Origin of the sequence: Pantoea sp. QMID4 (genome assembly GCF_030270445.1) — a bacterium.
Lineage (GTDB): Bacteria > Pseudomonadota > Gammaproteobacteria > Enterobacterales > Enterobacteriaceae > Pantoea > Pantoea vagans.
In genome coordinates this window covers 1-54495 of sequence record NZ_BSXL01000013.1, presented here as the reverse complement: position 1 = coordinate 54495, position 54495 = coordinate 1, and the positions used below count along the sequence as shown (strand labels likewise).

The following is a 54495-nucleotide window of genomic DNA, read 5'->3' as shown; positions in this document are numbered from 1 at the left end:
CGTCGCGGATGACGCTGGTGAGCTGCTGCTGTTCACGGGCACCCGTCACGACAGCGGTTACGGGCGCGTCTCCGCCGCTGAGTTCGGCATAGCGATCGGCCAGAACCTGATACCGCTCGCGCTTATCCTGAATACTCAGCACCCGGACGTCCATTTCAGGCACCGGGGTGCTCAGCGTGAGGCGCTCCGCCCCGGCTGAAGCCAGTACGGAAAGCGCACTGGCGTTAGACTGACGGCCGGCGCTGTCAAGGAACAGTAGCTGCGCATTTTTTTCCCGCGCCTCGGCGGTCAGAACCAGCACTTCTTTCAGCCCGAGTTTTTCCGCGCCCTCAATAACCAGCGTGCTCTGCACGCCGAGGCTGAATGTGCTGTCCAGCAGGCGGCTGCGCGACAGCAAATCGTTCTTCAGCAGCGGGGATTTCCCAAAGCTCAGCGCACGCTCCGCGGAGCTGGTCAGCACCTTCACGTCCCGCCCCTGCTCCCGTGACATTGTCACCAGTTCCTCGGTAGTTTCGCGCAGGCGCTGCACGGAAGCTGGCGCATTCAGAATGGCCACCGGTGATCGCGCCGCTTTTTCGAGATGCGCCGGCGGCGCTTTTGAAAAGATGCGCATATTCGCCACTTTATTCTCTTTAAGTATTTCTGCCGTCAGCGACTGTACGGAGAGTTCATCAAGCAGGTGGATCTGTGAGGTGAATACGCCCTTTTCGCCGTCAAGCGGTGTCAGCAGGTCTTCACTGATTGCCTGATCGATGGCCCTGCGCAGGTCTGGCAGCTTCTGCTGCGTTTCACCCGCATCGTGGGCGGTCAGCAGCAGGTCACCATAGGTAAAGCGGGTCCGGCTGTCGCTCAGCACGGAAATGGCGGTGCGGACCGCCTCCATCGCCGGCACAGGGGCGTCCTGCACCTCACCCGCCTCAGGACGGGACATTTCACGTTCGCGCGCTCCATTCATCACGCCCTGAATGTCAAAGCCGGTGTCTTCCATCTGGCGCTGCCAGCGCGCCTGCAGCCGGGCACGGCCGTCGGCCGTTTCGGGTTTGGCGATCGGGTCATCCTGAATCGGTGCTGACGGCGCTGAGAGTTTCTCATCTGCAGTCACACTGGCTTTTTCTGCGGCTGACAGCGCACTTTCCGGCGCAGGCTCTGCAGGCCCGTCTTTATCCTGTACTGACGGCGTTAAAGATTCTTTACCTGCTGTTTCAGAGAGTTCTTCTGCAGCTGACAACGTGCTCTCGGGTCCGCGTTCTGCCGGCACGTCTTTATCCTGTGCTGACGGGTCTAAAGGCTCTTTATCTGCTGTTGCAGGGATTTTTCCTGTAACGGTTACCTCGTGCGCCGGCGCAGGCTCAGCCTGCTCGGGTATGGAGGAAGATTCGGGCCGGGTGCGCCCCGTGGCCGCTTCGTCATCGCCATAGCGGCTGATGTCCTGCTTGCGCTGGCGCGTATCGAGTGCGGCAACGTCACGGCTTTTCAGCGAGGCATCCTCGCCGGCGCGTGCATGGATTTCCCGGTGCCGCGATGAAAACTCATCCAGCACCGCTTCCGTAAAGCCCTTTATCTCCCACAAATCATGACGGCCGCCGGTCGGCACGGTTTCATAGCCGATAGCCTCCGCCTTGCCTTTAAGCACGTTGCGGTAGATTTTGCCGTACGTTATCTGATTGCGGTATGCCGTTTCAATAAAGCCAGCGCCGTGAATGGTGTCGGTGGCCAGCGCCTTCCACTTGCCGTCCAGCTCCGTGACGTTGGCCATCACCGCGTGCGTGTGGATCTGCGGATCGAGGTTGCGGGAGGTATCGTGCGTGAACAGTGCGGCAACCATTTTACCGCTGGTCACGATGCGCGTGACGCCCTCCTTCGTGTCCCGGGCGCTTACAGTCTGCTCCATGATTGCCAGCGTCTCTTTTACTGCATCATGGTGCGCCTCCAGCAGGCGTTTATCGCCGCCGGCAAGGATAAGCATCGAGACGCTTTTGGGTGCCGAAAAGGTAAAGTCGTGACCCGGGCGGTGCACGTGTGCACCCTGCACCTCCTTGCCCAGCACCACGCCGTTGGGCAGATTGCCGTGCAGGATGTCCGTAAACGTATCTAGGTCAACCGGACCCTCAAGGCCCAGCTCCCGCGCACCCTCACCCATCCACTGCGTGGGCATGTCATCCAGAAAGTAATAGTTATCCTTGCTGCTGTAGTAGCCGGCAGCGTCGGCGGCCGAAGCCACCGGAGCAACGGTCATCATCGTTCATACCCTCCCGGGTCCAGGCTGTCACTCATCTCCTGATACGCGTCGTAGTCGTCGCGGTGTCGCAGGATGTTCTTTTCGTCATCGGCCATGCGCGCGTTGGCGTCGCTGTACTGCCGGGCATCAGCCTCCTCGCGCTTTTGCTGGTCAGTTTTTCGCGGGCTGATGTGCCGGACGATGAGGCGGCCACCGTCGTCTTTTTCCATCTGCATGTTCAGCTCCGGGGCTTCACCCTGCGCCGCGCCATCCTGCGGCATCGCCTCCTCAGCGTCGCTTTCACTGCTTTCTGCTGCTGCAGCCCGGCTTTTACGGCGCGCCAGCATGTCGAGTGCGCTGGGTCCGGACGGTTTTGACTTCATAAGGGGGCGCACGATCGGCTTCAGCGTCTGCGGCGGCGATGCTTCACGCCCGGTGTCTGATGGCGCTACCGGCCGGACAGGTGCCGGCGGCGGCATTTTCGTTTCAGGCGGTGCCTCTGCGGCAGTCTGCTTTGCCAGCAGCGGCTCAGCCTCAGCTGCAATGACCGGCGCGGGTACAGTACGCAGCGGGAACGGGCGCACATTTGAGGGTGGCGGCGTATCACCTGCGGCCTCTGATGCGGGTAGTGCTGCAGCTGGCGTCGCAGCAGGTACCGACACCACAACCTCATGCTCAGCAGGCGAAAGCGGGCGGACCACGGGCGGCTGAGCTTTTAACGGCGCAGCAGCGGATGAGACAGGCACAGACGCCGGTCCGGATGTGGCGGTAGCAGGGTTATCGTCTTCCAGTATTTCTTCGCCGGTCGGAAACGAAATGTTCGCTGCGCGGGAACTGCGTTCGTTGCTTTCGATGATGCGCTCGAGCTCCGGACTCAGCCGGTCACGGAAGTCGCGTTCAATCAGTGCGGGGTGATATTTTTTCTGTCTGCGGTACTTCAGGTTCAGCTTCACCACCGGGTATTCGCCCGGCAGGCGCACGTAGAACTGCAGGTTCGGCATCCTCATAATCTGGTCGTAGTCCACGATGGGCTCGTTGACCTTGTCCTTACTGATGGAGATACCGTCGCGCACCTGATCAAGACCGTAGCTGTTCTGTTCGCGTGCCTCGCGCCGGCGCTGATGACCCAGCTCCTCCTCCACGATTTTGGCCACCTCTGCGCTCGGTGAGCGGCCATAGGCGCGGGTGTTCAGCAGGTCAAAGATGGCTTTGGCCATTTCGCGGCCGTAGATGTGTATAAGCTGCGGCATGTTCTGAATGCCAATCACGAAGCAGGCCCCGAACTTTCGCCCCTCGGCCAGCGTTTCGTTAAGCTCCGGTATCTTCTGCAGACCAACAATCTCATCACCGATGATCCACACGCGCCTTTCGCTGTCCTCCCCCATGCTCTGCAGCAGCAGCGTGGCCATCGACAGCCACATGGTTATCAGCGGGCGTACCGCTTTACGGTGGCGTGCCGTGGTGGAGATAAACAGCCAGCTGCTGTCGTACTGCGCGTCGGTCATCCACTCGCGGATGCTGAACTCCGGCTTACCCTCCTTGTCCAGCCCCTGCAGATAGCGCAGCGACTTGGCGTAGTTGGTCAGCACCGAGCGGATAGAGATGGCGGTTTTCTCGATTTTTTCCTCAACCAAGTTGGCGGACGGGGTGTTTTTGAGAAACTCGCGCAGGCTTTTCAGGTCGATGGAGAGACAGGTCTTCAGGAACGCCTCAATGCTGCGATCGGGCCGCGAGGCAAACTGCATGGCCGTGTCGCTGAAGATGGTGCGCGATGAGGATACCCAGAACGGGTCGGAGTCTCCCTCGACCGGCATCAGCGCGGCCGTCATGTTCTCGTAGTCCACCACGTCCTGCGCTTCGCGCCACAGCACCCAGTTCTCACAGCGCCTGTCGTGAGCGCAAAGAATTTTATCCAGGCGCTCGTCGTAGTGGGTCTCGATGAATGTGCCGCCGGAGTCGTAAACTATCGCGCGGTCGCCGCGCCTGCGGATATAGTCCAGCAGCCAGCGGATGAGCGTGGACTTGCCTACATTAACTGTGCCGTGAATGAGAAAGTTCATAATCTCGGCGTTCTTCACCATGTTCAGGCCGCCAATCTGCAGATCGGACTTCTGACCGGCCTTTTTCAGTAGCCGGTTGACCTCTTTAGGCTGATCGGTAAGGGTCATGCCCGAGATAAACTCGTCCTCACTCTCCTTCTTACCGATGCGCCCCACATACCAGGCGATGAGGCACCAGAGTAGGCTGGCGGTGATTCCACAGGCGCTGGAGATGAAGCGCAGGTTCGCCAGGAACTGGCGGCCCATGTCCTGCATCCACGGATTGGCCAGCAGCTGCGCCGGCGTCAGCTTTATCGTGCACAGCTGCGCACTCTCATCGCAGTGCCAGAAGATGTCCCATGTGGCCTCGGCCGCACGCGGGGACAGGCCCAGCAGTGAGTGGCTGGGCCACGCAGCCCAGTACCAGAAGCCGTTACGCAGTACATCGTCGGGCGTTGTCAGCCAGAACAGCGCGCCGGTGGCCACCACGAACAGCAGCAGCATCCAGTGGAAAATCCAGTTGCTGACCTGCACAAACATGCGCAGCCGGTAGGCCGTCATCTGGCCACCCTGCGTCAGGTATTTGGGTGTAAAACTCATGGGAAACTCCGGAAAGCACGCAGGCGCAGCCGCCCGGAGAAACCGGGCAGGCTGACGGCAGAAAGAGAAGTGGCAGAAAAGGCCGATCAGGCCCCGGAAATTATTTCAGCGTGACGGACGCGGGGGTGCGGATAAGCCCCGTACGGCGCAGCAGCCAGACGCCGGCCATAACCGGGATAGCACAGGTGAAGATAAACAGATTCCAGCAGGTCAGCGTGAGCGCAGACAGCACACAACCGGCCGTCATGACCAGCAGAACCAGCAGCAGCGTGATAACGCCCGGGGGCATCATGTCGCCCTGCACCATACGGGTAGCGAGGTCCCAGGCAAACAGATGGCTGTGTGACATGATGGTTTTTACGATATCCGGCCCGAACTGCCACAGCACAATGGCGCTCCAGGCGAAACACAGGGTTAACCAGATAACAAATGTGCGTGCCGCACCGTTGAGAGTGAGCATAGGTATTTCCTTCAGAAAGTTAAGATTGGGGATGAAGCACAGCCGTTACAACGCAGGCTCCGGCGCGCGCTGCAGGGGCAGAACCCCGTGGAGCATGATGGATAAATGTCGGTTAAATCTGAGCCACGCTTCCGCTACCCCGTATTTCAGGGAGAAAGGTGGAAATATGAGGTCCCGTGAGGGAGGAGGGCAGCACCCGTGGTGTTGATGCTGCCCCGGTGTCTGCTGCCCGGGGGGCGCAGACGTGGGTCGGCAGGCGCCCCGTTGTCAGGAGAGATTTTCTTATTTCCCCTTAAGGCGCATGCCGCCGGCTTTGCAACCGGTCATTACTTAATACCAGGAATTTCAGAGCCCTGCAAGCTGCTATACCGTTATAACTGCCTCCCTGACAGTTGCAGAACCAGCTAAGCAGTATCTTGCGTTACATGATGCCGGCGACCGATTTAGCCAGCTGCGCTTCAAGAACAGGTTTTGCCTCTTCAAACTTCAGGTTCACTTTATTAGCGTTTGAAACGACGCGGGTCTGATACTTCAAACGGTTGCCCTCTTCACTGCTGGTCTGTAGCTTGAGGCCAGAGTTTCCCTGCCTTAGCGCAGCCACATTATCTGTCGTCACGGCTGCCTTGCTGCATTCGGAAATCTGTAGATCGGTCACCATCGTAAAGTTCGTGTCCTCGACCAGAGCATCTGCTGCCATTCCCGCAAGCCCCGCGGCCAGACCTATGCCCAGAATGGCTCCCCCTGAATTACTGTTATAAGCAGTAATACCCGCACCAAGAGCAGCCCCCGTAGCGGCGCCTTCATATCCTGTCGACAGGAAGCTTTGTGCCTGCCGCAAATCCATCTTTTCTGCTTTCAGCACATTGGCCTGAATCCAGTAATAGGCAGTATCAGGACTGGAGGTCACGGTATAGCCTTTTGCACGCAGGTCCTGCGCCAGCATTGGCTCAAGATCACTCATGTCTTTATCGGAGGTATTTCGTACCTGCAGATAAACCGTTTTCTGACTGGAGGGTTCCAGCCAGACGGTCTGGCTCATCTGCGTTTTGACATCGAGATTGCGCTTTTTAATAGCTGTACTCATGGCACTACAACCAGAAAGCATAAGACAGGCAGCAGCAGTCGCTGCCACGAAGACATTGCGGTTTTTCACAGGTTCATCCTTATTTAACAAAGAAAACGGAAATGGCGCGCCCCTGGGCACGCTGTATTAATTGGAAGTGTTTATAAAGAAAACCCCTTCTGCCTGATTGGCGGAAGGGGCATTAGCGGGAGGTGGTTATACTCAGATGCTTTTAATAATTTTGGCGAATTTGCTCATTGCGCCAGCGATACCATAGCGTGTTAATTCTGAACTGATAATAGCCTGCATGATGAGATGACTTGTCAAAAGCACGAATGGCGCCGCATAAAATAACTGCGGATTCCAGGCTGCCATTAATGCGAACATGCCATTGCCAAAGATTGCTGCTATACAGGTATTTTTGTATGTCCGACTTAACTTCTGCACCAGTAGCGATTTACTTCTCACTGTCTGCGGTATAGCGGTCAGCAACAGAAACGGAGTATAAGTCATAGCCATAATCGCTAATGATAAGATAAGTGTGAAGCCACCGAAGGCCAGCGTCAGCCCCTGATAATGCAGCGTCGGATTAATCCACACATCGTCTGGCGGCACAAAGCTATAGATGATGTATGCGAACGATAATGCATACAACGACAAACAGGTTACCGGAAAAGCAGCACTCAATTTCATTGCATCGAGTGCATTTGGAACCTGCTGTTCGCCAGATGCAAAACTATTAAGCAGATAATCTGCATCCTTCTTCATATCGCTATACATCATCCCAGCCCCCTTACTTATCCGGCACGCCGTCTAAGCTCCGCTATTTTTCTATCAAAGTCATCGCCCAGATTATCTTTGGGTTTCTGGCCCTGCTCATTTAACTCTTTATTATGACCCGCTTTAAAATTTCCTTTAGCAGAATCATGTTCGTGCTTAAGTATATCACTGGACGTCTGAACAGTGGTTTTATTTTCAGCGATTTTACCGTCATTTTCCCTGAGAGTTTCCATAAGGCCAGATCTTTGTGCTGCGACCTGATTGGCGACGTTATTCTGAATGCCGGCGCCGGCAGCCTGCTCGCCTATACGCTTTGACCCACTGCGGAAATCTTCTCTCATTTCCTGTGAAGGTGCACTGGCAGGAACGCTGAGATTCCGCTCTCCCTGCCGCGTGCTGACTTCAGTTGGCTGGCCTTTTCTGACGACAGCTTCCTGTGACGTACCTTCAGCGGGTACATGACTGTAAGCCGGTGAGCTTCCCGACAGGGCCTGTCCGGAAGTCTGTGCTCCGGCGGGAAGCGTGATTCCACGGTCTGCAGATATCCCTGCTGCATCCAGTGAGCTTGCCGGCTGCAGCGGCTCACTATTAACCTGGTCAGTCCGTGCGCCATAGTTCTTCATGATTTCGGGTTCAAGCCGTTCATGCATAAATTCGGTGGCCGCGCCCTGAGCGCTTCTGACGTTTGTCAGGATGTTCTGCGCATCGCTGCCATACTTCGCGGTAGTCCAGTCCACGAACTCCTGATTGTAGTTGGCGTCCAGGCTGGCGCTCTGCGTCTGTGAAAGAGTGGCCATGCGGCTGAACTCCTGGCTACGCGTGCTGCTCTCAGTGTACTGATGGTACTGACTCTTCGCATCATTGAGAGTCGCTGCAAACTGCTGAGCATTAGAGCTGGACTGATTATCAGTATGACTCCCCGAATCGCTCAGGCGAGTTGATGTCACCATATCCATACCTTCGCGGAAATCACGTGCCTCCTGACTGCTCTGATCGCGGCGACTATCATGGCCCTCTGAGTGGCTGTCCTGCGTTCCATGCGAGCTGCCGGTCGTATGACGAAGGTCAGCACTGACACTGGCTTCCCCTCCTGCGCTCACGCCAGTCGCCCACTTGCCGAGTTTACCCGCCAACTGATCACCGGTATCAAATTTAACCTGTACCCTGACACCCGTGCCTGCACTTCCCTGATTAGTGATGTCCATCAGCTGGTTATATGCCTGCTGCTCAGAGACATTATGCGACTTCGCATAGTTCTCAACGGCAGACTGCATTTTGCTCGCGCCTTTAGAGACATTCGTTGCCACACTGTTGTCGCTGCCCTGCGTCATGCTGTCGCTATTGCCGCTCTGCTGTGTCAGCTGGTTCATCTGCTGGAAACCGCTGGTCACGCTGTGGTTATAACCATCAAGCGAACTCTGCGCCTGCTGTTGCGCTTGCCGTGCCTGCTCGGAGAACCCGCTGCTCGCAAGTGAGCTGAGCCGCATGCTGACAGGCAGGTTTGATATCGCCTGACTGGTATCCACTACGGTATGTCCGTCCGCCGTCTGCGTCATCATCGCGTTATTGCCGGTCTGGAAGCCCTGAGACCCTGAGCGGCGCAGCATATTAGTATCAAACTTGTTGGCACTGACGTTATCCATCGACATGTTGTTAAACGACCAGTTGCCGTCTGCAGTCGTGGAGGCCTGTCCGCCAGTCGCAAACGCCGCCGAACTCATCACTCCACCTACGGCCTGAGAAGCCACCGACGCAGCGCCTTTGGTCAGGAAAAATGCGAGCACCGGTATCGACATGCTCAGATAGCCCGCGATGTTGGCCGCGTCTGAGTGCTGCAGGGCGACCTGATCCTGATTGGCCAGCACCAGCGGCGTGGCACCGGTCTTCGTCTGCAGATAGAAGTTGGCCAGTGAGTTAAGGATAGCGAACATCACCGGCCACATGGTGAAGTAAACGAAACCGCCGGCGTACAGCTTCAGCGTTTTAAGCCCGAAGATGTCATGGTTTACCAGCGCAAGCGCAATCACCAGCGGGAATAGCGCAATCAGTACCAGCATCATCAGTGACTGGAACATTGGCAGTGTACGTGCGGCTATCACGCCGCCCGCGCCCCAGCTGATGCGCTGTTTGGTCATGCTGGACTCGGTAGCCAGATTCAGCAGGTTGGCCGTATCGGAAGAGCGCGCCGCAAAACCTTTCCAGCCGTCACGGATTGCTGCATTGGTGATGTTATTACGCATAATCTGCGCGGCGCTCAGGCCACCTGCATAGAAGAAGTTGTAGCTATCATCCATTGCGTTGCCAAGCAGTGTATCCCCGCTGACGCGGCTACCGAACACGCGAGTTGCCAGCGCATGCCAGGTTGTACCGCCGATGCGCACGTCAGCCCCGATCAGGTTTTTAACGACGGCAGCCGCCTGCTGGCAGGTAATGAACTGCCGGCCGCTGCCCGTATCCTGGTACAGACCGCGTAGCGGACTCGGGTTATTCGTAATCAGCGTCAGCGGATCGGTGCTGTTCAGCAACTGTGACACGGTGTACTTGTTATTCAGCAGGATATCGCCCACCACGCAGTTTTCCACGTAGTCGGTAAGCATTCCGGCCAGCTGCGGATTCTGTGACCGGAAGTCCGTAGTCTGAGCAACAATCTGTGAACCGAAAAGCATGCCAGACTTCGTATAGGTCAGCGAGTCCGGCCGCGAGAAGCTGTACTCATAAAGCTGCGCCACCCCGAACTGCACGGACGTGGTCAGGCCTGCGATGAAGGCCAGGCCTGCCGGCACGTTATCGACCTGATAAACTGCCGCCGGGTCTGTAACATCAAGTATCTGTATGCTGCGCTTCGGAACGAGCAGCACCGAGGTGATGACAAAAAAGATGGCCAGCCAGCTGGCAAACACCATCGGGTTGCGCGATTTGATAAAGCTGAAGATCACGCCCAGTACGCCGAAGAGTCCGGCGATACGTTTTAACGTGTCATAAGTGTCGCTGCCGATGACGGTGACGACGCCATTAAACACCTGCCGCCACATGTCACCGCCGTAGATGGTCCAGACCTCAGTCATTGCCCGTTCCCCACTGATAGTTGCCCTGATAGGACGTCGAGATAATGGTCGATACCTGCTGCTGCAGGTACTGCATATTGCGATCGATGCCGTCCAGTGCATTCTGGTCGGCGGTGCTCTGCAACTTCATCTGTGCCAGCAGCGAGGTAGCAGCCAGCACGTTGTTGCGAAGTTCGCCGGCCGCCTGCTCGGGGAAATTTTTACCAGCCAGTGACTGGCTCGCCTGCTTTACCAGCTCCTGCAGATACTGAATCATCATGTCCTGCGCAATAAAATCGGCGACCTGTATCAGGTAGGTAGGGCTCATGCCCATGCTGCGTGAGTTAGTCAGGTATTTCAGCACCGGCACAGAGGTGGTATTAATGAAGCCCTTCTCTCTGTCAGACAGGCCAGTGTCAGCGGTGAGCTTGCTGTCGATGGAAATCATCAGGTTCCTTACCTGCGTCACCAGTGCCACGTCGCTGCTGACCGTGACGCTGGCCACCGTCGGTCCGAGGCACAGGTCCTGTTCATCACAGCCGTACATTTTCGCGGTGCCGCCACGCATAAGCACGGTAATAATGTCGCGATTATCAACGAGAGGCGTCAGAACGGTGACCTGCCCCGCTTTGTTAAAAATGATTGAACCCACCACGCTCATCACCAGTTCCTTCAGCTGGCGGTTACCATCAAACAGATGGTTGCGGCCCAGCGCGTCCCAGATGAGATTCTTATTTTTCAGCACCTGATCCTTCATACTGTCGGAAGCTCTGCCGGTGACGCTGTCACCCTGACCGCCCACCGTGCAGCCCTGACGAGATGCCGCCCAGTCGGAAAAGATGTTGCTCTCACCCGCAATGTCCTGACAGATTTTCTGGTTCGAAACCTGAGACACAGGCCACAGACCGCCGATGATGCCCTGCGCGGCCTGACAGGAACTCATGTTGGCGGAGTTCACGTCGGAGGCCAGCTTTTGCAGAAAGTCTTTGGCCTGCTTGAGCTCCGGCACCATCGTCTGCAGTGCCAGATCAAATGCGTAGCCCGCCGCATTACTCATAATCTGCTTAACGAAGCGCTGCAGTTCTGCCCCGTTGATGTAGGAAAAAGCACCCAGATAGGAGTCAATGCCGCCGCAGCCGGCGTTAAGTGACGGTACCTGCATCGAGATGAGCTGCACCTGTTTGACCGGGTTGCGCAGATAGATGGAGCCGCCGGTAACATATCCGGCTGCCTGACCCTGCCATGCCTGCGCCTTTGAGACGTTGCCGTCAAAGCCGAGACTGCCAAAGTAGCCGTTCAGGTCGCCCTGCACGTCGGCAAAGGCCGGCGCACTCAGTGTAAGAGCGGCCAGAGCGCCTGTTAGGAACTGACGCAGATTCATGATGTTTTCCCCGCCTGCAAGTGTGTACGTTCTGTCATTGAAAACTCCGTTCATTCATAAATCCGTGCCGGCGCAGGGTGATGCTGGTCAGTACGCCGCAGCCGAAGCCACCGGCAAGGGAGAACAGGAACAGCAGCGGATAAAGCTGCAGACCGCTGAGCACCAGCGCGTCAGAACCGTAAGTCATGCCATCCATATGGCCGGCAATTTCACAGGCGAGCCAGGCATACAGGGCGGCGGCGGCCAGCAGTGAGGCGCAGACAAGCAGCAGCGCAGTCTCCAGTCGGGAGAGCGTTAACGTTTTTTCAGTCATGGGTATTCCGTCGGCGGCACAGCCGCCCGTATTACTGCGGGGTCAGTGAGGCACTGCTCGGGACCGGACCCAGCGTGTCCGGCGGAAGGTTATCGATATCGGCTTCGATCATCTGCGCCAGTCGCTGGCTCATGGTTCCCATGTCCGTCTCACCCTGAAACAGCGGGTAGGCCACGTTGGTGTTCACGTTGACCATAAAGGTGGTCGGCGTGGCGATGGGCAGCCCGTTGCCGAAGAACGTCAGGATCTCACCGGCAATCGGCTCATTCGGTCCCGCCTTACGCGGGATAAGCGCAATGGGAAAGGCTGCATCGCCGTAGCCATCAAGCGTATAGGGGTACACCTTTATCCCTTCCGAATCAGCCCAGGACTTCAGCAGCGGGTCAAACTTAGCGCTGTACTGACAGCCGCGTTGCATAAAAACCACCACCGCATAATCGTTCAGGTTCACCTGCCGTCCGTCGGTCAGGGTCATCATTCTGAGCGGCTTTGCAGGTGCCGCACGCACCGGGCGCGTCCCGGGCAGTCCGAAATCCGGCAGCTGTGCACCGCGCTGCCCCTTCGCCTGCTCAAGCGCAGCAATGTCCGAGGCCACCGACGCCTGTGCGAATACCGGCAGCGTTAGCAGTACCGTCAGCAGCACATTAAGCCTCATGATGGCCTCCCCGGCCGCCGCGCGACCTTCGCCAAGCAATCAGCTCCGCAATGAGGCCCAGCACAACCAGAATCAGACAGGCGACTGAGGTACTGGTAAGCACGTCGTACGTGAAGCTGACGGACCACGCCAGCAGCTGGCGCAGGCAGTTAAAAATGATGCCCGCCATAAACAGCGTAATGATGAGGGGAAGTCTGTTCATACGTTTTCTCCATTTGCCCGGCGGCGGAAATGTCTCACGGACAGGCCTGATATGACGGAAAGCACCACGCCGGCTTTATAGAGGGACAGCAGCGTGTCATTAGTCTGCGCCGCCCATGCCTCGCGGCTCACCGCCGCTTTTACGCACATGGCTGCCGGGGGTGCAGGCCTGATATCACTGCTGACCGGTGCGGCCTTATGCCGTGATGTATCAGGAACCGACGGCCAGGTCTCCACGGGCATGACCTGCGATACACAGCCCCACACCTGTCCCGCTGGGGCGTCACGCACCAGCGCTTCGGCCTCCTTCAATAGCCACTGTCCGGCGCCTCCCGGACTATGTGCACTGAGCAGGAAAAGCAGAAAAAACAGCAGCGCCGGATGGATCACCAGCGTCTGCAGCAGGAGGTTTTGTATCCGGCGCGCAGCGCGCAGCCGCCCGTGCCAGACAGGAGAGAGTGTCAGCATAATCAGATCCTCAGAAGTTAGGCTTAAAGCCGGTGGCCACATTGAGAAAGCGCTTCGCCAGGTCGTCCTGCGTCATAAAGCCGTAAGCGAGCGGCCGGAACCTTTTTGACTTCGGGTCAACCAGGAACAGCGCCGGATAGTGGCTGATCCCCATGCGCGCGCTCTGACCGCCGTCCGGCCGGCTGTCGGGCACCTGCGGCGACACAGTGCCATCCACGCTGACCGGTATCAGGGAGATGTGGCGCAGGCGGGCAAAGTCCGCCACCACGCCGGCCATCTGTGCATCAATCGGGTCACCGCCGCGGTAGAAGTAGAACAGCCCGTACTGGCCGGCAAGCTGGCTGATGGCCTGCGTCTGCTCCTGCTGGTCCCGCGCCTGCTGCAGTGGCGCGGTGCTGTTGTAGTGCGGATGGTCAAGGTTGTAGTCAAGGTCCGGATGGTCAAGCTGCGCCACGGCAAAGGACTGACTGAACATCGAGGCCCGGTCGGTCCAGAACTTCTGCCAGCGCAGGAACGTGGCTGTATGCTCTGCGGACGGATGGAGGATGGCGTTGTTCAATGCCTCCTTTGTGTACTCCTTAAGTACGTCCGCCTGCTCTGACGGTGACAGCCTGCTGAAGTCCGGTACCTGCGGCGCAGGTTGTGGTTTTGGCGCGGGCGGGTCCGCCTTTTTCTTCGGCTCGTTGTACCAGTGCCAGCCGGTAAACGGGTCGGCTGGAGTCACTACAGCGTCAGCAGCAGGCACATCGTCAGCCTCCGCCTGTCCGGCACACACAACCATCATCATGGTGATCAGCAGTCGCTTCATTATTTACCTCCTGTCTGCGCATTGACCTGCGCAGCTATGCGGTCTTTTGCCTGCTTAATCATCGTCGCTGAGTCAGGGATTTTCTGGTTAGCCATCAGGTCGCTATAGAAGTCCTGGAAGTTGATCAGATCAAAGTTGATGGCCTGCAGTTCAGGCACAGTGATGCCGCGACAATTGGGAGAGTCACCACTGCCAAAACTGACGTGCAACTGATCGCGGCGGCCCTGCTCCTGAATGATGCGGGCAAGTTTGCCGCCGAACACGCAGTAAGCCTGCTTCTTCTGTACGCACACCCCGAGCACAGCCTTATTGCAGGCTTCACCGACCAGAACGGTGACCTTTTTAGCTTTCGCCTTGCCGATAGCCATTTCGTCACTGTTGCAGTTGGCCAGCCCCGAGCTGTTTCCCCAGCCGGTATCAACGCAGCAGTTTGAAAAGCCAGCCATTGCTTTACGGCAATAGAGCGCCTGCCCCGTAAACGCTTTTATGTTGATCTGATCGCCGTTCTTCACGTCATCACCGGCAGAGGCAAGACCAGCAAGCTTGGCCACGGCAGTATCGAAGCCGTTGTCACCGGCACCGTCCGTACCGTCACAGTCGCCGCTCTGACAGAGGTACTGACCGCCGCACAGCAGGCCCTGAGAGCTGAAAGTGGTCTGGCACTGATATGTATCCTGTTCATGCGTGCACGTACCGCCTTCAGCTTCAGTACATCCTCGGCCAGCTAAAGTGCAGTTTCGGTCAGACATGAGCTGAGCGCAGTTACCGGTGGAATTAACCGGCACGATGTAACTGTCCTGGTACTGCCAGCAGCCCTGTGTCTGGGTATAGGTCTGACCGTCAGAATCAACTGAACGTGTACCACCCGGATCGGTACAAACGGTGCCGGTGCTGGCGGTGGCCTGGGATTTATCAAAGCTGCAGCTTTCAGACCAGGTCGTATCAGCCTTTTTATCTGACACGGTTACGTTATAAGTCACGTCGAGATGGAACAGGGTCGTGCCATTATTGATGTATTTCACTAACGTATCGTAGGGTGTATTACCACGGGAGGAATTCATGGTAACAATCGCTGTATAGGTCTGGCCTGCGTTGACCTGAACTCCGGCAATATTGATACCTACAGCACCCTTACCGTACTCAAGCGTGACATTGTTATTGAGCAGCGCCACGTAATAATAAAATCTAGGTGAAGTGACATAAGTAGGTGCCGGCGTATAAACAAGCTGCGTGGTACCGCTAACAAGCGTGGCCGTTTCCGGGAATGTAATATCTACCAGTACCTGTTTGTCCACACGGCGTGCGTTTTTGAGCAGCATATTCATCGTCCTGGTTTCCGTGTGACTGGAGCCTGTGAGGATTATGCTGCCGGTGCGGGCACAGGTCTGAACCTGAGCCACGTCCCTGTCACATGTGAAGTTCTCAAATACTGACTTTGACACTACTTTCGCAGTGCACTGGCTGTTAGTACCGTCCACGATAGAGCCGCTGTTGGCTTCTGCATTCTTGCCGTTCTGGATAAAGTCAGCATTGGGATCGATGGTCACAGGCGGGTTCTTCGTTGAAGAATCCGTAACGGCCTGCCCAGCTTCATTACTTCCGATCTGTGTCTGCCCTTTATCCTTGATCCCACCATCACCGCCCTGCACGCCGCCGTAGTAGCCCCCCTGCGGAGGACTGGCCGTATAGCCTGGAATGACCGATGCAGGGTCTGTCCCCTTTGCCGCAGCAGTGCCCTGCCCCTTGTTTGATCCGGCATACCCCGCACCTGCGTTATAAGCGTCGCTCGTCGCATCTGCGAATGCGCCGGACGCTATCAGACATAAAGAAAGCAGCACGGCACACTTCATTTCGCTCCCTCCGCATCCTGCAGCAGCTGCCCGGCAGTGCTGCCACAATCTCCGCGCTGATTAACCTCTTCGAGTGCCTGCTTAACCGGCAGGCTGCCATAGATAACGTCAAACCGACTGCCGCAGGTGACGACCAGCGCCGGCACGGCCCTGATGTTGTACTTTTCGTACAGGGTCGGGTCGATTTGCACCCCGGCCTGCTTATCTTTTTTGGACAGTTCGAACATCGTCTCAGCGGTCTGGCGAAAGTCGTTGTTCAGCAGGCCGCGCAGCGTGGCCGGTATGCCGAAGCGGCGTGCATCCGCAAGCATCGGCAGCAGGCCCTCTGCTGGGATACCCAGACTCACGAAGTAAACAGCGCGCGGCGCGGGTCGTGCGGCGCTGTTCTGATCCGCCTGTGTTGCGGCGATTTCATTCTGCAGCTGCGAAACCCGTCCCTGCTGCGTATCCGGCAATGTGATATTCATGCCCTTCAGCTGGCTTTTGAACAGTTCCAGGTCGCGTTGCTGTTGTTTCATGTACGCCATATCATTGCCTGACACGACAGGCTGCTCTGCAGCATTCGCCATTTCTGCGCAAAGAAGCGCGGCGCCCGCAAGCAGCGCCGTAATCAGAGGTTGTTTCATGGTGAGTCCTTACAGATAAACGCAGTTACGCTTTCGCCACATGAGGTAGCCGAAATTCTTTTTCGTCGCCGGTGAGTTGTGAACAGAGCCCCAGAGCTGGGTTGTGGTACCGAACGGGTGGCAATTATTGGGTTCGGGATACATATTCACCATCTGGTAACGCCAGCGTGATTTCGGGATGATCGGGGACGGATATTCATAACAGACAGCAACATCCGCCCCGATAGTCTCCATCACCAGCCCCTCCCGGTGTAGCTTGAAGGCCATGCGTTCGCTGACCAGCAGTGAGGCTTCCAGTGGTGAAAATTCGTTACTGGTAAAGCCCGTAAACGGATACATCGACCCCTGAGCGCCGGCGCACCAGAACAGTGGGTCCAGTGGTACGCCAGCCGTTGAAGCAATGGAATCTGCAGCACATGCCCCCTGCGCCAGCAGGTTATTAAACAGCGCGACTTCCGGGTTAAGGATCATGGCCAGTGTGCTGTCGTTCCACAGCGGGTCAACTTCTGACAGGTAAGCGATGTCCATATCACCGGTCTGCATACACCCTTCACTGGTGATGATGTTGAGCCAGTAAATCAGTGGGTATTTGTACCAGTGCACGTGATAGAAGCTGCCGGGAGTGGGAGAGTCACTCTGCCCGCCGCGTCCGGCACCGGTGCGGCCGAGGTTAATCTTAAAGCCGCCCATATTCACCATGACCCCGGGTTCCCGCGTCACATCAGTCAGCGCCAGCGGCTCCCAGAAACCGATGGCCAGGCCCAGCCGGTAGAAAATCCCGTACGGGCACATCTGAATGGGTGAGGCTGGGTTCGGGGTATCCGGGTGCGCGCCTGAAGCCAGCTGGACACTGCCAAGCGACATCGGAAACAGACATTTCCAGCAGACGTCACTGATGGGATTTACCCAGCGTCCATCGCCGGCGTTGCTGGTCGCTGCCATAACAGGCTTCGCCATGACGCCTGCTGTAAGCAGGCACATTATGAGAAGGAAGTGTTTCATTAATCTTTGACCTGCGATTTGTTACGGAGCCAGACGCACACCGGACCGTCCTCTGTGTCGTGTATGCTGCCAACAAACCATCCCTCGCCCCCGGGCCCGGACGGCTGCCACTGGCTGCAATTACCTGTTTTCCAGAATTCCTTCATCATCCAGCCAGGTGTGTCGTTTTCCATCCAGATGAAGGCGGCCGCCAGATTATGTGCGGAAAGCCAGGCCTCAAACTCGCCGGGCTGCGGATATTCATTGCCGTCAGCGGGCACAAAAAATTCAGGATGCGTCCAGCCGCCCCAGCGATCGCGCACGACCGGCTGAGCCGATATTTCAGCAGGGTGTGTCATAGGATGAGATTCCGTAATGATGGCAGCGGAACTGCCGGGGTCAGACGTTAATCAGGCCTGCCTGCGGGGGGCAGACTGAGGCGTACCGCAGCGGCGCGAGGAACGAACAGTCTGGGCACTGCGGGCAGAAAAGGCATTCAGGTGACCATAGGGCCGGGAGAGTCAGGCAGTAAGATGCGAAAACCCCAGCCGCTGTCGTCATCGTAGTGGCCATCGTCTGTCATACCCTCATCCAACTGGTCTGCAATGCAGCACAGCCAGGTTGAAAAAATCTCCACCGGCATGTGCCGGGTGACCTGCAGAATGACGTCCACGCGCGCCTGACTCTCAGACATCAGGGTGCGACCGAATGCCCGTTGCCAAACGCTAGCTTTAATACTGTCCCCGCAGCCGTCTGTGAAAAAAGACGGACCGTTTTCAGTAACCCGTGAAACTGTTTGCCATAAAAAACCCGGCTGCAGGGGGCGTGCCGCATCCTCTTTACAGCCGCAGGTTAAGTTAGCAATACCGTTCTGCGAGATCTCATCTGCTGCATAGCGCAGCGCGGCAGGGACTTCGGAGCTTACCGCAACCTGCGGGCCGGCCCACATCAGGCTTACTTGCGTTAGTGGCCATGCGTGGCGGAACCATCTGTCGCTCACGTCCATTCTGATCAGCATGGCGGCATGCTCCCGATCTGCGCTTTCCTGTTCATGCAGGCGGGTCCGCTCGTATCTTTCGACTTCCTCTTCCCGCAGGCGAAGCGCCGCCTGATATTTGCTGAGACGGCGATAAGTCAGCCCGACCACGACTAAGGCCCCAACCAGTATGACGAAAATAAATATACCGTAGTACGTCATGTCCCTGTCCTCAGTTCGTTGCTGCTGTTACCCCCGGTATGACCTTCACGCCTGACAACGTACCAGCCAGCTGCCTCGGCTCCCCGCTGACAGCAATCTGTCCAGCTGCCGGTATAGTCATCATTTTCGGCATCCCGCAGCATTGCCTCTGCAGCTTCGTCGCTCTGGCGCGGATTCAGGTGGCGGGAACGCGCTTTTACGAGCGCGATACCCACTCGGGCCCGGACAGTGTCAGGCAGCGAAACCTTTGCCCGTGAATCAGCACGCAGGGTAAATCCTTCAGCCTCCAGCGCGCCTTCAAACGCTGCCAGCATGAATTGCCAGTAATGGCTGTTCACCTCAGCAGCTGCCAGGTCAGCCATCTTTCGGCTGCCAAACGGTGCCGGAGATGATGAGACAAAAGCCTCGCGCATCGTGTCCGGCCTCTCAGGATTCATTCTCCTTCCTAAACGGAAAAGGACGATGGCCATCGCCATGAGGACAAAGAAACTACCCACAGCCGGCAGGCCTGATGTAAACGCGCTGATGCTTTCCGGTGCCAGTGAAATTTCGGCACGGCAGGCAGCTGGAACAGGATCAGCCAATATCGGTTGCATGACCGGCTCAGGGTGCAACTGAGCAGGTGCGGCCTCGGATGAAGATGCAGATTGCTGCCAGTCATTCACCAGTCTATGCACAAGATTAAATGGTGTATTGTCACTCACTTCAGTGCCACCTCCTCTACCTTGAGCATTTTGTCCGAGCGCGTAATGCGCACCGGCGTGTGCTCAAAGCCGAATTTAGTTGTTAACGTGCCGTACTGATCGAAGTACACCGGCTCATCCAGCGCTATGCTGCTGTCGTGCACGTTTCCTTTCACAAGGATGACCTTGAAATTCTGCTGCCCCGCGAGCTGCTGCTTCAGCCACGCCATCTGCTGCGGATTATCACCGTCCACGAAGTACAGCGTCTCGCTGAAGGCAATTTTATCCAACGGATTAACCCTGTCGCCTGCCCGGGCGATGACGTTGCCGCGCATGTCGCGGATGGTTTCCCGCACCGTAAATGTCGGGTCATACAGGAACGCGCGATCCGATTTCGCCGGCGTCAGCCCGGCCACCGGTGCCGGACGAACAGCATGGGCTTTCACCCGGGCTTCAGCCTCACGTTGCAGGCGGTCCATCTCGCCGCTGTCCTTCATACCCTGCAGGCGCTGTCCGATAAACGTCAACAGGTCCGACTCGGCGATCGGGAACAGGTGGCCGATGGTACCGAGTTCTTTCGCCTGCACTGGCTGAGCAACCACTGCAGCAAGCAGAACAACCGCTGTGGCGAGTTGCCTCATGGCACCCCCTGCATCTGCCGGGCAATATCGGCCTGAATGACCGGGGTAATATCGATGACGCCGGCGACCACCGCGCCCTTCACCAGGATGACGCCGCCGTGCGCGGCCTGCCAGTCAGACAGGCTGGCGTCCAGCGCAGCACCAAAGCGCTTTGTCAGCGTCTCCAGCGCCCCCTTTTCCACCGGCTGCTGCGCCGTCTGCTGCTGGAAGGTGTCGATGGTGCCTTTCATATCAAACACCACGTAATCGGGCTGTACTGCCTTAGTAACCAGCGTACTGACACCGGCGCTGAGCGCGATGACCAGCACGCCGAGCGTTGCCAGACGTACGCAGCGGCTGCGCATCAGCCGCGCACCCACTGTCTCGCGAGTGCCGTCACTCATCCCTGCATTATCCGCGGTTTCTGTCGCCACCTGCTGAGGCGGCTGTCTTTCTTCCTGCATCGTTTAATCCTCTTTTAAGCAATGGTCAGGCCCGCCCAGCGCTCCAGCTCCTGCATCTCGGCCTGGTACATGTCCGGCTCGCAGGCCAGCAGGTAGGCAGCCTCTTCGCTGGTTGCCCCACGTTTCTGCGCTTCGGTCATGTACTGATAGTCTTCCCCACGGGTGCTGAACATGGCGCGCGTCACCGGGTCAACAAAGACGCGGTGGAACGAGCTGTTTTCACCTGTTGAGATCATTACCGAGCTGAAGCCGGTATCGCGTGCGGGTTGGAAGCCGCGTATAACCTGCGTTTCAACTTCGCTGAACTGATCCGGGTTGGAGTTAAGGTAGGTTTTGAATGCTTTTGCATCCTGCAGCAGAGTCACTTTGGTGCCCGAACAGTCCCATGCCGCAGCCGCAGCTGGCGGTGCCGCCTGGTCTTTGGTGCCGGTAAAGTCCTTAATGCCCTGCGTGATGGTGATGAACGCTCCGCGGTGGCGGCGCACCGTACGGTAGCCAGTTTCGATAAAGCGGGCTGCGTGCGGGTTAGAGCCACTGAACAGGCGCCAGGCCTCATCAATAATGGCGACCTTCTTCAGGCTGCGCGGCGAGTGGTACATCTTTTCCTGAATCGCCAGAATCAGCGAGTACAGGATAGCGGAGAGCAGGTGCGGCTGGTTCTCCAGGCTCAGCAGCTCCAGTACGGCAAAGCGCGTGTCGCCGTCGAGCGTCGGCTTGTCCGAGTTGAAGTAGTCGCCGTTAGCTCCCCACGTGCACCAGCGGTCCAGCAGCAGCACCAGCTCGTTGATGCGGTTCATGATGGTCGGCTGTTGGCCATATTCCTCTTTCACCGCCGCCGACTTCATGTACAGCACTACGTCATCAATACGTGCTGTGTTTTGCTTCGCCTCATAAGCCGCCACCACACCTTTAAGCAGGATGGTTTCGCTGACCTTATCCAGCGGTTCGTTAGGACTGGCCAGCACGGTCAGTAAGCCCTGAATGCCCTCAGCGGATTCTTTAATGTCCCGCACGTTGGCGAACGGGTTAAAGCGCAGCGTCGCACCATCCAGGTAAGCGCCGCCCGCCTGCCGGCAGAAGTTCTTATAGCTGCCCCCCATATCGATAACCCAGCCGAAGCCGCCGGCGTTCAGCACCTGTCGAAGGATTTCCTGTATGAAAAAGCTCTTGCCCGCCCCGGTAGTGCCGGTCACCGCGATGTTAAAGTTGGTGGCCCCGTTGCTTTCGCTGAACATGTCAAAAAAGGCCAGCGCGTTGCGATAGGTCGGCAGTGGGCTGCCCGATGCCGCCATCTGCCGCTCTGCCACGACCGGCATGAGGTTGACAGCGTTGAAGCTCTTGCATCGCAGGGTGGCATTCATCTGCTTCATGTCGTCCCACAGACCTCCCTGCATCACGAACGGCAGCGAGGTCAGCCAGTTGCGCAGCTGCTGGTAGCGAGGGGCGGACATTTCCAGGTCATTTTTGCGGAACACGTTGATGGCGGAGAGTTCACAGCGCTGCTGTTCGCTGTCACTGTCGGGGGTAAACAATGTCAGGTTAAGGTTAAAGCTGCACATTGCGATTTCATTGCTGGCAAGCCCCATGCGCAGATCACGCCACTCCTCATAGGTGCGCTGCGTATTGGGGAACAGCTTGCCGTAGGAGGAGTTCGCTTTCTTGCCCATGTCCTGTTCTTTGCGGAACGCCTCGTTCTGACTGCTTACCTGATCCTCTACACAAATGGTCCAGCTCAGCAGAAACGGGCAGGGAATGCCCAGGTCAGGAAAACGCATATTCTGCAGGTTGTCAGCTGCCTGCCAGAGTGCGAACTGCTTCGGTACCTTCGTCAGCTGCATATTGACGATGCGCGTGCTGACCACTGCACTGTCGCTGCTGTCACTAACCGCACGGTCGCCTTGCTGGCGGGCTGTCTTCAGCTTCAGGTGATCCGGATGAACCTCCATTTCGGTACTGGTATCCACGCACTGGCGGTGCAGCTCCTGCTCAGGGTTCCAGTGCTCGCTGCCGGCACTGACCTGCCCCGGTCGGTAGTTCAGCTGCTCGCGGATCACGGACAAAAACTCCGTCGGTCCCACGCGGCGCGTGTCCATATGTGCGGCCAGCATCGAGACGCGGAGCGTTTCGCGCACCTGCGCCACCGCGTCCATTGACTTGATGCCGCCAGTGCCGGGGTGTGCGTACACCAGAAATACGCGGTAGTTACGCAGATAGAGCGGATATTCGCGCTCGTTGGCCAGCCCCTTCAGCGCCGAGCGCTCCCAGAAGGCTTTTGTAATGGCGTTCAGGCGCGGCGCCATATCGCCCTTCCACATGTCACGGCTCAGCCCGTTCTTCAGCATGTCGCCCACGCACTTGCTGGCCACCATCAGCACCGTGACCGGCGTTTTACGGGGCAGCTTTTTGCGCAGCAGGTCATCGAGCGCCTGAACCACCTGCTGATTCGCGCCAGCAAGAGGCGCTACTTCCATAATGAAGCCGACCGAGCGACTGTTTATGAACAGCTCAGACTTCTCGTCAAACTCGCGCCACGGCAGCAGGCTGGTCAGCGACGGATAGCTGAAGCTCTCCTGCAGCCTCTGGCGTGCCATTCTGGCACCGCCCTCATCGCGGCTGCTGCTGAAGATCCCGCTGAGGTGATCGATAACGTTACTGATCATGCCGACCTCCGGCGCGCTCTGTTTTCAGCGCGGCCTTTATCAGGGTATGAAAGAGTGCCGATTTACCGGCACCGGGCGTACTGTGCGCAAAAACGTGTCCATGAGGGGGTGCATCCGTGAACACCAGTCCGGGCCTGACCCGGTGTTGCAGTGCAGCCGCAGACGATGCGTGCTCCCGCCATTCACGGCCGCTGCTGAATGAAAAACGCTTTTTCATTACTCCCCCTCGCTGATTACGCGAAAGTCTTCGTCCCAGCGGGACTTCTCTTTCACGAATTCCACCACGGCAGGCTGATGAAAGCTGTCCTGCTCATCCACCCAGGGCGCAATCCACAGGCGCTGCGTCGCGTCCGGGATGCGCCGGGCGTCCACCTGACCCGGTCCGCTGTAGTCGCCCGGGACCACAGGACCGGTGGCACTGTTACGGACCGGCACCGTGGATGCCCGCAGGCTATCTGCGGTAGCGCCCTGCCCTTTAACCGGACGCGCGGCAGTCGTTGCCACGCTTAACGGGCGGTAAGGACTGACGGCTGGCTTCACGTTGCCAGGCGTCGCCAGCGCCTCAGCGGCAGGCTTTGGGCCGGCCTCCTTAGCTGCCGTCAGGTCATCAAGGCTCTGATGCTTCGATGCAAGCCTGCTGGCATCGGACATCGACAGGCACTGGTCGGTCGCGGTCTTGTTACAGTCAAAATCAGAGTTCATGCCGGCACAGCCGGTCAGCGCAGCGCATAGCAGTGCGCACGCAAAGAGTTTCTGCATGGTGGAGTCCTCAGTGGCGGCCAGGCCGCAATAAGTCAGGGAGATAAAAGATGCGAGCTAATCGGGTGGTGCGGGTTGCCCTGGTGAAGGCACTAAAAGAGTTGGTTCAGCTGGTATGTTTACCTTTCATAAAGGTGTTAACCATCTGCCAGTCCTTAAATTCATCTTCGCTCATGACGCGATCGCGGCAGGCTGCGGGTATGTTTTTTACCGGCGCTTTTGTTTGCGTCCAGATATCAGCATGTAGCATGCCGGGTGAAACCTGACGAATGACGTCAGCAATGTATGTCGCAAGCTGCTCAATCGTGATGTCTGTGAATGCGGGTATGTATCCGAAATTCTCTGCCAGCGGGCTTATTGCCGCATCCGGAACCGGTCGGGTATTAAACTTTTCAAGCCGGAACAGCATATTGCCGCTGAATTGCCGCCCGTCTTTAATCCGGATCAACAGCGAGTCCGGAACAGGAGTGGTTTCATCGTGGACCATTCTTAGCCTCGTTAAAAATCAGGTTTTGTTTAGAAAGGTGTGCATGGAGCCGCAGGGTGCCCTGGTGAAGGCGGAAGTATTGTATGTAGTGTTGTGCGATAGCAGTCCCGGCCGGCAGCATAGGCTCAGGGCTGTCTTCTTATTAAAGGTGGACTGTCAGCGGGATACGTGGAAGCTGATTTACCGGGTTTCCACACGCTGCTGGCTGACGGCCAGCAGACGCTGATCCACCCATCCATCTGCCCTGCAGGTCGCTACTGCCGAAACCGTGTGTTCCGGAGTCCAGTTAAGTACGGCAGCATTATTTTCATGCACACTTTTTATATCGCCAAGTTCACAGTCGGGCAGCAGTACTTTGCCGTGACGTACGGCCGCAATCACAATCTTCGCAGACTGGCCATTTGTAAAGGTTGCCGGAACTAACCACTGAAAACTGACGTCAGACTGCTCAGTAACAGGTGGTGTGTTTTCACTGTTTTCCTCGCGGAGCCTGTTGTTAATCCATTCACGATCACTGGATGACAGGTCATGCTGGCTCAGTAACCAGATCAGGCCTGCCGTGCCCAGCCAGCCTGGTCCGCTGGCTTCCTTTTCCCTGATGATGGTCTGAAGCTGAGGTGAAGGTTGCGGCCCGCTGCGGTTTTGCAAAGACTGAGGTGCTGAAGGGGAAAGTTTTGCTCCGGGTGACCGGCTGTCAGTTCTGCCTGTTGCTGTACTGCTTCCGGCTGCGGGCCTGAAGCTCTTATAAACTGGTGTATTGCCTGCGAAGGAGCTCCGGTAAGCCGGGCTGCGAGCGGCATAACCTGCTGATGATTTAAACGATGATCGGGAGGAGGAACTGCCCGCCATAACCGGCAAGGACTGCAAAAAGCAAAGCGCAATAAGCGCGCCTTTCAGAAGATATTTCATTTTTCCTCCCAGCTGGCCTGCCCGTTCACGGTGATGATGCTTCGATCCTGCGCGAGAGACTGAATGCGTAATATCTGCCTCGGACTTAGTGAAGCAGAATCATCATATGGCGCCTTGCTGCTGTCACAGTCTCCGGTACAGCGAAGCCGCCACAGCAGTGCGCTGGCCTCATCATGCTGCTCACTGTAAAGACGGCTCAGACTGGCTGGCGCCTGTGTGTCATCTGCAAGCCACGCCCGGGCAAAAAAAGCGGCCGCGCGGACACTATCTCTTTGCACCCACTTACCGCGTTCCAGTACATGAGCCGCGGTTGCAAGTATCTCTGCTGATGCGCGGTCACCCGATGAATGATCGGCAACGGTAATGAGCTCTGCAGCAAATGCTGGCATCCGGGATCTTAGTTCGGCCGGTGGCTCATCCCGCATAAACAGATCGGTTAAAGCCGCATAAGAGTGCTGGTCTAACGCTTTGCGATAGAGCGAAAACGAGAGGTTGCGGTAGTCAGTTTTAAGTTTTCCAGAACAGGATGGTAAAACCTGTTTTTCCGGACAGGCCTTTTCGCCTTCAGCATTCAGTTGCTGCCAGGCCTGCCACGGATCAGGATTCTGCAGGGCTTTGGTCCGTGTGGCGTCGAACTCTGCTTTTTGATTGTCACAGGCCGACAGCAGGATGACTGATAGCAGCATAATCATCTTTTTAACTTTATCTGTTACCACTACTCTTCTCCTGATGATGTGTGGGCTGACAGGAATACCGGAGAGCAGGCTGAATATGGTCATGCGCAGTCCTCTCATCTGTTTAAATCTTCAGGCCCGGGACTATCAGAAGCCAGACGCTGACGAACCGACTCGATTTCGGTCAGCATTGCGGCCAGATGGCAGCTGCTCGCCTGTGCCTGCCAGGCGCGCCGGTAACGAAGCCGCAGCGCACAGAGCCGGATATGCTGCTCACGCTGTCTGTGTTTAGTCATCTTCACTTACCCCTTCTTCAGGCTGACGTTCAGTGAAGGCAAAATCACGCCGGGCGGGTTTAAACACGGCCCCGGTCTCTTTTTTAAGCCAGAGCTCGAGCACGGGTATCTCAATAAAACCGGCCTCTTTAACTCCCTGCTGCAGTTCGCGCCAGGCATGAAGGTCAAGAGGCGTGTACGCCTCAAGCCTGATGGCCAGCAGGTCCTGCCAGTTCAGCGGCTCCCGCAGGCGTCTTATAACCGCTGTTACAGCAATGAATACGGGTATAACCAGTGCCCGGCCCGCCCACACTGAGTCTGCCGAGTATTCACGCCAGAGCAAAGCAAACGCCAGACCGGCAAGCATGCAGGTCGCCAGCGTGCCGCCATACGGCAGATGGCGCCCCTTCCGGCAGGCCACCAGGTATCGTATCTGCGCCAGTTTCCGGCGACGCGTCTTCCGGGCTGTTAGCATCATGCGACTGACTCCTTTTCAGACTCTGAGGTCAAGCAGGGTGAAGAGCAGCGTAAAAAAGTACGCGATACCGGTAGTTAAGCCTGCAAAGAATAAGATGTTTTTTGGGCTGGGGACTGGCATCGCCCAGAACCATACCCCCCCGACAAGATAAAATGCCGCCAGTATCAGCCAGCACGCTGCCATCACCCGGAAGGTCACGCTCGCTAAATGCCTGAACACGTACGCCAGCAGAATAATAACGGGAGACGTGAACAGGGCCAGCCGCCAGACCTGCCAGCCCGGAAAACCCGGGAAGCCGGGCAGCCCCTCACGCATTGTCAGAGCGGATACGGTCAGGTTCGCCGCCAGCGTGACTGCAATCAGAATCACAAAAAGGTGATCTCTACTGTCCGGATGAAGCCAACGTTTAATCAGCGCCTTCATGCTGCCACCGTCCCGTGAGTTGATGTCCTGCGGAACTGGATGTTCTGAGACCGGACCTTTTTGAGATCAAGTTCAACCAGTCTTCCCATAAGGTTCAGGAGAAGCATTGCACGCTTTGCGCCCTGCGGCTCATGCCAGATAGCTTGCATGTTTTCAAACGTGCCATTTGTTATCAGAACTGTATCGCCATGCTCAGGGGCCTGCATGTCCGCCTGCGCGGCCGAATCAGCTCCGCGCTTCATGCGCTCCATTTCCGCATCACCCAAGATTGCTATGCGATTGCCAAAGCTGACTATGGTTGAGACTCCGCGCGTTGCTTTAATCGTCGTTGTATGAATTTCTTCAGGATCGAATCGTGCAAACAGATAGCCAGGAAAAAGTGGCTGGGGTTTAACCGGTTTAACACTTCCCCCGGCAACAAGCTGACAGGTGAAAAGCGGAAGGTAACATTCCACCCCCTGGTTGAGCAGATGGGCTTCGGCGCGTTTTTCCTGATTAAATAACGACTTGAGTACATACCACTGTTTCATCTGTCATCTCCTTAATTAATAGTGTCGCCGAGGCGCAGCTGGCTGGCCTGACGCAGAACTTCGTCAGGGTTCAGAACAGGCGCATTGCCGTTACTGCTGCTGACTGCCGGGATAACCGCGGAGGCCTGTTGCACGGCGGCCTGTGGGGCCTCCTGCTTCGCCTTTTCAGCTTCGGCGTCCTCAATCGTTTCCAGACGGAAGCCCTGCTGGAAGACCACCGTCACGGCGTTACCGGCGCCGATATCAATGACCGGGTGATACTGCTCGGCGCGCTTAATCCAGTACTGGCTCAGCGTGTCAGCTGCCTTGCTGGCACCGCCACCGAGGCCCTGCTTAAAGATGTCGCCGGCACCAACAGAGGCGCTGCCACCGAGTCCGACCGTAGGCGTGGCGGCAGACTGTATGCCCTCACCGAAGCCGGACAGCAGGCCGGCGGCACCGGCATTGGCCACAATGGCGCCATTACGCATAACCGGTTTGCCGCGGATGCCCACCTTCCCCTGGAAGGAGACGTGCCCGTCGAACGGCATGTCGATGTGCTTACCGTTCTTCAGAATGCAGCTGATGTTTTTAGTACGCACCTCGCCGCGCTCGCTGGAGATATCACCGTACATCTCACCCGTCACGCGGCACTGGTCCATGTTCCAGGTCTTCCCGTTGGGCATGGAGACATCGCCGAGCAGAGTGATGACCACCGGTGAGGTATTCTGTTGACCAGTCACGCTGGCGTTGGCGTCAGCGCCCTCAATCATGACCGCCTCAGAAAAGGAGCCGGAGGGTATCCAGGGAAGCTTTGTTTTTTTCTCAGTAAGCGCAGCGTAGGTGAAGGTATCGCGGCTCAGACCGCCCGGACGCACCGTGCCAGCGCCGGGATAGAAGGCCTGACCCTGCGACGGATAAAATTTCCCGCCCTGTCCGGCGGCCGGTCCGCTACCGGGATTGTTGATGCTCCACTGTGCCGGACCAGACTGCCCGGTGGAGACCGGTGCATTAACGGGAGTAGTGCCTGCCGCCGGCGAGGTGGCTGCAGGGCCATTTGCCGGCCGGCCCGCCTGCTGCGTCTGCAGTTGACTAATTGCGTCTGCCATCGTGTTCAGCTTCTTCTGCAGCTCTTCATTCTGGCTTTTCAGCGTGCCGGTAAGCATTCCGAGGTCGCGCTCAAGGCCGGCGGTCTTGTTCTGCTGCTGCTGCAGCGCGGAGGTGGCCACCCCTTCGGTAAAGGACGTGTTCACCAGGCTGCCGGTCAGGTTCGGTGCCGCTTTCGGCGCGGGCCGGTTCAGCTCGGCCTGATGGTGTGAGTACGCCCAGATGCCCCCGCCGGTGGCCAGCATGACCGCGGCGGCCACGCCGGCAATCACCCACTGGCGGCGGCGCGTGGCGGTATTGATGTTGCTCATGCCCCGCCCTCCGCGTCAGTCGAGAAAATCACCCACACGAAGCCTTCACCGTTAGCGTAAAGCGTGCGGGTTGAGAGCATCACTGCGCGCACCCCCTTCTGCCAGAACTGCTTTTCGCTCAGTTGCCGCGTAACGTAGCCGGTGTTTTTCATGCGATAGCGCATAACCCGCAGGTGAGAGCCGACAAGCTGACGCTCCGGGGTCAGCAGCACGCCCGCAGGCGGGTTGTACGCAGGACCGCGCGAGGCCTTCACCTCGGTGTAATTCTCCGGCACCTCGCCGCTGACTATGCTGCGCGCAACGCTGACCAGCGTTTTCTGGAAGGGCTGACTCTCCTCCCATACCTTCGCTTCCGGGTTGGGCTTAAGTGGCTCATCCGCCGGTATCAGGTGCAGCGTGCGGCCATTACCGGGTTTGGGTGACACGTCGATCGAAACGCCTACGCCGCCAGCCGTTTCCAGGAAGATGGTGAAGTCCTGACCCGTCTGTGGGGTAATTAGCAGCGCGCCGTCGGCGGTGTTGCTTTTGAGGTAGGCATTCTCCGGACCGGTGATGCCGGTAATCAGCTCGCCGTCGATAATGATCTTGTTAGGACTGGTATTACTCATCTGCGCCTTAAGGTGCGCATTATTCTCAAACGGGGTCCCGGCCGGGCCGGGTACGGCGGCCTGCACGGCGGCAGGCGCCAGCGCCAGCACGCCGGCAACGGCAAGGGCGGAAAGGGTCTTTTTCATCGGTTCAGTCCTGTTGCGGGCGGCGTTCAGGTTGAGTCCAGGGCACCTCTGGGAAGGCCGTCAGGCGGATAAGGCCGTCCACGTAGTGCACGCTGAGCCGGTAGGCTTTACTGGCATCCGGAAGCGAAATATTCAGGTTACCGTTGGTGGTGCTCGCGCTCAGCGTGCCCTGTACAGTGATGTCACCGGTGGTGGAGTCGGTGATTTCGTCATCGATGCGGAACACGGAAGAGACGCCGTTGTTTTTGATGTACTCAGCTTCGGCGGCGAGCTGCTTTTTCATGTCGTCACGGTACTCAGCGGGAACGAAGCGCAGCAGGGCAGCGTGCTGGCTGTCCACGGTTTCAGGTGTGACGGAAAGGCGGAGATTGACGAAAGAGCGCACCAGCATGCCGTTTAAGGCCGCGTCTCCGGAGGCGGAATCAGAGATGAACGGGCGGTCAAACATCATCGGGGTGGTTAGGGTCTTCTGCTTTTTTGCAAAGTGCCACGCCAGCGCGCCGGTGACGACGTTGCTGACGGCGAGAATAAACACGAGCAGCGAAAGTGCGCACAGGGCCAGAATGATTACCCGGTTGCGCCCCTCCCGGACCTGATACTTCATAGCGTTATCCTTTTAATAAGCGCCATCCGAAGATGGCGCGCGGGTTACTGCATCCAGTGCCGGTTGCCCGAGTCGGGCACGCGGCGGAACTGCAGCCGGAGCAGCGCGGTCGGCAGATACCAGTAAAGAAGGTTCATGAGCCACCAGGTGCCCTGCCCCTTCTTCAGGTGACGGACTAACAGCCAGAGCGTGCCTGCCACAATCAGCATTACAATGAACATGTCGCAGAGCAGACCGATGCCCGCGCACGCAAGGATGAGCACGGCCTCCTCTGTGGGGAGTCCGCCAAGGCGTTTCTGCTGATTGAGGGTTTCCGGGAACTGGTACTTAAGCGATTCCCCGTCCATGCGGGATTAACCGGCCAGGGCGAAGAAGGTGCGGGTGATAACGATGAGGAAAGCGAGACCGCCGACGAACAGCATCGGGTTGCGCGTTTTGATGTATCCGCCAATCGAGATGATGATTTCGCCGATGTAAAACCCCCATTCAACAGTACTGCCATGACCGAACGTGTCTTTGGCATCCTGCTTCTGAGCGGCCAGCAGATCAGTAGCTCCTGCAAGATGTGGCAACGCAAAGCACAGCATTGCGAGGGCTACCAGGGTTACATTTGCGCGATGCTGATAACCTTTTTTACAGGCAGTACGGACAAAACCTTTCACCATTTTTTTAGTAGATAAATATTTACCAGAGATGGGTTTCTGGCAGACATCAGACAATGCTACCGCCACGCTATCCGTTTTAACGGAAGCGAAAGTCGAAGTTTGCATCATTTAATCCTTAATCAGAATTAGGTTATAAAAAACGACTCACCATTTTTAAAATGGCGAGCAGTGTCATGCACCAGTAATATCTGATGCAGTCTGAAAAAACATTTTTAAGCGAAAATGATTTTCGGTTTCAGAATGGGCTATGTATATCCACCTCCTTATATGCAGTAAGTTTACAGCAGCGTTTCATATAAAGATTTAAATGAGAGGCATGGGCGGCGAAAAGACTCAAAAACTACTCACAATCAGTTGCAGATTCGAATCTCCGACCGGTGGCGGCTAGGTCGGAAAATGATCTGAGTGAGTCTTCAAGTCTGATTTTTGCCTCTCGTGTTTTACTTCTTCCTGAACGCTTCGATGATTCCACTAGGAGCTGGTTAGTCTCCTCTGACAGGTGGACTAAAACTGAACCTCCCCTGATGGATTTTGCATTGGCCATAAGGCGTCTCTTATGTGGCTAAAGATTTGTAAATTCAGCAACTTAGCTACTCAAGCTTACTTCTAATCGCTTCGTTTACTGATTGAAAATCTTAACTAAACAACTCAAAAGCAACTCAGTACTGATGTGTTTTCGTAAAGAATTATGCATGTATTGAAAACTATTTCGAGTTGTTTTTGAGTATTTTCCTATATAGAAACTGAGTTTATTGAAAAAACCCTTTATAAACAGAACCTTACCGAATCAAAAAACCCTTCAAAAGATACTCATTCGTGTATCATCTTTTGTTTAACCCAAATTCTTGAGTCATGGCGTTAGCTGAATAAAACGTAACCGATGGGCGGGAGTAGACTTTGGACACATCTAATAAAAATCTCAAAAGGGTACTAGAAATTTTTGAGAGAAAAGGAATAGATAAGAGGAAACAGGCATCAACAATGGCTGATATCCTCGGCATTAAATATCAGAGCGCAAAACAAAAACTTGATGGTAAAAGAGGGGTTTTTTATAGCGAGCTAAAATTGGTTTATGATTATTTCCACGAGTCACTTGAAGAAGCAAAACCATATAACGGGATATTCATTGTTAATGATATGCATGTAAGATGCAATATTATTGTCAGTGATGAAAAAGTTGAAATAAAAGAGCCGGGCATTAACTATGCACATTTTCATAAAAATTATTATGTAGTAAACCCAACGGGTGTGAAATTCAATAAAGACATGAAACGGGTATTAAGAATGGATTTTTTACCTGCGCCGAAACTGGCAATACTAGATAATGATAAAGAATTACTCGAATTATTAAAATCAGTATCTAACAGGTACGGTATAGATGCGTCGGTTTACGAGACCGCACAAGAAATGATGCAGGCTGTCGACAGGGAAGATTATGATGGATATGTTATTGACTGGTTACTGGACTACGACGAAAACTCTGAGGCAGTCATCAAGAAGATCCGCTCTAAAAGCGAGACAGTGCCGATAATCCTGCTTACAGGACAATTGAATCAGCATGAGCGAGAGATAGGAGAAACCATCATGGAATACGGAGTTGAACTGGTTGAAAAGCCAACTCGTGTTTTTATACTTTCCTCAATACTGCTGGCAAACCTCTTCTTTTAAATGGTACTGAAATGGAATTATTTAAATTAACGTCTGAACATATAAAGGAAATGTACGACATAAGGTTTTCTGTCACTGAAAACCTTGTCCATGCGCATCAGATTGAGTATCTGCAGAGAGAAGTAATTCTGGCTGACATCGCACAGGGTGGCGGATGGATCTGCAAAACTGACGATGGCTATGTAGGTTATGGCCTCGGCATTCACATACCCCATGCATTGATAGGTGGTCTGTTTGTACGGCCAGAGTACCAGGGGCGGGGAGTTGGGGGAGCAATACTGGAAAAAATCACTGAGTGGTTTTTTGAACTGGGAGACACTGAGATTGAACTGACCACTGATGAGCACTCATCTGCTGCTCGTTTCTATCAAGCGAGAGGCTGGCACAGTTGCGGTCACGATGAATATGGACAGTTGATTATGAAGAAAAGGAAAAAGACCAAATGAAATTACTTACAGCGCTTCTGTTTTCTCTGATCTCGGCTAAAGCAGCGTATGCTGACTCCTTTGTTCTGACAGACGGCAGTAAAGAGATTCACGTCGCTACTGAGGATTTGGTCAAGCTACCAGTCACTTCAATAACGACAGCCACGAATTTCACGCCAAAAGCTACTTTTGAGGGCGTGACCTTCACAGAACTGCTCTCTAAGTATTCGATTAAAGCATCATCTCTGAGGGTCTACGCCCTCGATGACTACAGCTACACCCTGCCAGTGGGAGAGCTTTTAAAATATCACGTTATCCTGGCATACCTGAAAAATGGTAAAGCGATCCCGGTTTCTGACCTTGGACCCTTTGCAGTAATCTACCCCAGAGATGAGCATCCAGAACTGAACAAACTGGAAGTGAATGCCAAAACTGTCTGGCAGATAAACCGGATTGAGGCCATTAAATGAAACGCAGGGTTGTTCCCGTCGTACTTGGCTTATTACTGACTCTTTTTTTTTCAGGTTCAGTTTTTTTTACTGTTCAGAAATTCAACGAAATAAAAAATCAGTATAAAAGTATTGAGCCAAACCTTGATAACTATTCCACAGCTGAGATCCTCTTTCTGGCTTTTGAAAGAACCCGGACATCAGTTTATCAGACAGAAAACCCTGACAACTTCGAAACCAAAAAATCTGTTTTTGACTCGAAAGTCAGAATCCTCAAAAACAAGTCATTACGGATAAACTCATTTTATTATGAGCCAGATTTCCTAAGTGCACTAAACCTGCTTGAAGAGCAAAGCACTGAACTAAGCAGGCTTAATGAATCCACACCGCCCACCCAAAGGAAGGATGTACTCTTAGAGCAAATGAATAAGATGCAGCCTACGCTTATTAACTTGCAGGAAATCATTTATAAAATCCAGATAAGAAACTTCAACACTATAAAGTCATTGATACTGGATAACTCCTCATACACAGAACTTGCTGCACTTTTTTGTATTTTTCTTTTGTTTACTCTAATTATTTTACTTTGGGTTCATATCGTAAAGCTAAACTCTGCGATTAGAGGAAAAAACATTTTCATTTCCGCCATATATCATGAATTATCTGGCTCAATTCAGAAGATCCAGCTATCTTCTGATATGATAGATGTGAGGGGGGATGTTTTAAATTCAGAAAAATATCTTGCTAAAATCACTTACCATTCAATTAAACTTTATCAGCAGACAAAAGAAATACTTGAGTTTTCTAAAATAGAGATCGGTAACGTTGGGGTTAATAATCTTAGTTTTTACACTGAAGACGCACTGAATGCAGGCCTGTCTCTCTACAATGAAAGCAATGCTAATAAGATAGAGTGTAGCGTATATCCGCAAAACATTCTTATTAATGCTGACAAACAAAAAATCATATCCATTATTCATAACATCATTGACAATGCAAATAAAAACACCCATTCCGGAATGATTAAAGTACGGCTTAGAGCAGTTAAGTCTCACTTATTTTTAAGAGTCAGTGACACAGGTTGTGGTTTTGATACTAAGAAGCTCAACCTGCTTTTTCAGCCTTTCAACCAGGGCGTAGAGAATGAAACGCGGCAAGGACTGGGTCTGGGACTGTCAATTGTTAAAAGTTATCTAAAAACTATGAAGGGTAGTATCAGTGCGCGCTCGAAGATTAATGAAGGTTCTACATTTATGGTCAGAATCCCTATCAATATCGTTAATTGAAGTTTATAAAATTTCTAAAATTAAGTCCGGATTTCCGGACTTCTGCATTAATCAACAACAAAGTGTTTATTTTCGGCCCTATCTTCAGCAGTACTCATACCAGTGAGATGAGTATCAATAAGTTCCTCAAGTGACTGAGGACTTGAGTCACCTCGAATGTGAAGATACATTTCTGTCATCATGGCCATCATAATACTTGTCCCTTCCCGCGTTCCTGCTACCCGACGTATCAAATCACGGTTAAATCCTTCCATATCAAACTTATTACCTTCACCCTGATGTTTCTTGACCATCAGACCGATACCCACCAGTTCATTGACCACAGAGGAGAAGTTAACCTCACCGTGTGTTGCACCGTTTTGCAGCTCTAACTGAACCAGCTCCTGGACTTCTCTTTCGGTTTTTTCTTTGAAGTAAATATTTCTGCGCGCCATTTCTGTATTTCCTGTGAGGCAGCGTTTATTTATCACTGCCTTTTGATTTATTTGCAATTATCTTCATCACGGCGCCAGCCTTAACGCCACATTCGGATAATTTCGTCATTCCTATATTATTCACTGCGATTTCCGTGTGTGTCAATCCGGCACTGTTCATTTAATCCGGGTGGTGTGCTAATCCGGCACTGCACCTGCGTTCAGTGTGTGTTGATCCGGTTTTATGCACACTTTTTATACGAAAATCACACATTAAGGTTGATAAGTGTGTGTGTTAATCCGGCACTGTAGTGTCTTTTGATGTGTGTCAATCCGGCACTACAGGCCTTTTCTATGTGTGTTAATTCGGTACTGTGCACTAACAAACCATTCATAACCAAATGATTTTATTATGTAGCCACAATCAGCACACATTACAGTGCCGTTTACAGTGCCGGATTGACACACAATCCGGCACTGTAATAACACACAATTCAGCACCGTATTAACACACAATCAGGCACTGTAATGTGTGTTAATTAACACACAATATCGATCACACATTTAAAAAAAATCTAAAAATTAAACCTAAGCGCATGTTTTAAAACAACTAAACTGCAAGATTTCATCTTGCGTGGGGTGTGATGAATTCTTACCCCCGGAGAGCGGCTTGATAAATAAAGCTATCCTGCTGAATTCTTTATATCCCTGACAAGGTTCGTCACCAGCCGGTCAGCGCAACGTGCGCGTCTGTAACGAATTATCTTGCAAGCAATGATCTGAGCGGGTATTTTCCACACGAACCCGCCTGGCGCTTTACGCGCACGTACGTGAGATTATCAGAATGAAAATATTTGCTGCTCTCGCGCTTGCCGCTGTATTCAGCGCGCAGGCTGCGCCGGAAATGTGTTTCACAAAAGCCGGGCAGGATTTCGGTATTGACCCGCGTCTCCTGATGGCGCATTCCATTCAGGAATCACGCATGCGTAATAATGCGCTGAATACGAAAAGCAGCGGCGGCACGCATGATGTCTGCAATATGCAGATAAACAGCTCTCACTTTAATCAGCTGACAAAGTTTGATATTACGCGGGAAAGGCTGCTGAAAGATCCGTGCATCTGCATTTATACCGGTGCGTGGATCGAGGCGCGAAATTTCAGACAGTATGGCAGAAACTGGGACAGCGTCGGGATGTACAACACCGGCCCGAGTCCGAAGCTGATCAAACAGCGTCGTGAATATGCTGCAATCATCAAGAGTATTTACCGCGTGCTCATTGCACGGGATGAGGTTTACACCGCAATGGCGAAGCAGAATAAAAAAACGCCCGCGCCTGAAAATTTCTTAGCTGCGGACGTAATGCCTGACAAAAAATAACCCCGGCATGCCGGGGTTATTTTCATGATTTGAGTTTTGCGAACTCCTCCGCCATCTTCCACAGCGCCTGATTCAGCTTTATATCGCCGTCGATGCCCGTTACCGGTCGTGTCGTAGTTCTTTTTCCCTTTGCCGTTCTGCCGGGCACCCCCCCCTTAATCAGGTTCTCCTGCACGATATTAAACGCGGTCCACAGGTCGGTGCCTTTGTCATACCAGGCACGCGGCTTAATAATACGCTCAGCTGACACCGGCGGCTCTTTGCCGTCATATTTATATTCCAGCGCCAGCTGGCCCAGCAGGCGGCGTTCTTCACTGTTAACCTGAATGGATTTCATCATGCTGATATTATTTTCCACCTTATCGAATACGCCCAGCACCTCATAAGCGCCTTCAATAACCTGCGATACAATATCCCCCTTGTGTGGCACGCTGATTTCACCAAACGATTTCCAGCACACCAGGCCATTCGTGCAGACCTGCCGAAAAATTCCCGGGATCATTTTGTAACTGCTGGAGCCATCATGACTGTTCAGTAATACAATTTCCGGCACCTCTTCGCCGCCATTTTTATTTCCCCGCCGCAGGCGGATCATATGCTTAGTAAATTCCCGGCGCGCCGGATCACGTACGCGTGACTGGCTGGCATAAAAAGGTTCGAACCCTTCTTCACGTAATTTATCCAGCAGCGTAATGGTCGGAATATAAGTGTAGCGCTCAGAACGTGAGTCATGCTTTTCTGCTGAAAATGCGCTTGGAACAATTCGCATCAGCTCGTCATTGCTCAGCGGGCTGTTTTTACGGAGAGCTGTCTGGGCGGCATAGCGGGAAGCCAAACGGACCATAATTAATTACCTCTCAGGGATTCTGTGTCATTAGTGAAATAAAGGCCAGTTTATAAAGCAGCGAGCGCTTCGCGGAATATCAGATAACCGGTGTCGTACTCATACAGCGCCAGCGGCCAGCCTTTATGCAGATATATAACCGCTGCTTCAGGTTCTTCTGTTGGCTCCTCAAGTGCATCGAGGTCAGCCAGCTGTGCGCCATTAACTCCGCTGATTCCGGTGAACACCGCATGCCTGTGCATGTGCTCATACAGATCGCGAAACTGCGCCGCACTGAGCGTCTCGCCCTGCTTTTCTGCGCATGTTTTGGGAGATTCTGGCGTGGCGGTGTTGACGTTGACGTTCTGTGTGTTCATGGCGTTTCTCCTGCTCAGGTGGGTTGTCTTGTTTCGGTCGATCCAGTCGCGGCAAAGGGCAAAGGAGCAACGGCAGGCGGCAGGTGCAAGGGCGCCGCAGGCGTGCATTTCACCCTTGCACCTGACAAATGACGGTGCTACGACAAGCCCTCCGCGCCTGGACTGACCGGAACTGTCCCGCCGCGCCCGATAACGGACACGAACACACCCCGGACGGCTCAGCCGGTCGGGTCGTCAGCGGCCACGGCCTTTCGTGGCCAGTGAACGCACCGGCGCCAGCCGGTTGCAGGGGTTGCGTCAGGATGGAAACCCGCTGGCCCGGAACGGGCCCGGGCAGAGACGGCTTGCCGGCTCTGTGCGAAGCATGACAGCCGCCCGGACGCCCGGTGTGCCAGCTCTTTACCAGGCGATACAGGGCATTCCGTTACTTCAGAAGAGATGATCAGGGTGTTAATGACGTTGATAGCAGCTAAGTGCAACAGCTGCAGGAAGTAAGGCTGCTTACAGCAGCTCTGTGTCGGAACGCAAGACAGCGGGACAGTCGCCCACGTTGGGAAAGCGCAGATGAAGGGCCATACCGGGTGTAACAGCACCCGATTTCCCCTGCAGGTACTGCAGGGGAGTCAGTATCTATCCTTTCAGACGCGAAAACTGCCAGTGGCAGAATGGGCTGTATTCGTCAGCCAGAGGCAGGTTCTGCTGCGCATATCTGCTCAGCCCTCCATGCTCAGCCCAGAACAGGTCACGAGCTGCGTCATTCAGCTCACCTTCTGCTTTATAGACATTAGTTGTCTGGTATTCAGTGTTTTCCACGTACTCTTCTTCACCGATTGGATTTGCTGAATGAACGATTCGGGTTTCATAGGTTTCCGCTGCAGAGCCTGCCACTGGACCGTATACATAAACCGTGATCAGCAGTTTCTCGTGCGCGTTAATCAGCAGCATCTCGATTCCTGAGCGAAATTTTCCCGTATTAAATTCTGCTTCTTCGCGCGTAAAGGTTGCCGCTGTCAGGTACTCCAGATTCATGCCGAAATCGCTACGCAATGCAGCAGTGTTCACATTGAACTGCGGATGATCCCTGTAAAAAAGGCTGCGACGCAAGGCACGGCGGATAGCTTCATAGCTGATTTCTTCTGATGGTTTTGCCGTTAAAGACGATGATTCTTTAGATTCTGAAGCCGTTGTGTTGACGTTGAGCAGTGACATGTTGTGTCTCCCGTGTGGTTTATTCGATGTTTCTCTGAGTTCCTCGCCGTGAGGGCAGAATGGGCGCGCGGGGAGCAGGCTGAGCGCAGAGGGAAACGGCTAAGCCGCAGCCCGCAGGGACCGGGTGCAGCCGTTTAGCTTGCGACCCTTGCGCGAAGACGCCCGGGAGCCAGATTTCTGCACGGCGAAGGGATTCAGGAAACGAAGCAGAGCGCGGAAGATGAACAGGGCACAGCCCCGGACGGCGGCCCTTTGCCGGTCCGGTCTTTAGCGGCCCCGTTTTCGGGGCCAGTGAACGCACCGGCGACAGCCGGTTGCAGCTTTTGACCTCAGCCATCAGGCCCTATGTCCGAAACCCGAAGGGGTTCGGCGGAGCTTACCGGCAAAGCCGGTTAGCGCAGTAGGACTGACGACCCGGCAAAGCCGGGGAGCCGAAGGTGGCCATGTCCCGGCCCCTGACGTTGATGTGTAGTCAGTAAAGGCAGCAATCGCAGAATAACCGGCACAACCGGCAACGCCATCCGGACAGCAATGAGACACCCGGCATCACTGGCAGACTACAGAGAACGCGGAGGGGGAGAGCCGGTGCGTCAGCACCGGGTTTTGCCTGGCCTGAAAGGTCTGCAGGCTTTTTTCGCGGTTCTGCACCCCGCTCATGGCCAGAATGGCCGGTTGGAACCGGCCTTAGCTCCCTAAATTATGACCTTCCTGTTATAAGTCGCTTTCCAGTCCATGTACTCTGGTCCGTCGCGAAGCGGTGTAAGACTGGTGAGATTCTCGGCTAAACCGTTCATGATCAGAATCCGCTCCACGGCTGCAAACCAGTCTTCCTTATTGCCAATCGGAAACCAGAGATTCGAGTTGTCACCGCTCAGCAGCGGATGATTGCAGAAGTGAACCCCCCTGCCCTGCGCTGTTACGCAGCCCGTCACGATGCAGGAGGCCCGTATCGTTTCACTCAGGGCACTCCGGGCGAGGTTTTCCGCTACATCACCCCAGCACCACTCGCCATCAGGCACCGGCAGCTCGATGCACCGTAACGAATGACCACCCGCCCGTGCGGTCAGCCTGGCAATATCTGACACACCCGTTTCACCATATGCGCCGTTTGCCTCGCAGACATAATGGCCATTGTGCCAGAAGGACTCTGCACCATTATCCAGGCGGATCAGACAGTATTTACCCATCACTCTGGTGATATCATCCTGCTGAACCGGGCTGGTGAATGCTGTGAAATGTGGTTGCTCGACAATTTTGCTCATGACTGCTTCTCCACCTGACGCGCTACCTGCATCCACTGTGAAAAAAGCATTGCCGTTAAATGTGCCAGCTGGCCGCTGCGCATGGCGTTTACAATCGCGATGGCATGTGCGACGATTTGCATGTCAAAAATCATATATCTCTCCAGATTCTGGTTTTGATGTTGCCGGTATCTCGTAAATACCGGCGGTGAAGAAAGCAGAGGCAACTCTGCTTTTTTTACATCTGCTGTTTGCTCATCAGGCAATATCCGCTTTATGCATGGCGTATCCGGCTTTGAGAATCAAAGCCAGTTCACTGCTTGCATATCCCCATGCTGCATCGCCCAACCCGTCTGGATAGCCGTGCGCAATGTGTGCCGCCTCAATCCACGCTTTAAATGACGCCAGCGGGATCATCGGGCGCGGGCGCGACCAGTCAGTAACAGTGTCACAAACTTCTTTAGCCATATTCATCAGTGTGCCTGTGAGAAGTTCAAAACGTTCACTCTCGGTCATGCTCTCTGACTTCAATGATCTGAGGTAATCCAGGCTCTGAGCCAGAGCTGGAGCAAGGCCGTAATTTTCCTGTCCGTTAACCCCTGTTTTGGAAGATTCTGAAGCGGCGGTGTTGACGTTTTGTGTGTTCATGCTGATTCTCCTGTTCGGGTGGTTTATCCATGTTTCGGTGAGTTCATCGCGGCAAAGGGCAAAGGAGCAACGGCAGACGGGCGAACGCGGGGGCGTCACCGGAGGCCGCAGCGCAAGCGAGCCATCCTTATGGCGAGTGCGAACGGGCGAGGAACGGCGAAGCGGACCCTTGCGGGCGAACGGATGACGGTGCTACGACCAGCCCTCCGCGGGGAACCATCCGGAACATGAAGCACCGGGGATGAAATGAGCACGAACACACCCGACGCGACGGAACGTCGTGGCGGCCTCAGCGGCCCCGTTTTCGGGGCCAGTGAACGCACCGGCGACAGCCGGTTGCATCCGTTGACCTCAGCCATCAGGCCCTATGTCCGAAACCCGAAGGGGTTCGGCGGAGCTTAGCGGCTTGCCGCTTAGCGGAGTGGGACTGACGACCCGGCAACGCCGGGGAGCCGAAGGTGGCCATGTCCAGGCCCCTGACGTTGATGTGTAGTCAGTAAAGGCAGCAATTGCACCTGAGCTTGCATAACCGGCAACGCCATCCGGACAGCAATGAGGCATCCGGCATTACTGGCAGACTACAGAGAACGCGGAGGGGGAGAGCCGGTGCGTCAGCACCGGGTTTTGCCTGGCCTGAAAGGCCTGCAGGATGTGCGCCCTGTACGGCACGGATTCAGCTGCCTGTTTCATATTCGAAATGTTCACCGGCGCGACTCAGCAGCTCGCGGAACGGCAGATCAATCGCGCTACACAGGTGCATGAGGTTGGCGAGCAAATCGGTCATCGCTGTTACAGCCAGGTCATTTTCACTATCCAGCCCTGTGTAGCTGGCGAACTTGTTAATGGCCGCAGCAGCGGACGCAAGGGCGGTACCATCGTAACCATCCTGCTGCAGCGTCATACTGACCAGCCAATCAATGTCAGCGATTTTCAGTAATTCAGGATCTGAAAAGGCCGCTGGCAGTCTTACACCAGGTGCAGTGTTATTTATCATGGGGAACTCCAGTTACGTTCGTGCCAGCAGGTCCGGGAGCATCCAGTCCTGTCCGGTAAGATACGCATTATGCGTATGCATACTGCCTGCCGGTTAAGATAACCGCCGAAAACATCGATAGCGCAGATATGGGGTCAGGCTGCCTGATGCTCAGTGCATTTCAGGCAGTTCCTGTGATGCGACGGTTTAAAACTCCAGATTTTCCAGGAGTTCTGTTTCATCAAGGCGTTTTGACGGATGCCGGTACTCTCTCAGGGCTTTAGCCACTTCCGGATCGTTCAGCCATACGGCATGAACAGTGTACAGGTCGAGCAGGTCGGCCTCGCGGCGTAACCTGCGGGCAGTTTCATAGTTATCCCAGCCTGCTTCGTATGCAGCCTGGCTCATTAGTGACGCTTTCTGTGCAGCAATGCGTTCAAGTACCGCTGGATCGGTTTCCGGTACTGTCCATTCCAGCTTGCTGGCATTGCCGCGCAGCACAACGCGATGCGCCCGATCAGTGATCCTGACGACCTGCGGTTGAAAGCTCAGTGCATCGTAGTCGCTCAGGTGCCACTCATCGTTCAGCTCAGCCTGAACCAGCAACTCCATTGCCTCCGTGACGGAATCAGCACGACCCAGGCAAACTGCCTCGTCTCGCCAGTACGTGCCGAGATTTCGATCATCTTCGTGGAACTCCATGGAACCGTATACGGTGACGCCAAAGGGACGGGCGCTCTCAATATACGACTGACGCTCAGCCTCACGGCATCCGGGAGCATCCGCCTGCAGACATACCAGTTCAGGCAGTTCGGGGCCATCCACGGCTTCCCACATTTGAGGATACAGCTCTATAGCCAGCGACCGTACGGACGACGCAAGCTCATACCCGGACGGTGTAACGATGTCACCCCTGTTGATCATCGTGCTGATGCAGGAAGCTGCCAGCTGCAGATCATCGAAAAGGTCTTCTGTATCAACACCCAGTTTCACCATGGCCAGGTGCTTCATCAGGTTGCCTTCCAGCTCCGCCAGGCTGAACCGGCGATTAGTGCGCGCAGCCAGATGCACATCGAAGTTTTGTTTTACCCATGTTTCGGTAGATTCAGAAGCGGCGGTTTTGATGTTGTGGGTGTTCATGCTGGTTCTCCTTTATCGGTTGCTGTTAACCATGTTTCGGTGAGTTCATCGCGGCGAAGGGCAAAGGAGTAACGGCAGACGGGCGAACGCGGGGGCGTCACCGGAGGCCGCAGCGCAAGCGAGCCGTCTTTATGGCGAGTGCGAACGGGTGAGGAACGGCGAAGCGGACCCTTGCGGGCGAACGGATGACGGTGCTACGACCAGCCCTCCGCAGGGAACCACCGGAACAGAACAGCCGCACCGGAATGAAATGAGCATGAACACTTCCGGCACGGCGGAACGGCGTGACGCCCTCAGCGGCCCCGTTTCGGGGCCAGTGAACGCACCGGCGGCAGCCGGTTGCAGCCGTTGACCTCAGCCATCAGGCCCTATGTCCGAAACCCGAAGGGGTTCGGCGGAGCTTAGCGGCTTGCCGCTTAGCGCAGTGGGACTGACGACCCGGCAACGCCGGGGAGCCGAAGGTGGCCATGTCCAGGCAGTGGCAGTGGCAGTGGCAGAATCAGCCCACAGAGCAGAAACGGCAGGCTGTCAGTGGCAGATAGGTACAGGGGATGACGGCGGTCAGGTGAAAGGGTATAGCCGGTGTGTCAGCACCGGATTTATCCTGCCCCGCAGGGGCTACCGCCCTGGCAGTTTGCGCGGGGCAAAAAGGCAGCTTACGCCGCCTCTGGTTCGCTTATCTCAATACTGGTTATGTGCAGTCCGGCATGCGCCATCATGCTGACCAGCTTATCAATCGAAAAGCAGTTGATCCGGCCTCCTGCCAGCTCGGACACTCTTGGCTGTGAAACGCCCAGCGCAGCGGCAGCAGTGGCCTGATTCAGGCCATTACGTTTAATCCAGCTATTCAGGCGGCCTACCAACTCGGCGCGGAGTTTCATATTTTCCGCCTGCTCTGGCGTTTCGCTGATCGCGTCCCACACATTATCAAAAGTCTGAATGTTCATTTTTTACGCTCCTCTACCAGTCTGCGATAACGATTCCGGGCAAGTTCCACGTCACTCTGGCTGGTCTTATGTGTCTTTTTCTGAAAGCAGTGCAGCACATACACGGCCTCTTCAAATTTGGCGACATACATGACCCGGAAAATGCCGTCATTACCCCGGATGCGGATTTCACGTGCTCCCTGGCCTACCGTAGCAAATGGCTTCCAGTCGTCCGGCTCAAGTCCCTGCTGAACCAGGTCAAGCTGATACCCTGACGCAGTGCGGGCCTCTTCCGGGAAAGCCCGTAAATCCTCAAGACTGCTGTCAATAAAACTGATTTTCTTACGCATCATCCCCTCATTATACGAAATTCCGTATATTGTGCAATTTCTGTCTTACTCATGCACTCTATACAACCCCGTAGCTCCGGCTTCCCTGCCTTTCTGTTCCCTGCTGTTTTGTCCGTGGCTTACATTGCCCTGATAAATTCCATCATCGCTTTGATCCGGCGCTGGCTTTTAAGGCGTTCTTCAAAATCGTTGAGATAGTAAGCCGGTGTATAGCGTACCCGGTTAAACTCCAGCGTCAGCGTGTTACCGGTGACAACCTCGGCAGCAATGCCCAGAAGAGAAAGCTGTATAAACGCCATGTCTGCTGCGACAGGATCGATATCAATACAACTGACGAACATCTGAACGGAAGGATTAAGCCCGGCTTCAATCAGGCACTCTGCGTAAGCGATCACCATTCCCCCGGCTCCGCAGGTCGGCTCTGACAGCGTAAACATCCCTTCCCGCCGGATGGTATCAATCACGCCTGGCATCAGCAGGCGGGCCATCATTGACTGCACATTGTAAGGCGTAAAATACTGCCCCTGGCGATCGTCGCCCAGCTCCAGCTCCATAAAAACTGCGCCCAGAAAATCATGAAACTGAGCCTGAAGCGCACATACCATCAGCGCGAACAGTTCATGCATATTTTGCATGTCGGCGGCACTATAGCGTTCGCTGATTTTGCGGCAGCGTTCAATATTCTCCGGCGCTCTGATCCGGGCGATATCCAGTTCACTGGCCGCCAGGATAATGAAATCGCTGAACACCTCCCAGCGGCGCAGGTTGTACGCTGTCTCATGGAAGACGCTGATAAACTGTCGTCGCGCCGCTGCCAGGCTTAACGCGGGTGCGGAAACCGCAGGCAGATTTACCGGCAGCGCGGGTAAAGGATGCTGAACAACCGGTGCCGCGTCCTGTGCCTGGTCAAAAAATTCCGCAAAACTTATCTGTGACATGAATCTATTCCTTTTACAGCCGCCCCGATCAGGGGCGGCTTTTCACATCACGCCATGCTGAGGCCAGCATGAACCAGTTTCATAAACTTCGGCCAGTTCTTCAGCTTCATCGCAGGAACGCGGGCGCTTTTTCCTTCGCGAAGCGCATTTACAAATACTCTCGCCTGTGACACGATTTGCGGGTCGAATTGCATGGGTTTATCTCCGTTAAGTTTGACAGCGCCGGAATGTTCGTTGGTAGCGTGATTCCGGCGGTGAATGAGCAGGCTTATGCCTGCTTTTTTCATTTCTGATTCAGTTCAATTGCCTCCTTAACGCTCGTTATGATCTGTGCGTGAGTCATGTGGTTGTAATTACGCAGGCGGAAGTACCGCACCCCGATCCGGGCGTAAATGTCCGTTACCTCGCCGCAGTACATTTCTGCAAACATGAACGTTTCACAGTTCCCGCTCTCACTGCATGCCCAGTTCAGCGGATAGAGTGTCCCCAGCGCATCATGAAAGCGGTGTACGTCGATCTCCGCAGGCGCTTTTACCGCCGCCGCCTCACGATTCAGCCAGTAATTCCGCGCTTCTTCGGCGTACCCCTCTGCGCTGGCAAAACGATCTCCCAGGTAGTAATTACTGTTTTGACCTTCAGCCCAGGTTTCGGTGGTTTTGGTTGCGGCGGTTTTGACGTTCTGTGTGTTCATGCTGGTTCTCCTCTGATGGTTACTAAAACCCTGTTTCGGTTGGTATGGAGCGGCGAAGGGCATCAGTAGCAACGGCAGACGGGCGAACGCAGGGGCGTCACCGCAGGCCGCAGCGCAAGCGAGCCATCTTTGTGGCGAGTGCGAACGGGCGAGGAACGGCGAAGCGAACCCTTGCGGGCGAACGGATGACGGTGCTACGACCAGCCCTCCGCTCCGTACCAGCCGGAAAAGGGTGACAGCACAGGGATGAGCATGAACACAGTCGTCACGACGGAACGGCGTGACGCCATTAAAGGGTGCTGCGCACCCGGTTGAAGCACCGGCGACAGCCGGTTGCAGCCTTTGACCTCAGCCATCAGGCCCTATGTCCGAAACCCGAAGGGGTTCGGCGGAGCTTAGCGGCTTGCCGCTTAGCGCAGTAGGACTGACGACCCGGCAACGCCGGGGAGCCGAAGGGGGCCATGTTCCGGCAGTCGGTTATTTAAAAACTACCGCAGAGACTCTGCCGGGATCACGCTGAACACCTCCAGATCTATGCTGTCTGTCAGCCCAGGTCCTCATTACTCCCGCCGCTCCGCCAGTATGCAATGTCATCGTCAATCCGCCTGATCTGCTCACTGACGGCCTCTGTCAGGCGTTCTGTTTCAGTCTCCTGCGCCCCTGAAAGCCCCTCCCACTCACCCGACATCACGCAGAGTTTTTCTTGCATGGTTATCAGCTTCCGGCGCTGACTTCGCGCCGTTTTCAGCTCACTAACGTAATCGCCCCGGCTCATACCGGCACCGGCCTGAACATCAGTTTGTTTGGTACCATCCAGCGTTCCAGTGCCTGCGTTATCGCAGTCGATTCCTCTGACAGGAACCCGGCCTCAGCCCCCAGTCGCCATAAAGGCTGGCCTGCCATTTCCCAGCGATCCAGGGATTTCAGTGACGGGAATCTCTCACTCCACCGATAAAACATGATCTCCAGCTCGGTATGATGCAGTTGTGAGCAGGACCAGCGTGATATCCAGCTGCTGACACTGGCTGGCGTATGAAATGCCAGGTCAATCTCAGCCTGCCCTTTAATCGCCTGATGAGTTCGCATTTTCGCCTCTCTCTCTCGGCTGTACTGGCGGGAATACTTATCACTGAGCAGCTCCGTTTTTCGCCGCTGCCGCTCTGTGCCCTGAAACCGCCATCCAGGGAACAGATCGTGAACATCATAACTGCTCAGCGGATGCGGGCAGTCCTCACCGGCACTGGCGATCATTCTGTCGATCGCTGACAGCCATACCTGCCTGTTCCCCCTGAATTCGGCCTCAAGCATCGAGGGACGGAAAAAGCAGATTTCTTTCAGCGTCACCCGCCTGCTGCCCCTGAGAAGGCGAAAAAAAGCGTGTGCATACGGGTAGTCTGCACAGTGCACGTTACGTTCATACCTGTTTTCAACGAATGCGATGGCCTGCATCGCTGCACGGCGGGCAGGAGAAAGCGGAACCAGTAAACGACTGTTCGGGATCATGCGTATTCTCCTTCTGCCAGGTATTCCGCCATGCCGGCAGCGTTGTGTTCCAGCAGGCATGCCTGTGCCGCTGCGGCGATCAGGCCGCTGATACGCTGCGGGTCAAACGGCGTCAGTCTGAGCACTTCGCGCACGCAATCACCGTCAGCTGATATGAGTACAATAAGCCACTCCCCGGACACGTCTCCCGGACTGCATACGCAGAGACTGAAAGCCTCTCCGGGCGGGGTGTAGCGCAGCTGAACCGGAAAGAACCCGCCAAATTCTCCACGGTACTCCCCGTTGACCGTCCAGCCCGCTGGCACGTGCAGCAGCTGCGCGACGGCGCTGGTCAGAACATGGCGGTCGTTCTCACCTCTTTCGCGCCACTCCTCAAATTCGCAGGGGTGCATTTCGGTCAGCACGGTCAGATTCAGAGCATTGTTATTATTCATCTTTGTCTCCATGCCGCCCCGAAGGGCGGCGCTCCTTATCAGGCCGCGTGAGCGGAATCGTTGTTGTCAGTGTCGCTGCCAGACTTTTCAGGCTCCGGCCCTTTCATCCAGGCTGGCACCCAGCGGGTATCCCGCATTTTCCCTTCTGCCAGTTCAGCAGCATCGCCCTTCTTCATTTTCGCCGCGTCAGCGGCCGCGCCTTTAAAGCCGGCCTCAGTCAGCGAATCAATAATCTGTGTATGCTTCAGGTCAGCGAAGAAGTTCGCCTTTGTGGGTTGCCACCAGTCACGCATGTGGAAGCCAATCGCGTTTTCCAGAGAATCCAGGCGGCTGTCAGAAGTGCGCTGATATTCACGCGTCTGTACCCCGTCAACCGAGCAGGCAACACAGAACGCCATCAGTGACATCAGCGTTTCACCGCTCAGATCGAAGAATGTGGTGAAGTCTTTATCCCATCCCTGCGGCAGCAGGGATTCCAGACGGGTCTTTTCCTGCATAAGAACCGTAAAGCCCGGGCCTTTGTCACCGGACGGGGCATCCTGGGTCAGGCTGTGGTGTGGCACGGTCACGCGAATGCCGAACGGGTTGCCATACTGTGAGCCGGAGGTGAATACGTTATTGCAAAGCTGCCAGACCAGCAGGGCAACAGCCTTTTTTTGCTGCTGCATCAGCGCAGCCTGCACGGCAAGGGTGCGCTCAGACGACATTTTTGTTAGAAGCGGCAGACTGATACCCTCAGCCGCATCCGGCCTTTTATCCATCCGAATCGGGCTGACTTCAGGGGCGGCAGACTGTGCGCCCTGCTCTGTTTCGTTGCTATCATCAGCCTTCAGATCGGCAATCCGCACAACGCCGCGCTGCACACAGAGATCACCGTATTTATCGAACCCGACCACCACGCCCGACATGGCGCGAGTCTCCGGGGTCCATGCGCGAACCAGTGCTGTTTTTTCGATGATTTCAATTTCATCGCTGGCGGCGCTGTAGCCCTCGTCGTCAGCGCTTTGTGCACATTCATCAGCCACCTGGTAAAGGTCATCGATGCGGCTTTCTTCGTCGCCGATGTACACCGGTTCCGGCTCGTCAGTTAACTGATACGTCAGCGCATCCCGGTGCGGATAAAGCGAACTCAGCTGGCCAAGGCTCCACTTCCAGCCTTCGCTTTCCTGAATGTCCTGAGCCATATCAGTCAGCTTCTGCACGGTCAGGGTTTCCAGCAGAACCGCGTCAGCCGTTCCCTCACCTTCCTGCTGGCTGAACAGGTCTTCGCGCACGACACCACCTGCTGCCTCATACGTCTCACGACCCACGAAGAGAAAGCGCTTATCTGTGATCGAAATTTCTTTATCAGTAATGAGTTTTCGTAACATGCCGACGGGCAGGTTAGACCACGTCGCTTTCACCTCTTCATAGACGCGCACCTGACGGGCCTGATCGTCTTCAAGACAGAGCGTCTGGCACTGCTCGACCGTCAGCTGATCGTCTGCCAGCAGCTTAAGCAGCGACGGCGCGAGGTTTGCGAGTTTCAGCATGCGCTGAACGTGACGGGTGCTGTAGCCCAGATCGGCACCAATCTGCTCGGGGGTTTTTCCCTGATAAGCCAGGGTACCGAAGCTGGCAATCTGTTCTGCCGCATGCATATCACTGCGCTGAGCATTCTCGATGTAGGAAACCAGCGCGGCCATTTCCGGGGAGACGCGTTTAAAAGGCACCTGGTAATCGGGAGTCAGAAACTGTTGTGAGAGCAGCAAATTCAGGGCAGTAAGGCGTTTGCCGCCAGCAGCCACCGCCAGTTCACCGTCCGGCAGTTCGTGGGCAACCAGATTCTGCAACAGGCCGACCGACCTGATGGTTGCCGCCATGCTCTCAACGCTTTCAGTGGAATACGGAATGGTACGGGCATTAAGCAGCGACATGATGAACACGGAGAGAGGCGCGTATTCAACCGGCGCGGCTTCAAGCGCCGCTTTGACCGCCGCCTGTTCGGCGTCGCTCACTTTATTAACGCTGGTTTTTTTAGGGGCTTTTGCTTTAACATTGGCTACTGACATCGTTGATACCTCATGAGATTAATGACTGTCTCGCCCTGCAGAGTGGCTGCTCCGCAGGGCACCTTTTAACTGCTTACTGCGCTTTGCGAATACCGTAATCACCGATATAACGGTTCAGCCAGTAACCCGCGTTTGCTTCAAAATTCCATGCTCTCCAGACCAAGTCGCCGTCCTTACGCACGACCAGGCGAAAGTGCGTACCCTGATCGTCTTCGATAGCAACATTGGCGTACTGCGCAGCGACTGCCGTCGCCTGCTCACGCGTATAGGTGTCATCCGGTAAGCGCACAACTGCTGGCTGTTCCACTGATATCTCCTGTTTTTTTTCCCTTAAAACCATCACCCGTTGAGTTGCCGGGGCCGCGGTCTTGACGTTTTGCGGGGAACTGCTGCTTGCCCCCCTGGTTGTAACCTTCACCCGTTTGAGAGCCGTTCGCCGCAAAGGGCGCAACGAGCACGGGCCGGCGCAGATGTCCGGGAGCGAGCAGAAAAATTTTTGGCCACATAAAAAATTTTCCGGCGAGAGGCTTCAGCCGTCCCTGGACAGCCAGACGGTTTGTGCTTGTCTCAGCCCCGGCGAAAGGACTCAGACGGGCGAAACAACCCATGAGGAAAGGAGGAACCCGCCGCAACGGCGTGACGCGCGGGCGCGAAACGACGTTGCCCCTTACATCCCGCCGTGTGTGGTGGCGGGATGCATGGAGCGCCGTTTACGGCGTGACTGAGCGGCGCAGCCGGAACGGCTGCTGTGAGCGGAAGGTGTTGCGTCAGGATGGAAACCCGCTGCCCCGGAACGGGGCCGGGCAGAGACGGCCTGCCGGCTCTGTGCGAAGCATGACAGCCGACAGGACGCCCGGCGCAACGACCGTTTTAAATTCAATCAGCGATGCCCGGAAGAAAGGATTTCAGAAACCTTTTAATTATTGAATATTAATGCTAATAAAGAGCATAAATAATCACCAGAGGAAAGCTGAAAATGTCAGTTACACGTCCCGTCGCCGCTCAGTTTGAGGCTTACAATAAACGCGATATTAATGCCTTCATTGATTGTTTTTCTGAGGATTTCAGAGGCTATCGCATGCCCGCCGAAACGCCCTCAACGATCGGAAAATCAGCGCTGCGTGAGTTTTACATAAGTAATCGCTTCAATAATCCCGAACTCAGGGCAGAACTCATTTCAAGAACGGTGCTGGGTAACAAAGTGTTTGATCACGAATTCATTCATGGCATTTCACCCACTCCTCTTGAAAGCATTGCCGTTTTCGAAATTACTGATGACCTTATCTCTACTGCGTGGTTTTACTTTCCATGATATTTACCACGATGTTGTTACAGGCAGAAAGACGGGAGTCGCGCCGTCAGGCGCGCCTCATTCTTTTCTGCTGCCGCAGGCACGGTTTTCGCGGGCTAAAAGGCGGCCGCAACCGCCTGAAGCTGCCGGCTTACCCTTAACCCCTCTGCAAGATAAAGTGGCTTCCGAGATAAACAGCACTCTGACAGGTCATGAAATAGCAGATTTCGTCTACGATCTCTTCGGTTCTCAGCTCTCTCTGGCCACTGCTGCGGCGGCGCTCGTTGATCACGGCTTTGTACTGGCGAAGGATGTCGCGGGTTTGTGGTGTAAGTTTCAATTTGTTCTCCTTTTCGGCAGGGCGTACCCTGCCGGTATTATCTATCAGTTGCTGAATACAAAGCCGTCGTGCAGTACATAGCCGCTGCTGAACAGGTCGCGGGCATAGGCCTCATAGTCGAAATAAGAGCGCAGCGGCTCCGGCACGTCACTCAGCAGACCGCAGTCTTCGATATGATCAAAGGCAAAATCTTCTTCAGATTCGGCCGTCCCTCTGTACGCATCATCAAATGCGTCAAAATCACACTCGCCGGAGTAATCCGCCCAGGCAACAAATGCGTCTTCCCTGCCCTTTTCTTTCGCCTGCTTCCAGGCCGCAATGAAATCCCAGTCGATAAAGGATTCAGACACGAATTTAGACGGAATGCCTTCCCAGTCCTGGAACATGAATTCGGGATCATCTTCAGACGCGTGGAGTTCACGACACGCGTCGTGAAACTCGTTCTTTTCTTCAAAGTCAGTGAGATCAAACCACTTCCCGAAAATGCTGCCGCAGTTGTATTTATGGTAAGTCCCGACGTATACCGCTGGTCCGCTAAATGTCATAAGAAATCCTCCGCAGTCAAAGTCATCACAGTTCCGGCCTGTGCCGTGACTGAATGACAGCCCGGCGGACAGCGGAGTGTTCAGGAGCGACACCGCAGGCCGCAGCGCAAGCGAGCGGGAGACGGGATTACGCACGGCGCTGGCGCGAATTTCTGAGCGGCGGCGCGACGGGAGTAAGCACGGCGGAGCAAGTGCGAACGGGCGAGGATGGCGAGCGAAGCGGTCTCTTTAACACGCAGCGGCCGGGCTAAAGTGAAGTCACGGCACTGGCCTCAGACCGCACGGACCGGGTTTTCTGCCCTGCCCCGCCGCATGGCGGAATATAGCGGCGCGCAGCAACATCCTTGTATCGTGTCTCTGGCAGAGTAAATTGAGTCTGTCTGTGCATTTTTCCAGGACAGAGCAGGCCGGCAACTTCCTCAGGCTATCAGGCCCGTAAATAAGATAAATGCCGCTCTGTCCTTATCTCAGTCCAGACCGAAGGGTATCTTTGGCCCCGCAACGCGGTAAGCCTGAATTTTGCAAGGTTGGTCAGCACTGACCGCATGAGGATATGACATGACTGTTTATCTCGGAATTGATATTGCCAGTAAGAAATTCGATGCAGCTTTGCTTTGCAACGGCAGTTACCGGTGTAAGGCATTTGTCAATTCAGCGGCGGGCTTTACGGCACTTATAAAGTGGGCCGGTGAAAGTAATTTTTCAGAGATCCACGCATGCATGGAAGCCACCGGTGATTACGGGACAGCCCTCGCTACGTTTCTGTATGAGGAAAAAATAAAAGTCAGTGTGGTAAATCCCTCACGCATAAAAGGGTTCGGTCTGGCTGAGCTATCCCGTATAAAAACAGATAAGAGTGATTCAAAGCTGATTGCGCGCTTCTGCAGGGCAACTGTTCCGGCGCAGTGGCGACCTGTACCGCAGCCGGTCAGGATTTTACAGGCTCTGGTACGCCGGATGCATGCGCTGAAAGGCATGCTGCGAATGGAATCTAACCGTGCTGACAAAGCCGATGCCAGCATCCAGGCCTCGCTCCAGAGGATTTCCGTTAATCTGAAAGAAGAAATTGAAATGATCCGGCAGGAAATCAAAAACCATATCAGCAGTAATGATGAGCTGAGAATGCAGGAGGCATTGATAAGTTCAGTACCGGGCATAGGAAGTGTTACAGGTGCCGTAATTTTATCTTTTATGGCAGACAAAAAGTTCAGCAAAGCGAAGGAGGTTGCGGCTTTTCTGGGCCTTAATCCACGACACCATCAGTCCGGCAGCTCGGTGAGGGGCAGATCAAGAATGTCAAAAACAGGAAATGCACATCTGCGAAGCGCAATGTACATGCCTGCCCTTGTTGCACTGAAGCATAATCCGGATATCCGGGCATTAGGCCAACGTCTCCGGCTTACAGGAAAGCCCGGGATGCTTATCGTTGGTGCGGCAATGCGCAAACTCATACACATTGTTTTTGGTGTGCTACGTTCAGGCGCAGTTTATGTGCCTCAGACAATCGGAGAACCTGTCTGCGAGTGATTGCATAAAAAAATAAAGCGTTTTATCAGGAGCTGATGTTTTAATCCGATCCGGCCTGTTCAGGATTACGGAGGCAATCGGCTATCTCATTAAGGATTAACTGTACGTGTCTAAGCCGCGCCTGTAGTCTGCATTTCGCGTGTAGAAGAGGATTCAGTGCGCATGTGTGCTTTTGCAGAAGCAGACGTCGGCTGCAGATATCTTGTTTAAGCACGATGACCAGCTCTCTTATACGGCAACCATTGGGATCTTTACCAGCATAAAAAATTAAATCTATGAGGGTCAGGTTACTAATATGTAATCGACCCCCAATACTGGGTCCGCTTTTCGCTGTGAGTTCAATGGGTCGGTGCAACGCTATCCTTAATCAGGGGGACGTTTCTGACATCTGCATAAATTAATCCGTGGATAACCGATCTCACGGCATGTTCATGCAGACATGCCGGAATCATCAGAGTGTTTCCAGAGTTCAGGCAGGGTCGTGCTGAGAGGCCGTACGGCGGGTTCTGGAAACACTCAATATACTAAAAAAGGGCCTGGTTAAGCCCTAGCTAATTCATTCATACCCGTGATGATAGCCGCACCGGCAATCATCACAAAGGAGGGTATCGTAACAGCCCTCATCATCCAGGTACTGGAGTCATTCACCCGCCTGTAAATGCCTTTGTAACTGCCTGTTACGCCGGCGGTGTGCAGGTCCTCAGTTGTAGGTCACGCTGAGCGTCTCCTTCCCGGCCCCCGCCGGACACCCCGGCAGCCGGTACCGGTGCTGCCCGCCCGTCAGCGTTATCCGCCGCTGCACCGCACCGTCCGCCCCGCACG

General features: G+C 55.0%; 63 protein-coding genes (1 of these 63 only partly in view). 7 read left to right on the top strand and 56 right to left on the bottom strand.

Going from position 1 to position 54495, the window contains the following annotated elements; translation table 11 throughout:
- The 35 genes from mobF to QSK07_RS21940 form a co-directional block, all read right to left on the bottom strand.
- Nucleotides 1-2239, bottom strand: partial view of a MobF family relaxase gene (mobF, locus tag QSK07_RS22110; RefSeq protein WP_285723110.1) — the 5' portion only. Its footprint begins 3620 nt before the window's first position; only the first 2239 of its 5859 coding nucleotides appear in the window; it begins with the start codon at nucleotides 2237-2239; its stop codon lies off the left edge, out of view.
- Complete coding sequence (traD, locus tag QSK07_RS22105) at nucleotides 2236-4857, bottom strand: type IV conjugative transfer system coupling protein TraD (RefSeq protein WP_285723112.1); 2622 nt, start codon at nucleotides 4855-4857, stop codon at nucleotides 2236-2238. Before traD ends, mobF begins: the two co-directional genes overlap by 4 nt.
- 100 nt (nucleotides 4858-4957) lie before the next feature.
- Nucleotides 4958-5317 (bottom strand): hypothetical protein, encoded by a 360-nt coding sequence (locus tag QSK07_RS22100; protein ID WP_285723114.1) that lies wholly within the window; start codon nucleotides 5315-5317, stop codon nucleotides 4958-4960.
- Nucleotides 5318-5738: 421 nt separating this feature from the next.
- The gene (traT, locus tag QSK07_RS22095) at nucleotides 5739-6422 is read right to left on the bottom strand and encodes a complement resistance protein TraT (protein WP_285723224.1); all 684 of its coding nucleotides are present in this window, start codon (nucleotides 6420-6422) and stop codon (nucleotides 5739-5741) included.
- A 180-nt stretch (nucleotides 6423-6602) separates the two neighbouring features.
- Entirely contained in the window at nucleotides 6603-7163 is a 561-nt protein-coding gene (locus QSK07_RS22090; RefSeq protein ID WP_285723117.1) for a hypothetical protein, read from the bottom strand.
- Nucleotides 7164-7177: 14 nt separating this feature from the next.
- Nucleotides 7178-10225, bottom strand: a complete 3048-nt coding sequence (gene traG / locus QSK07_RS22085; RefSeq protein ID WP_285723119.1) for a conjugal transfer mating-pair stabilization protein TraG — start codon at nucleotides 10223-10225, stop codon at nucleotides 7178-7180.
- A complete protein-coding gene (gene traH, locus QSK07_RS22080) occupies nucleotides 10218-11585 on the bottom strand; it encodes a conjugal transfer pilus assembly protein TraH (protein WP_285723121.1) in 1368 nt (455 codons plus the stop codon). The genes traG and traH overlap by 8 nt, the downstream gene beginning before the upstream one ends.
- A gap of 34 nt (nucleotides 11586-11619) precedes the next feature.
- A complete protein-coding gene (locus tag QSK07_RS22075; RefSeq protein ID WP_285723123.1) occupies nucleotides 11620-11898 on the bottom strand; it encodes a hypothetical protein in 279 nt (92 codons plus the stop codon).
- 31 nt (nucleotides 11899-11929) lie between these two features.
- Nucleotides 11930-12553, bottom strand: a complete 624-nt coding sequence (trbB, locus tag QSK07_RS22070) for an F-type conjugal transfer protein TrbB (RefSeq protein WP_285723124.1) — start codon at nucleotides 12551-12553, stop codon at nucleotides 11930-11932.
- The gene (locus QSK07_RS22065; RefSeq protein WP_285723126.1) at nucleotides 12543-12755 is read right to left on the bottom strand and encodes a hypothetical protein; all 213 of its coding nucleotides are present in this window, start codon (nucleotides 12753-12755) and stop codon (nucleotides 12543-12545) included. The genes trbB and QSK07_RS22065 overlap by 11 nt, the downstream gene beginning before the upstream one ends.
- Complete coding sequence (locus QSK07_RS22060; protein WP_285723128.1) at nucleotides 12752-13222, bottom strand: hypothetical protein; 471 nt, start codon at nucleotides 13220-13222, stop codon at nucleotides 12752-12754. Before QSK07_RS22060 ends, QSK07_RS22065 begins: the two co-directional genes overlap by 4 nt.
- A 10-nt stretch (nucleotides 13223-13232) precedes the next feature.
- Complete coding sequence (gene traF / locus QSK07_RS22055) at nucleotides 13233-14030, bottom strand: type-F conjugative transfer system pilin assembly protein TraF (protein WP_285723130.1); 798 nt, start codon at nucleotides 14028-14030, stop codon at nucleotides 13233-13235.
- Nucleotides 14030-15880, bottom strand: coding sequence for a type-F conjugative transfer system mating-pair stabilization protein TraN (gene traN / locus QSK07_RS22050; protein WP_285723132.1), 1851 nt, complete (start codon nucleotides 15878-15880; stop codon nucleotides 14030-14032). Before traN ends, traF begins: the two co-directional genes overlap by 1 nt.
- On the bottom strand, nucleotides 15877-16506 hold the full coding sequence (gene trbC / locus QSK07_RS22045) for a type-F conjugative transfer system pilin assembly protein TrbC (RefSeq protein ID WP_285723134.1): 630 nt from the start codon (nucleotides 16504-16506) through the stop codon (nucleotides 15877-15879). The genes traN and trbC overlap by 4 nt, the downstream gene beginning before the upstream one ends.
- A gap of 9 nt (nucleotides 16507-16515) precedes the next feature.
- Nucleotides 16516-17508: a conjugal transfer pilus assembly protein TraU gene (gene traU / locus QSK07_RS22040; RefSeq protein WP_285723136.1), complete on the bottom strand. Its 993-nt coding sequence runs from the start codon at nucleotides 17506-17508 to the stop codon at nucleotides 16516-16518.
- On the bottom strand, nucleotides 17508-17846 hold the full coding sequence (locus QSK07_RS22035; RefSeq protein ID WP_285723139.1) for a hypothetical protein: 339 nt from the start codon (nucleotides 17844-17846) through the stop codon (nucleotides 17508-17510). Before QSK07_RS22035 ends, traU begins: the two co-directional genes overlap by 1 nt.
- 137 nt (nucleotides 17847-17983) lie before the next feature.
- Nucleotides 17984-18685 carry a hypothetical protein gene (locus QSK07_RS22030; RefSeq protein WP_285723141.1) on the bottom strand — a complete coding sequence of 234 codons (702 nt, stop codon included), beginning with the start codon at nucleotides 18683-18685 and terminating at the stop codon, nucleotides 17984-17986.
- The gene (locus QSK07_RS22025) at nucleotides 18682-19389 is read right to left on the bottom strand and encodes a hypothetical protein (RefSeq protein ID WP_285723143.1); all 708 of its coding nucleotides are present in this window, start codon (nucleotides 19387-19389) and stop codon (nucleotides 18682-18684) included. The genes QSK07_RS22030 and QSK07_RS22025 overlap by 4 nt, the downstream gene beginning before the upstream one ends.
- Nucleotides 19386-20009, bottom strand: a complete 624-nt coding sequence (gene traW / locus QSK07_RS22020; RefSeq protein WP_285723145.1) for a type-F conjugative transfer system protein TraW — start codon at nucleotides 20007-20009, stop codon at nucleotides 19386-19388. Before traW ends, QSK07_RS22025 begins: the two co-directional genes overlap by 4 nt.
- Complete coding sequence (trbI, locus tag QSK07_RS22015) at nucleotides 20006-20452, bottom strand: type-F conjugative transfer system protein TrbI (protein ID WP_285723147.1); 447 nt, start codon at nucleotides 20450-20452, stop codon at nucleotides 20006-20008. The genes traW and trbI overlap by 4 nt, the downstream gene beginning before the upstream one ends.
- 14 nt (nucleotides 20453-20466) lie before the next feature.
- Nucleotides 20467-23112, bottom strand: a complete 2646-nt coding sequence (gene traC, locus QSK07_RS22010; protein ID WP_285723148.1) for a type IV secretion system protein TraC — start codon at nucleotides 23110-23112, stop codon at nucleotides 20467-20469.
- A gap of 216 nt (nucleotides 23113-23328) precedes the next feature.
- The gene (traV, locus tag QSK07_RS22005) at nucleotides 23329-23871 is read right to left on the bottom strand and encodes a type IV conjugative transfer system lipoprotein TraV (protein WP_285723149.1); all 543 of its coding nucleotides are present in this window, start codon (nucleotides 23869-23871) and stop codon (nucleotides 23329-23331) included.
- 106 nt (nucleotides 23872-23977) lie between these two features.
- A complete protein-coding gene (locus QSK07_RS22000; protein ID WP_285723150.1) occupies nucleotides 23978-24358 on the bottom strand; it encodes a hypothetical protein in 381 nt (126 codons plus the stop codon).
- 180 nt (nucleotides 24359-24538) lie between these two features.
- On the bottom strand, nucleotides 24539-25006 hold the full coding sequence (locus tag QSK07_RS21995) for a hypothetical protein (RefSeq protein ID WP_285723151.1): 468 nt from the start codon (nucleotides 25004-25006) through the stop codon (nucleotides 24539-24541).
- A gap of 257 nt (nucleotides 25007-25263) precedes the next feature.
- Complete coding sequence (locus QSK07_RS21990; RefSeq protein ID WP_285723153.1) at nucleotides 25264-26046, bottom strand: hypothetical protein; 783 nt, start codon at nucleotides 26044-26046, stop codon at nucleotides 25264-25266.
- An 11-nt stretch (nucleotides 26047-26057) separates the two neighbouring features.
- Complete coding sequence (locus QSK07_RS21985; protein ID WP_033774290.1) at nucleotides 26058-26237, bottom strand: hypothetical protein; 180 nt, start codon at nucleotides 26235-26237, stop codon at nucleotides 26058-26060.
- Nucleotides 26230-26694: a hypothetical protein gene (locus QSK07_RS21980; protein ID WP_285723154.1), complete on the bottom strand. Its 465-nt coding sequence runs from the start codon at nucleotides 26692-26694 to the stop codon at nucleotides 26230-26232. The genes QSK07_RS21985 and QSK07_RS21980 overlap by 8 nt, the downstream gene beginning before the upstream one ends.
- Nucleotides 26695-26709: 15 nt before the next feature.
- Complete coding sequence (locus QSK07_RS21975; protein WP_285723155.1) at nucleotides 26710-27117, bottom strand: hypothetical protein; 408 nt, start codon at nucleotides 27115-27117, stop codon at nucleotides 26710-26712.
- Nucleotides 27114-27647, bottom strand: a complete 534-nt coding sequence (gene rfaH / locus QSK07_RS21970) for a transcription/translation regulatory transformer protein RfaH (protein WP_285723156.1) — start codon at nucleotides 27645-27647, stop codon at nucleotides 27114-27116. Before rfaH ends, QSK07_RS21975 begins: the two co-directional genes overlap by 4 nt.
- An 11-nt stretch (nucleotides 27648-27658) precedes the next feature.
- Nucleotides 27659-29044, bottom strand: coding sequence for an F-type conjugal transfer pilus assembly protein TraB (traB, locus tag QSK07_RS21965; protein ID WP_285723157.1), 1386 nt, complete (start codon nucleotides 29042-29044; stop codon nucleotides 27659-27661).
- Nucleotides 29041-29778, bottom strand: a complete 738-nt coding sequence (gene traK, locus QSK07_RS21960; protein ID WP_285723159.1) for an F-type conjugal transfer protein TraK — start codon at nucleotides 29776-29778, stop codon at nucleotides 29041-29043. The genes traB and traK overlap by 4 nt, the downstream gene beginning before the upstream one ends.
- A gap of 4 nt (nucleotides 29779-29782) precedes the next feature.
- Complete coding sequence (locus tag QSK07_RS21955) at nucleotides 29783-30382, bottom strand: TraE/TraK family type IV conjugative transfer system protein (protein WP_167432490.1); 600 nt, start codon at nucleotides 30380-30382, stop codon at nucleotides 29783-29785.
- A gap of 44 nt (nucleotides 30383-30426) precedes the next feature.
- Nucleotides 30427-30729 (bottom strand): type IV conjugative transfer system protein TraL, encoded by a 303-nt coding sequence (traL, locus tag QSK07_RS21950; RefSeq protein ID WP_167423853.1) that lies wholly within the window; start codon nucleotides 30727-30729, stop codon nucleotides 30427-30429.
- A 6-nt stretch (nucleotides 30730-30735) separates the two neighbouring features.
- Complete coding sequence (locus QSK07_RS21945) at nucleotides 30736-31155, bottom strand: type IV conjugative transfer system pilin TraA (protein WP_235765175.1); 420 nt, start codon at nucleotides 31153-31155, stop codon at nucleotides 30736-30738.
- 232 nt (nucleotides 31156-31387) lie between these two features.
- The gene (locus QSK07_RS21940; protein ID WP_072006694.1) at nucleotides 31388-31591 is read right to left on the bottom strand and encodes a TraY domain-containing protein; all 204 of its coding nucleotides are present in this window, start codon (nucleotides 31589-31591) and stop codon (nucleotides 31388-31390) included.
- A gap of 353 nt (nucleotides 31592-31944) precedes the next feature.
- On the opposite strand from QSK07_RS21940, the gene QSK07_RS21935 reads away from it, so the two are divergent.
- From QSK07_RS21935 to QSK07_RS21920, 4 genes are read left to right on the top strand one after another with little or no spacing between them, the layout of a single operon-like run.
- Nucleotides 31945-32715 carry a response regulator gene (locus QSK07_RS21935; RefSeq protein ID WP_285723169.1) on the top strand — a complete coding sequence of 257 codons (771 nt, stop codon included), beginning with the start codon at nucleotides 31945-31947 and terminating at the stop codon, nucleotides 32713-32715.
- Between the two features lie 11 nt (nucleotides 32716-32726).
- On the top strand, nucleotides 32727-33161 hold the full coding sequence (locus QSK07_RS21930; protein ID WP_285723171.1) for a GNAT family N-acetyltransferase: 435 nt from the start codon (nucleotides 32727-32729) through the stop codon (nucleotides 33159-33161).
- The gene (locus tag QSK07_RS21925; protein WP_285723173.1) at nucleotides 33158-33610 is read left to right on the top strand and encodes a putative pterin-binding protein; all 453 of its coding nucleotides are present in this window, start codon (nucleotides 33158-33160) and stop codon (nucleotides 33608-33610) included. Before QSK07_RS21930 ends, QSK07_RS21925 begins: the two co-directional genes overlap by 4 nt.
- Nucleotides 33607-34875, top strand: coding sequence for a sensor histidine kinase (locus tag QSK07_RS21920; protein ID WP_285723175.1), 1269 nt, complete (start codon nucleotides 33607-33609; stop codon nucleotides 34873-34875). The genes QSK07_RS21925 and QSK07_RS21920 overlap by 4 nt, the downstream gene beginning before the upstream one ends.
- Nucleotides 34876-34922: 47 nt before the next feature.
- Here the strand turns inward: QSK07_RS21920 and QSK07_RS21915 are convergent, their stop codons facing one another.
- Nucleotides 34923-35309: a relaxosome protein TraM gene (locus QSK07_RS21915; RefSeq protein WP_285723179.1), complete on the bottom strand. Its 387-nt coding sequence runs from the start codon at nucleotides 35307-35309 to the stop codon at nucleotides 34923-34925.
- An 823-nt stretch (nucleotides 35310-36132) separates the two neighbouring features.
- Here QSK07_RS21915 and QSK07_RS21910 point away from each other — a divergent pair.
- On the top strand, nucleotides 36133-36666 hold the full coding sequence (locus tag QSK07_RS21910; protein ID WP_285723181.1) for a lytic transglycosylase domain-containing protein: 534 nt from the start codon (nucleotides 36133-36135) through the stop codon (nucleotides 36664-36666).
- Between the two features lie 22 nt (nucleotides 36667-36688).
- Here the strand turns inward: QSK07_RS21910 and QSK07_RS21905 are convergent, their stop codons facing one another.
- The 18 genes from QSK07_RS21905 to QSK07_RS21820 form a co-directional block, all read right to left on the bottom strand.
- Entirely contained in the window at nucleotides 36689-37510 is an 822-nt protein-coding gene (locus QSK07_RS21905) for a DUF932 domain-containing protein (protein WP_285723183.1), read from the bottom strand.
- Between the two features lie 50 nt (nucleotides 37511-37560).
- Nucleotides 37561-37866, bottom strand: coding sequence for a hypothetical protein (locus QSK07_RS21900; RefSeq protein ID WP_285723185.1), 306 nt, complete (start codon nucleotides 37864-37866; stop codon nucleotides 37561-37563).
- 630 nt (nucleotides 37867-38496) lie between these two features.
- A complete protein-coding gene (locus tag QSK07_RS21895) occupies nucleotides 38497-39075 on the bottom strand; it encodes a hypothetical protein (protein WP_285723187.1) in 579 nt (192 codons plus the stop codon).
- Nucleotides 39076-39767: 692 nt separating this feature from the next.
- Nucleotides 39768-40337 carry a hypothetical protein gene (locus QSK07_RS21890; RefSeq protein ID WP_285723189.1) on the bottom strand — a complete coding sequence of 190 codons (570 nt, stop codon included), beginning with the start codon at nucleotides 40335-40337 and terminating at the stop codon, nucleotides 39768-39770.
- On the bottom strand, nucleotides 40334-40471 hold the full coding sequence (locus QSK07_RS21885; protein WP_285723191.1) for a succinate dehydrogenase flavoprotein subunit: 138 nt from the start codon (nucleotides 40469-40471) through the stop codon (nucleotides 40334-40336). Before QSK07_RS21885 ends, QSK07_RS21890 begins: the two co-directional genes overlap by 4 nt.
- A gap of 103 nt (nucleotides 40472-40574) precedes the next feature.
- A complete protein-coding gene (locus QSK07_RS21880; RefSeq protein WP_285723193.1) occupies nucleotides 40575-40964 on the bottom strand; it encodes a hypothetical protein in 390 nt (129 codons plus the stop codon).
- A gap of 673 nt (nucleotides 40965-41637) precedes the next feature.
- Nucleotides 41638-41958, bottom strand: a complete 321-nt coding sequence (locus tag QSK07_RS21875) for a hypothetical protein (RefSeq protein ID WP_285723195.1) — start codon at nucleotides 41956-41958, stop codon at nucleotides 41638-41640.
- A 186-nt stretch (nucleotides 41959-42144) separates the two neighbouring features.
- On the bottom strand, nucleotides 42145-43077 hold the full coding sequence (locus QSK07_RS21870) for a hypothetical protein (protein WP_285723197.1): 933 nt from the start codon (nucleotides 43075-43077) through the stop codon (nucleotides 42145-42147).
- Between the two features lie 656 nt (nucleotides 43078-43733).
- Nucleotides 43734-44024, bottom strand: coding sequence for a helix-turn-helix domain-containing protein (locus tag QSK07_RS21865; protein WP_163658887.1), 291 nt, complete (start codon nucleotides 44022-44024; stop codon nucleotides 43734-43736).
- On the bottom strand, nucleotides 44021-44353 hold the full coding sequence (locus QSK07_RS21860; RefSeq protein ID WP_235765248.1) for a type II toxin-antitoxin system RelE/ParE family toxin: 333 nt from the start codon (nucleotides 44351-44353) through the stop codon (nucleotides 44021-44023). The genes QSK07_RS21865 and QSK07_RS21860 overlap by 4 nt, the downstream gene beginning before the upstream one ends.
- A 119-nt stretch (nucleotides 44354-44472) precedes the next feature.
- Nucleotides 44473-45291, bottom strand: coding sequence for an N-6 DNA methylase (locus QSK07_RS21855; RefSeq protein WP_285723202.1), 819 nt, complete (start codon nucleotides 45289-45291; stop codon nucleotides 44473-44475).
- A gap of 47 nt (nucleotides 45292-45338) precedes the next feature.
- Nucleotides 45339-45485: a hypothetical protein gene (locus QSK07_RS21850; protein ID WP_033774359.1), complete on the bottom strand. Its 147-nt coding sequence runs from the start codon at nucleotides 45483-45485 to the stop codon at nucleotides 45339-45341.
- A gap of 89 nt (nucleotides 45486-45574) precedes the next feature.
- Complete coding sequence (locus QSK07_RS21845; RefSeq protein WP_352230982.1) at nucleotides 45575-45982, bottom strand: hypothetical protein; 408 nt, start codon at nucleotides 45980-45982, stop codon at nucleotides 45575-45577.
- Nucleotides 45983-46526: 544 nt separating this feature from the next.
- Nucleotides 46527-46691 carry a hypothetical protein gene (locus QSK07_RS21840; protein ID WP_285723205.1) on the bottom strand — a complete coding sequence of 55 codons (165 nt, stop codon included), beginning with the start codon at nucleotides 46689-46691 and terminating at the stop codon, nucleotides 46527-46529.
- A gap of 62 nt (nucleotides 46692-46753) precedes the next feature.
- Entirely contained in the window at nucleotides 46754-47485 is a 732-nt protein-coding gene (locus QSK07_RS21835; protein WP_285723207.1) for a plasmid SOS inhibition protein A, read from the bottom strand.
- A complete protein-coding gene (gene psiB / locus QSK07_RS21830) occupies nucleotides 47482-47919 on the bottom strand; it encodes a conjugation system SOS inhibitor PsiB (RefSeq protein WP_285723209.1) in 438 nt (145 codons plus the stop codon). Before psiB ends, QSK07_RS21835 begins: the two co-directional genes overlap by 4 nt.
- 38 nt (nucleotides 47920-47957) lie before the next feature.
- Complete coding sequence (locus tag QSK07_RS21825; protein ID WP_285723211.1) at nucleotides 47958-49970, bottom strand: ParB/RepB/Spo0J family partition protein; 2013 nt, start codon at nucleotides 49968-49970, stop codon at nucleotides 47958-47960.
- 73 nt (nucleotides 49971-50043) lie between these two features.
- Nucleotides 50044-50310: a DUF905 domain-containing protein gene (locus QSK07_RS21820; protein WP_285723214.1), complete on the bottom strand. Its 267-nt coding sequence runs from the start codon at nucleotides 50308-50310 to the stop codon at nucleotides 50044-50046.
- A gap of 636 nt (nucleotides 50311-50946) precedes the next feature.
- Between QSK07_RS21820 and QSK07_RS21815 the strand changes: the two genes are divergently transcribed.
- Nucleotides 50947-51282: a nuclear transport factor 2 family protein gene (locus QSK07_RS21815; protein WP_285723216.1), complete on the top strand. Its 336-nt coding sequence runs from the start codon at nucleotides 50947-50949 to the stop codon at nucleotides 51280-51282.
- A 136-nt stretch (nucleotides 51283-51418) separates the two neighbouring features.
- Here the strand turns inward: QSK07_RS21815 and QSK07_RS21810 are convergent, their stop codons facing one another.
- Entirely contained in the window at nucleotides 51419-51601 is a 183-nt protein-coding gene (locus tag QSK07_RS21810; protein WP_285723218.1) for a hypothetical protein, read from the bottom strand.
- 44 nt (nucleotides 51602-51645) lie between these two features.
- On the bottom strand, nucleotides 51646-52146 hold the full coding sequence (locus QSK07_RS21805) for an antirestriction protein ArdA (RefSeq protein ID WP_285723229.1): 501 nt from the start codon (nucleotides 52144-52146) through the stop codon (nucleotides 51646-51648).
- Between the two features lie 558 nt (nucleotides 52147-52704).
- On the opposite strand from QSK07_RS21805, the gene QSK07_RS21800 reads away from it, so the two are divergent.
- A complete protein-coding gene (locus QSK07_RS21800; RefSeq protein ID WP_285723220.1) occupies nucleotides 52705-53673 on the top strand; it encodes an IS110 family RNA-guided transposase in 969 nt (322 codons plus the stop codon).
- The last annotated feature ends 822 nt before the right edge of the window (nucleotides 53674-54495 follow it).

What these genes read in the sequence shown, in the direction of transcription:
- traC (WP_285723148.1), bottom strand. Translation starts at nt 23,112, where the DNA reads ATGATCAGTAACGTTATCGATCACCTCAGCGGGATCTTCAGCAGCAGC.
- QSK07_RS21955 (WP_167432490.1), bottom strand. Translation starts at nt 30,382, where the DNA reads ATGAAGTATCAGGTCCGGGAGGGGCGCAACCGGGTAATCATTCTGGCC.
- QSK07_RS21945 (WP_235765175.1), bottom strand. Translation starts at nt 31,155, where the DNA reads ATGATGCAAACTTCGACTTTCGCTTCCGTTAAAACGGATAGCGTGGCG.
- QSK07_RS22090 (WP_285723117.1), bottom strand. Translation starts at nt 7,163, where the DNA reads ATGATGTATAGCGATATGAAGAAGGATGCAGATTATCTGCTTAATAGT.
- traH (WP_285723121.1), bottom strand. Translation starts at nt 11,585, where the DNA reads ATGAATCTGCGTCAGTTCCTAACAGGCGCTCTGGCCGCTCTTACACTG.
- traT (WP_285723224.1), bottom strand. Translation starts at nt 6,422, where the DNA reads ATGCTTTCTGGTTGTAGTGCCATGAGTACAGCTATTAAAAAGCGCAAT.
- QSK07_RS21835 (WP_285723207.1), bottom strand. Translation starts at nt 47,485, where the DNA reads ATGATCCCGAACAGTCGTTTACTGGTTCCGCTTTCTCCTGCCCGCCGT.
- QSK07_RS21815 (WP_285723216.1), top strand. Translation starts at nt 50,947, where the DNA reads ATGTCAGTTACACGTCCCGTCGCCGCTCAGTTTGAGGCTTACAATAAA.
- traB (WP_285723157.1), bottom strand. Translation starts at nt 29,044, where the DNA reads ATGAGCAACATCAATACCGCCACGCGCCGCCGCCAGTGGGTGATTGCC.
- QSK07_RS22000 (WP_285723150.1), bottom strand. Translation starts at nt 24,358, where the DNA reads ATGGTCCACGATGAAACCACTCCTGTTCCGGACTCGCTGTTGATCCGG.
- QSK07_RS21850 (WP_033774359.1), bottom strand. Translation starts at nt 45,485, where the DNA reads ATGCAATTCGACCCGCAAATCGTGTCACAGGCGAGAGTATTTGTAAAT.
- QSK07_RS22100 (WP_285723114.1), bottom strand. Translation starts at nt 5,317, where the DNA reads ATGCTCACTCTCAACGGTGCGGCACGCACATTTGTTATCTGGTTAACC.
- traD (WP_285723112.1), bottom strand. Translation starts at nt 4,857, where the DNA reads ATGAGTTTTACACCCAAATACCTGACGCAGGGTGGCCAGATGACGGCC.
- QSK07_RS21930 (WP_285723171.1), top strand. Translation starts at nt 32,727, where the DNA reads ATGGAATTATTTAAATTAACGTCTGAACATATAAAGGAAATGTACGAC.
- QSK07_RS22035 (WP_285723139.1), bottom strand. Translation starts at nt 17,846, where the DNA reads ATGACACACCCTGCTGAAATATCGGCTCAGCCGGTCGTGCGCGATCGC.
- QSK07_RS21925 (WP_285723173.1), top strand. Translation starts at nt 33,158, where the DNA reads ATGAAATTACTTACAGCGCTTCTGTTTTCTCTGATCTCGGCTAAAGCA.
- trbI (WP_285723147.1), bottom strand. Translation starts at nt 20,452, where the DNA reads ATGCAGGAAGAAAGACAGCCGCCTCAGCAGGTGGCGACAGAAACCGCG.
- QSK07_RS21980 (WP_285723154.1), bottom strand. Translation starts at nt 26,694, where the DNA reads ATGATGCTAACAGCCCGGAAGACGCGTCGCCGGAAACTGGCGCAGATA.
- QSK07_RS21900 (WP_285723185.1), bottom strand. Translation starts at nt 37,866, where the DNA reads ATGAACACACAGAACGTCAACGTCAACACCGCCACGCCAGAATCTCCC.
- QSK07_RS21920 (WP_285723175.1), top strand. Translation starts at nt 33,607, where the DNA reads ATGAAACGCAGGGTTGTTCCCGTCGTACTTGGCTTATTACTGACTCTT.
- QSK07_RS21870 (WP_285723197.1), bottom strand. Translation starts at nt 43,077, where the DNA reads ATGAACACCCACAACATCAAAACCGCCGCTTCTGAATCTACCGAAACA.
- QSK07_RS21985 (WP_033774290.1), bottom strand. Translation starts at nt 26,237, where the DNA reads ATGACTAAACACAGACAGCGTGAGCAGCATATCCGGCTCTGTGCGCTG.
- QSK07_RS22060 (WP_285723128.1), bottom strand. Translation starts at nt 13,222, where the DNA reads ATGCTGACACTCTCTCCTGTCTGGCACGGGCGGCTGCGCGCTGCGCGC.
- QSK07_RS21875 (WP_285723195.1), bottom strand. Translation starts at nt 41,958, where the DNA reads ATGATAAATAACACTGCACCTGGTGTAAGACTGCCAGCGGCCTTTTCA.
- trbB (WP_285723124.1), bottom strand. Translation starts at nt 12,553, where the DNA reads ATGAGGCTTAATGTGCTGCTGACGGTACTGCTAACGCTGCCGGTATTC.
- QSK07_RS21890 (WP_285723189.1), bottom strand. Translation starts at nt 40,337, where the DNA reads ATGAGCAAAATTGTCGAGCAACCACATTTCACAGCATTCACCAGCCCG.
- psiB (WP_285723209.1), bottom strand. Translation starts at nt 47,919, where the DNA reads ATGAATAATAACAATGCTCTGAATCTGACCGTGCTGACCGAAATGCAC.
- QSK07_RS21880 (WP_285723193.1), bottom strand. Translation starts at nt 40,964, where the DNA reads ATGAACACACAAAACGTCAACACCGCCGCTTCAGAATCTTCCAAAACA.
- rfaH (WP_285723156.1), bottom strand. Translation starts at nt 27,647, where the DNA reads ATGAAACAGTGGTATGTACTCAAGTCGTTATTTAATCAGGAAAAACGC.
- QSK07_RS21905 (WP_285723183.1), bottom strand. Translation starts at nt 37,510, where the DNA reads ATGGTCCGTTTGGCTTCCCGCTATGCCGCCCAGACAGCTCTCCGTAAA.
- traL (WP_167423853.1), bottom strand. Translation starts at nt 30,729, where the DNA reads ATGGACGGGGAATCGCTTAAGTACCAGTTCCCGGAAACCCTCAATCAG.
- traV (WP_285723149.1), bottom strand. Translation starts at nt 23,871, where the DNA reads ATGCAGAAACTCTTTGCGTGCGCACTGCTATGCGCTGCGCTGACCGGC.
- traU (WP_285723136.1), bottom strand. Translation starts at nt 17,508, where the DNA reads ATGAAACACTTCCTTCTCATAATGTGCCTGCTTACAGCAGGCGTCATG.
- QSK07_RS21885 (WP_285723191.1), bottom strand. Translation starts at nt 40,471, where the DNA reads ATGATTTTTGACATGCAAATCGTCGCACATGCCATCGCGATTGTAAAC.
- QSK07_RS21855 (WP_285723202.1), bottom strand. Translation starts at nt 45,291, where the DNA reads ATGTCACAGATAAGTTTTGCGGAATTTTTTGACCAGGCACAGGACGCG.
- QSK07_RS21940 (WP_072006694.1), bottom strand. Translation starts at nt 31,591, where the DNA reads ATGGCCAATGCAAAATCCATCAGGGGAGGTTCAGTTTTAGTCCACCTG.
- QSK07_RS21805 (WP_285723229.1), bottom strand. Translation starts at nt 52,146, where the DNA reads ATGACATTTAGCGGACCAGCGGTATACGTCGGGACTTACCATAAATAC.
- QSK07_RS21915 (WP_285723179.1), bottom strand. Translation starts at nt 35,309, where the DNA reads ATGGCGCGCAGAAATATTTACTTCAAAGAAAAAACCGAAAGAGAAGTC.
- QSK07_RS21800 (WP_285723220.1), top strand. Translation starts at nt 52,705, where the DNA reads ATGACTGTTTATCTCGGAATTGATATTGCCAGTAAGAAATTCGATGCA.
- QSK07_RS21820 (WP_285723214.1), bottom strand. Translation starts at nt 50,310, where the DNA reads ATGGTTTTAAGGGAAAAAAAACAGGAGATATCAGTGGAACAGCCAGCA.
- QSK07_RS22075 (WP_285723123.1), bottom strand. Translation starts at nt 11,898, where the DNA reads ATGACTGAAAAAACGTTAACGCTCTCCCGACTGGAGACTGCGCTGCTG.
- QSK07_RS21895 (WP_285723187.1), bottom strand. Translation starts at nt 39,075, where the DNA reads ATGTCACTGCTCAACGTCAACACAACGGCTTCAGAATCTAAAGAATCA.
- QSK07_RS21990 (WP_285723153.1), bottom strand. Translation starts at nt 26,046, where the DNA reads ATGACCATATTCAGCCTGCTCTCCGGTATTCCTGTCAGCCCACACATC.
- traN (WP_285723132.1), bottom strand. Translation starts at nt 15,880, where the DNA reads ATGAAGTGTGCCGTGCTGCTTTCTTTATGTCTGATAGCGTCCGGCGCA.
- QSK07_RS21825 (WP_285723211.1), bottom strand. Translation starts at nt 49,970, where the DNA reads ATGTCAGTAGCCAATGTTAAAGCAAAAGCCCCTAAAAAAACCAGCGTT.
- traW (WP_285723145.1), bottom strand. Translation starts at nt 20,009, where the DNA reads ATGAGGCAACTCGCCACAGCGGTTGTTCTGCTTGCTGCAGTGGTTGCT.
- traF (WP_285723130.1), bottom strand. Translation starts at nt 14,030, where the DNA reads ATGAAGCGACTGCTGATCACCATGATGATGGTTGTGTGTGCCGGACAG.
- QSK07_RS21845 (WP_352230982.1), bottom strand. Translation starts at nt 45,982, where the DNA reads ATGAACACACAGAACGTCAAAACCGCCGCAACCAAAACCACCGAAACC.
- QSK07_RS21860 (WP_235765248.1), bottom strand. Translation starts at nt 44,353, where the DNA reads ATGCGTAAGAAAATCAGTTTTATTGACAGCAGTCTTGAGGATTTACGG.
- traK (WP_285723159.1), bottom strand. Translation starts at nt 29,778, where the DNA reads ATGAAAAAGACCCTTTCCGCCCTTGCCGTTGCCGGCGTGCTGGCGCTG.
- QSK07_RS22030 (WP_285723141.1), bottom strand. Translation starts at nt 18,685, where the DNA reads ATGACGTACTACGGTATATTTATTTTCGTCATACTGGTTGGGGCCTTA.
- QSK07_RS21910 (WP_285723181.1), top strand. Translation starts at nt 36,133, where the DNA reads ATGAAAATATTTGCTGCTCTCGCGCTTGCCGCTGTATTCAGCGCGCAG.
- QSK07_RS21840 (WP_285723205.1), bottom strand. Translation starts at nt 46,691, where the DNA reads ATGCAAGAAAAACTCTGCGTGATGTCGGGTGAGTGGGAGGGGCTTTCA.
- QSK07_RS21975 (WP_285723155.1), bottom strand. Translation starts at nt 27,117, where the DNA reads ATGAAGGCGCTGATTAAACGTTGGCTTCATCCGGACAGTAGAGATCAC.
- QSK07_RS22065 (WP_285723126.1), bottom strand. Translation starts at nt 12,755, where the DNA reads ATGAACAGACTTCCCCTCATCATTACGCTGTTTATGGCGGGCATCATT.
- trbC (WP_285723134.1), bottom strand. Translation starts at nt 16,506, where the DNA reads ATGAAACAACCTCTGATTACGGCGCTGCTTGCGGGCGCCGCGCTTCTT.
- traG (WP_285723119.1), bottom strand. Translation starts at nt 10,225, where the DNA reads ATGACTGAGGTCTGGACCATCTACGGCGGTGACATGTGGCGGCAGGTG.
- QSK07_RS21865 (WP_163658887.1), bottom strand. Translation starts at nt 44,024, where the DNA reads ATGAACATTCAGACTTTTGATAATGTGTGGGACGCGATCAGCGAAACG.